The 57,671-nt window shown below is 66.9% G+C and carries 47 protein-coding genes and 1 pseudogene (2 of these 48 running past the window's edge); 35 read left to right on the top strand and 13 right to left on the bottom strand.

Features of this window, described 5'->3' with window-relative positions; all coding sequences use genetic code 11:
• Nucleotides 1–649, top strand: partial view of a type IV-A pilus assembly ATPase PilB gene (gene pilB, locus ACZK08_RS15395; protein ID WP_053517028.1) — the final stretch only. It extends 1,079 nt beyond the left edge of the window; the window shows 649 of its 1,728 coding nt (coding positions 1,080–1,728); its start codon lies off the left edge, out of view; it ends in the stop codon at nt 647–649.
• A 69-nt stretch (nt 650–718) separates the two neighbouring features.
• Here the strand turns inward: pilB and ACZK08_RS15390 are convergent, their stop codons facing one another.
• Both ACZK08_RS15390 and ACZK08_RS15385 read right to left on the bottom strand, forming a co-directional pair.
• Complete coding sequence (locus ACZK08_RS15390; RefSeq protein WP_053517026.1) at nt 719–2,092, bottom strand: sigma-54-dependent transcriptional regulator; 1,374 nt, start codon at nt 2,090–2,092, stop codon at nt 719–721.
• 54 nt (nt 2,093–2,146) lie between these two features.
• Nucleotides 2,147–3,766 (bottom strand): sensor histidine kinase, encoded by a 1,620-nt coding sequence (locus ACZK08_RS15385; RefSeq protein ID WP_053517024.1) that lies wholly within the window; start codon nt 3,764–3,766, stop codon nt 2,147–2,149.
• A 330-nt stretch (nt 3,767–4,096) separates the two neighbouring features.
• Between ACZK08_RS15385 and sucC the strand changes: the two genes are divergently transcribed.
• From sucC to ACZK08_RS15370, 3 genes are all read left to right on the top strand, one after another.
• Nucleotides 4,097–5,266 (top strand): ADP-forming succinate--CoA ligase subunit beta, encoded by a 1,170-nt coding sequence (sucC, locus tag ACZK08_RS15380; protein WP_005418614.1) that lies wholly within the window; start codon nt 4,097–4,099, stop codon nt 5,264–5,266.
• A gap of 24 nt (nt 5,267–5,290) precedes the next feature.
• Nucleotides 5,291–6,166, top strand: coding sequence for a succinate--CoA ligase subunit alpha (gene sucD / locus ACZK08_RS15375; RefSeq protein WP_005418610.1), 876 nt, complete (start codon nt 5,291–5,293; stop codon nt 6,164–6,166).
• Between the two features lie 208 nt (nt 6,167–6,374).
• The gene (locus ACZK08_RS15370; protein ID WP_065181642.1) at nt 6,375–8,009 is read left to right on the top strand and encodes an NAD+ synthase; all 1,635 of its coding nucleotides are present in this window, start codon (nt 6,375–6,377) and stop codon (nt 8,007–8,009) included.
• A 71-nt stretch (nt 8,010–8,080) separates the two neighbouring features.
• On the opposite strand, the gene ACZK08_RS15365 is transcribed toward ACZK08_RS15370, so the two are convergent.
• Nucleotides 8,081–8,968 (bottom strand): outer membrane protein assembly factor BamD, encoded by an 888-nt coding sequence (locus tag ACZK08_RS15365; protein WP_053517021.1) that lies wholly within the window; start codon nt 8,966–8,968, stop codon nt 8,081–8,083.
• 113 nt (nt 8,969–9,081) lie between these two features.
• Here ACZK08_RS15365 and rluD point away from each other — a divergent pair, with 113 nt between their 5' ends.
• From rluD to ACZK08_RS15345, 4 genes are read left to right on the top strand one after another with little or no spacing between them, the layout of a single operon-like run.
• Complete coding sequence (gene rluD / locus ACZK08_RS15360; protein WP_065181641.1) at nt 9,082–10,071, top strand: 23S rRNA pseudouridine(1911/1915/1917) synthase RluD; 990 nt, start codon at nt 9,082–9,084, stop codon at nt 10,069–10,071.
• Entirely contained in the window at nt 10,071–10,841 is a 771-nt protein-coding gene (gene pgeF / locus ACZK08_RS15355; protein WP_065175783.1) for a peptidoglycan editing factor PgeF, read from the top strand. The genes rluD and pgeF overlap by 1 nt, the downstream gene beginning before the upstream one ends.
• 20 nt (nt 10,842–10,861) lie before the next feature.
• Complete coding sequence (locus ACZK08_RS15350) at nt 10,862–11,368, top strand: DUF4166 domain-containing protein (RefSeq protein WP_081284381.1); 507 nt, start codon at nt 10,862–10,864, stop codon at nt 11,366–11,368.
• On the top strand, nt 11,343–11,759 hold the full coding sequence (locus ACZK08_RS15345) for a thiol-disulfide oxidoreductase DCC family protein (RefSeq protein ID WP_053517013.1): 417 nt from the start codon (nt 11,343–11,345) through the stop codon (nt 11,757–11,759). Before ACZK08_RS15350 ends, ACZK08_RS15345 begins: the two co-directional genes overlap by 26 nt.
• Before the next feature lie 25 nt (nt 11,760–11,784).
• Here the strand turns inward: ACZK08_RS15345 and ACZK08_RS15340 are convergent, their stop codons facing one another.
• The 5 genes from ACZK08_RS15340 to ACZK08_RS15320 all read right to left on the bottom strand — a co-directional run bounded on the left by ACZK08_RS15340 (nt 11,785) and on the right by ACZK08_RS15320 (nt 19,950).
• Nucleotides 11,785–13,095, bottom strand: coding sequence for an OmpA family protein (locus ACZK08_RS15340; RefSeq protein ID WP_478452256.1), 1,311 nt, complete (start codon nt 13,093–13,095; stop codon nt 11,785–11,787).
• A 322-nt stretch (nt 13,096–13,417) separates the two neighbouring features.
• Nucleotides 13,418–14,782 (bottom strand): alpha,alpha-trehalose-phosphate synthase (UDP-forming), encoded by a 1,365-nt coding sequence (otsA, locus tag ACZK08_RS15335; protein ID WP_053517011.1) that lies wholly within the window; start codon nt 14,780–14,782, stop codon nt 13,418–13,420.
• Nucleotides 14,779–16,560, bottom strand: coding sequence for a glycoside hydrolase family 15 protein (locus tag ACZK08_RS15330; protein ID WP_053517094.1), 1,782 nt, complete (start codon nt 16,558–16,560; stop codon nt 14,779–14,781). Before ACZK08_RS15330 ends, otsA begins: the two co-directional genes overlap by 4 nt.
• Nucleotides 16,561–16,600: 40 nt before the next feature.
• The gene (otsB, locus tag ACZK08_RS15325; RefSeq protein ID WP_065181638.1) at nt 16,601–17,359 is read right to left on the bottom strand and encodes a trehalose-phosphatase; all 759 of its coding nucleotides are present in this window, start codon (nt 17,357–17,359) and stop codon (nt 16,601–16,603) included.
• A 158-nt stretch (nt 17,360–17,517) separates the two neighbouring features.
• Nucleotides 17,518–19,950, bottom strand: a complete 2,433-nt coding sequence (locus tag ACZK08_RS15320) for a TonB-dependent receptor plug domain-containing protein (RefSeq protein WP_065181637.1) — start codon at nt 19,948–19,950, stop codon at nt 17,518–17,520.
• Nucleotides 19,951–20,164: 214 nt separating this feature from the next.
• Between ACZK08_RS15320 and ACZK08_RS15315 the strand changes: the two genes are divergently transcribed.
• The 4 genes from ACZK08_RS15315 (at nt 20,165) to ACZK08_RS15300 (ending at nt 25,653) form a co-directional block, all read left to right on the top strand.
• The gene (locus ACZK08_RS15315; protein ID WP_065181636.1) at nt 20,165–20,647 is read left to right on the top strand and encodes a DUF3574 domain-containing protein; all 483 of its coding nucleotides are present in this window, start codon (nt 20,165–20,167) and stop codon (nt 20,645–20,647) included.
• A gap of 36 nt (nt 20,648–20,683) precedes the next feature.
• Complete coding sequence (locus tag ACZK08_RS15310) at nt 20,684–21,535, top strand: XAC2610-related protein (RefSeq protein WP_065181635.1); 852 nt, start codon at nt 20,684–20,686, stop codon at nt 21,533–21,535.
• Nucleotides 21,536–21,644: 109 nt separating this feature from the next.
• Nucleotides 21,645–23,363: a thiamine pyrophosphate-dependent enzyme gene (locus tag ACZK08_RS15305; RefSeq protein WP_065181634.1), complete on the top strand. Its 1,719-nt coding sequence runs from the start codon at nt 21,645–21,647 to the stop codon at nt 23,361–23,363.
• Between the two features lie 679 nt (nt 23,364–24,042).
• Nucleotides 24,043–25,653 (top strand): SulP family inorganic anion transporter, encoded by a 1,611-nt coding sequence (locus ACZK08_RS15300; protein ID WP_065182582.1) that lies wholly within the window; start codon nt 24,043–24,045, stop codon nt 25,651–25,653.
• 26 nt (nt 25,654–25,679) lie between these two features.
• Here ACZK08_RS15300 and ACZK08_RS15295 read toward each other — a convergent pair.
• Nucleotides 25,680–26,391, bottom strand: a pseudogene (locus ACZK08_RS15295) (glutathione S-transferase).
• A gap of 171 nt (nt 26,392–26,562) precedes the next feature.
• Here ACZK08_RS15295 and ACZK08_RS15290 point away from each other — a divergent pair.
• The 3 genes from ACZK08_RS15290 to ACZK08_RS15280 all read left to right on the top strand — a co-directional run bounded on the left by ACZK08_RS15290 (nt 26,563) and on the right by ACZK08_RS15280 (nt 31,601).
• Nucleotides 26,563–27,384, top strand: coding sequence for a DUF3014 domain-containing protein (locus tag ACZK08_RS15290; RefSeq protein WP_065182584.1), 822 nt, complete (start codon nt 26,563–26,565; stop codon nt 27,382–27,384).
• Between the two features lie 192 nt (nt 27,385–27,576).
• The gene (gene clpB / locus ACZK08_RS15285; protein ID WP_065182585.1) at nt 27,577–30,162 is read left to right on the top strand and encodes an ATP-dependent chaperone ClpB; all 2,586 of its coding nucleotides are present in this window, start codon (nt 27,577–27,579) and stop codon (nt 30,160–30,162) included.
• A 152-nt stretch (nt 30,163–30,314) separates the two neighbouring features.
• A complete protein-coding gene (locus tag ACZK08_RS15280) occupies nt 30,315–31,601 on the top strand; it encodes an O-acetylhomoserine aminocarboxypropyltransferase/cysteine synthase family protein (protein ID WP_065182586.1) in 1,287 nt (428 codons plus the stop codon).
• Nucleotides 31,602–31,782: 181 nt separating this feature from the next.
• On the opposite strand, the gene ybaL is transcribed toward ACZK08_RS15280, so the two are convergent.
• Together ybaL and ACZK08_RS15270 are read right to left on the bottom strand one after the other, a co-directional pair.
• Nucleotides 31,783–33,480, bottom strand: coding sequence for a YbaL family putative K(+) efflux transporter (ybaL, locus tag ACZK08_RS15275; RefSeq protein ID WP_065182587.1), 1,698 nt, complete (start codon nt 33,478–33,480; stop codon nt 31,783–31,785).
• 179 nt (nt 33,481–33,659) lie between these two features.
• On the bottom strand, nt 33,660–36,047 hold the full coding sequence (locus tag ACZK08_RS15270) for a TonB-dependent receptor plug domain-containing protein (RefSeq protein ID WP_065182588.1): 2,388 nt from the start codon (nt 36,045–36,047) through the stop codon (nt 33,660–33,662).
• 335 nt (nt 36,048–36,382) lie between these two features.
• On the opposite strand from ACZK08_RS15270, the gene ACZK08_RS15265 reads away from it, so the two are divergent.
• Entirely contained in the window at nt 36,383–38,248 is a 1,866-nt protein-coding gene (locus tag ACZK08_RS15265) for an ABC-F family ATP-binding cassette domain-containing protein (RefSeq protein ID WP_053519381.1), read from the top strand.
• An 82-nt stretch (nt 38,249–38,330) separates the two neighbouring features.
• On the opposite strand, the gene ampR is transcribed toward ACZK08_RS15265, so the two are convergent.
• Nucleotides 38,331–39,194 (bottom strand): LysR family transcriptional regulator AmpR, encoded by an 864-nt coding sequence (gene ampR, locus ACZK08_RS15260; protein WP_053519379.1) that lies wholly within the window; start codon nt 39,192–39,194, stop codon nt 38,331–38,333.
• 176 nt (nt 39,195–39,370) lie between these two features.
• On the opposite strand from ampR, the gene blaL2 reads away from it, so the two are divergent.
• The 3 genes from blaL2 to ACZK08_RS15245 all read left to right on the top strand — a co-directional run bounded on the left by blaL2 (nt 39,371) and on the right by ACZK08_RS15245 (nt 42,277).
• Nucleotides 39,371–40,282, top strand: coding sequence for a L2 family extended-spectrum class A beta-lactamase (gene blaL2 / locus ACZK08_RS15255; RefSeq protein ID WP_065182589.1), 912 nt, complete (start codon nt 39,371–39,373; stop codon nt 40,280–40,282).
• Nucleotides 40,283–40,366: 84 nt separating this feature from the next.
• On the top strand, nt 40,367–41,581 hold the full coding sequence (locus ACZK08_RS15250) for a cation:proton antiporter (protein WP_065182590.1): 1,215 nt from the start codon (nt 40,367–40,369) through the stop codon (nt 41,579–41,581).
• 48 nt (nt 41,582–41,629) lie between these two features.
• On the top strand, nt 41,630–42,277 hold the full coding sequence (locus ACZK08_RS15245) for a hypothetical protein (protein WP_053519373.1): 648 nt from the start codon (nt 41,630–41,632) through the stop codon (nt 42,275–42,277).
• A gap of 85 nt (nt 42,278–42,362) precedes the next feature.
• Here the strand turns inward: ACZK08_RS15245 and ACZK08_RS15240 are convergent, their stop codons facing one another.
• The gene (locus ACZK08_RS15240; RefSeq protein WP_065182591.1) at nt 42,363–43,100 is read right to left on the bottom strand and encodes a DUF3011 domain-containing protein; all 738 of its coding nucleotides are present in this window, start codon (nt 43,098–43,100) and stop codon (nt 42,363–42,365) included.
• Between the two features lie 159 nt (nt 43,101–43,259).
• On the opposite strand from ACZK08_RS15240, the gene aspS reads away from it, so the two are divergent.
• The 16 genes from aspS to ybgF form a co-directional block, all read left to right on the top strand.
• On the top strand, nt 43,260–45,011 hold the full coding sequence (aspS, locus tag ACZK08_RS15235) for an aspartate--tRNA ligase (protein WP_053519369.1): 1,752 nt from the start codon (nt 43,260–43,262) through the stop codon (nt 45,009–45,011).
• Nucleotides 45,012–45,027: 16 nt separating this feature from the next.
• Nucleotides 45,028–45,351, top strand: coding sequence for a hypothetical protein (locus ACZK08_RS15230; protein WP_053519367.1), 324 nt, complete (start codon nt 45,028–45,030; stop codon nt 45,349–45,351).
• A gap of 31 nt (nt 45,352–45,382) precedes the next feature.
• Nucleotides 45,383–45,904, top strand: a complete 522-nt coding sequence (locus tag ACZK08_RS15225) for a GNAT family N-acetyltransferase (protein WP_065182592.1) — start codon at nt 45,383–45,385, stop codon at nt 45,902–45,904.
• 79 nt (nt 45,905–45,983) lie between these two features.
• Entirely contained in the window at nt 45,984–46,616 is a 633-nt protein-coding gene (locus ACZK08_RS15220) for an esterase/lipase family protein (RefSeq protein WP_053519363.1), read from the top strand.
• A gap of 193 nt (nt 46,617–46,809) precedes the next feature.
• Entirely contained in the window at nt 46,810–47,541 is a 732-nt protein-coding gene (locus ACZK08_RS15215) for a YebC/PmpR family DNA-binding transcriptional regulator (protein ID WP_053519361.1), read from the top strand.
• Between the two features lie 105 nt (nt 47,542–47,646).
• The gene (gene ruvC / locus ACZK08_RS15210) at nt 47,647–48,168 is read left to right on the top strand and encodes a crossover junction endodeoxyribonuclease RuvC (RefSeq protein WP_053519359.1); all 522 of its coding nucleotides are present in this window, start codon (nt 47,647–47,649) and stop codon (nt 48,166–48,168) included.
• A 13-nt stretch (nt 48,169–48,181) separates the two neighbouring features.
• Nucleotides 48,182–48,775 carry a Holliday junction branch migration protein RuvA gene (gene ruvA, locus ACZK08_RS15205; RefSeq protein ID WP_053519357.1) on the top strand — a complete coding sequence of 198 codons (594 nt, stop codon included), beginning with the start codon at nt 48,182–48,184 and terminating at the stop codon, nt 48,773–48,775.
• A gap of 47 nt (nt 48,776–48,822) precedes the next feature.
• A complete protein-coding gene (locus tag ACZK08_RS15200) occupies nt 48,823–50,742 on the top strand; it encodes a potassium transporter Kup (protein WP_053519356.1) in 1,920 nt (639 codons plus the stop codon).
• 457 nt (nt 50,743–51,199) lie between these two features.
• Nucleotides 51,200–52,240, top strand: coding sequence for a Holliday junction branch migration DNA helicase RuvB (ruvB, locus tag ACZK08_RS15195; protein WP_065174760.1), 1,041 nt, complete (start codon nt 51,200–51,202; stop codon nt 52,238–52,240).
• On the top strand, nt 52,230–52,661 hold the full coding sequence (gene ybgC / locus ACZK08_RS15190) for a tol-pal system-associated acyl-CoA thioesterase (protein ID WP_053520250.1): 432 nt from the start codon (nt 52,230–52,232) through the stop codon (nt 52,659–52,661). Before ruvB ends, ybgC begins: the two co-directional genes overlap by 11 nt.
• 10 nt (nt 52,662–52,671) lie before the next feature.
• Nucleotides 52,672–53,451 carry a protein TolQ gene (tolQ, locus tag ACZK08_RS15185; protein WP_053520249.1) on the top strand — a complete coding sequence of 260 codons (780 nt, stop codon included), beginning with the start codon at nt 52,672–52,674 and terminating at the stop codon, nt 53,449–53,451.
• Nucleotides 53,452–53,475: 24 nt separating this feature from the next.
• The gene (tolR, locus tag ACZK08_RS15180) at nt 53,476–53,904 is read left to right on the top strand and encodes a protein TolR (protein ID WP_053520248.1); all 429 of its coding nucleotides are present in this window, start codon (nt 53,476–53,478) and stop codon (nt 53,902–53,904) included.
• On the top strand, nt 53,894–54,946 hold the full coding sequence (tolA, locus tag ACZK08_RS15175; RefSeq protein WP_053520247.1) for a cell envelope integrity protein TolA: 1,053 nt from the start codon (nt 53,894–53,896) through the stop codon (nt 54,944–54,946). Before tolR ends, tolA begins: the two co-directional genes overlap by 11 nt.
• Before the next feature lie 181 nt (nt 54,947–55,127).
• The gene (gene tolB, locus ACZK08_RS15170; RefSeq protein ID WP_053520246.1) at nt 55,128–56,447 is read left to right on the top strand and encodes a Tol-Pal system beta propeller repeat protein TolB; all 1,320 of its coding nucleotides are present in this window, start codon (nt 55,128–55,130) and stop codon (nt 56,445–56,447) included.
• A 64-nt stretch (nt 56,448–56,511) separates the two neighbouring features.
• Complete coding sequence (gene pal, locus ACZK08_RS15165; RefSeq protein WP_005418510.1) at nt 56,512–57,030, top strand: peptidoglycan-associated lipoprotein Pal; 519 nt, start codon at nt 56,512–56,514, stop codon at nt 57,028–57,030.
• Nucleotides 57,031–57,033: 3 nt separating this feature from the next.
• Nucleotides 57,034–57,671: the 5' portion of a tol-pal system protein YbgF gene (ybgF, locus tag ACZK08_RS15160; protein ID WP_053520245.1), read on the top strand. The gene runs 178 nt beyond the window's last position; only the first 638 of its 816 coding nucleotides appear in the window; it begins with the start codon at nt 57,034–57,036; the stop codon falls past the right edge of the window.

The following is a 57,671-nucleotide window of genomic DNA, read 5'->3' as shown; positions in this document are numbered from 1 at the left end:
GGCGGAAGACCCGGTGGAAATCCGGCTGCCCGGCGTCAACCAGGTGCAGCAGAACAACAAGCGCGGCATGACGTTCGCCGCTGCGTTGCGCTCGTTCCTGCGCCAGGATCCGGACATCATCATGGTCGGCGAAATCCGCGACCTGGAGACCGCCGAGATCGCCATCAAGGCCGCGCAGACCGGCCACATGGTGCTGTCCACCCTGCATACCAACGACGCGCCGCAGACCATCGCGCGCCTGATGAACATGGGCATCGCGCCGTACAACATCACCAGCTCGGTGACCCTGGTGATCGCCCAGCGTCTGGCGCGACGGCTGTGCCCGAACTGCAAGCGCCCGGCGCAGCTGCCGGAGCATGCATTGCTGGCCGAGGGCTTCACCCAGGCCCAGCTGGATGAGGGCATCCAGCTGCATGAGGCGGTGGGCTGTGATGAATGCACCGAGGGTTACAAGGGCCGCACCGGTATCTACCAGGTGATGCCGATGACCGACGAGATCGCCACGATCGTGCTGGCCGGTGGCAATGCGCTGCAGATTGCCGAAGCCGCGCAGGCGATCGGGGTCAATGACCTGCGGCAGTCGGCATTGAGGAAGGTCGCGGCGGGTGTGACCAGCCTGGCCGAGATCAATCGCGTTACCAAGGATTGACGCGGTTGTGCTGGCGGGGTCGGAGCCCTTTCCTGCGGAAAGGGATCCGACCGCTGGGTCTTGCGGCCCTTACTCCATGCCCAGCTTCTTCAGCTTGTAGCGCAGCGCGCGGAAGGTGATGCCCAGCTGCGCGGCGGTACGGGTCTTGTTCCAGCGGTTTTCTTCCAGCGCGCGCTGGATGGCGCTGCGTTCGAGCTGTTCGATGTACGAGGGCAGGGCGGCACTGCCCGGCTGCAGATCGACCACGGCTTCGGCGGCCGTGCCGTTGCCGGGCATGCGGGGGGCGTGCTGCGGCAGGCGCAGATCGTCGACACCGATGCGGTCTTCCTCGGCCAGGGCCAGCGCGCGCTCAAGGATGTTCTCCAGTTCGCGCACGTTGCCGGGGAAGGCGTACTGCGCCAGTGCCTCCAGCGCCGAGGGCGCGAGCAGCGGCGTGGTGCGGCCGTGGCTGCGGGCCAGCCGTGCCAGCACGGCAGCGGCCAGCTCCGGCAGATCCTGGCGGCGTTCGCGCAGCGGCGGCACCTTCAGTTCGATCACATTGATGCGGTAGTACAGGTCGTGGCGGAAGCGGCCGTCCTCGACCAGCTCGGCCAGATCCTTGTGGGTGGCCGACAGGATGCGCACATCGACCGGTTCCTCGCTGGCCGCACCCACCGCGCGCACCGACTTCTCCTGGATCGCGCGCAACAGCTTCACCTGCATCTGCAGCGGCAGCTCGGCGACCTCATCCAGGAACAGGGTGCCACCATGGGCGGCCTGGAACAGGCCGGGCTTGTCGGCGTGGGCGCCGCTGAAGCTGCCCTTGCGGTGGCCGAAGAACTCGCTCTCCATCAGTTCGCCGGGAATCGCGCCGCAGTTGACCGGCACGAACGGCCCGGCAGCACGTGCCCCCTGGGTGTGGATGGTCCGCGCGACCAGTTCCTTGCCGACGCCGGATTCGCCGAGGATGTAGACCGGGGCCTGGCTGCGCGCCACTTTGCCGATGGTGGCACGCAACACGTCCATCGCCGGCGAATTGCCGAGCAGCCGGGCGCCCTGTTCGGCGACGGGGCCCGGTACGGGCCGCTCGCTGTTGTTCAATTCCAGCGCGTGCTTGACCAGTCCGCGCAGCACGGCGATGTCCACCGGCTTGCTGACGAAGTCGAAGGCGCCCGCCTTCAGGGCTTCCACTGCCAGATCCATGCTGCCGAAGGCGGTGATCATCGCCACCGGTGTGCGCGGGTAGTGCTGGGCGATCTCGCTGACCAGCTCGATGCCGTTGCCATCCGGCAGGCGCATGTCGGTGATGCACAGGTCATAAGGATTGCTGGCCAGCAGCTCGCGGGCTTCGGCGAGGTTGGCTGCAGTACTGATGCGCAGCCCCATGCGGCCGAGCGTCAGCACCAGCAGTTCGCGGATGTCGCGTTCGTCGTCGACGACGAGGGCGCTGCGGGTTTCGTTCATGGGCGGAAAAGATAAACGAGGGGGCTGAAAGCGACAAATGTTTGACGCACAGAATCAGGAACCATCGGGCAGCAGGGTGTGCGGACCTGGCAGGACCAAGCGGAAACACGAGCCGCCGGCTGGCACCGGGATGTAATCCAGCCGTGCCTGGTTGGCCCTGCACAATTCGCGGGCGATGTACAAGCCCAGGCCGGTGCCGTGCTCGGAGGTGGTGAAGAACGGCCGGAACAGCTGCGCCGCCACGCTTTCGGGAATGCCGGGGCCACGATCCATCACGTCGATCACCGCGCTGCGTTCGTGCCGGGCCACACGCAGCCGCACGCGGGCCGGCTGCTGGCCGATGCGGCCGTACTTCAGGGCGTTGTGCACCAGCACGGTCAGCACCTGGTAGAGGTGGCGGGTGTCGACCTGCGCCGGCACCGAGGTGTCGCTGACGATCGGTTCGATGCTGTCGGTTTCCAGCGTCTGGCCCTGCTTGTACTCCAGCACGAAGCGGCGCACGAAGGCGACCAGATCCACGTTCTCCGGCGTGGCACGTTCGCGCCGGGCCAGGCCCAGCACGCTCTCGACGATGCCGTTGGTGCGCTGGCACTGCTGGCGGATGATCTGCAGCAGGCGGCGGTCGCTTTCGTTGAAGCCGGTACCTTCTTCCAGCAGCTGCACGGCATAGTTGATCGCCGCCAGCGGATTGCGGATCTCATGGGCCAGGCTGGCCGAGAAGCGGCCCATCGCCGACAGGGTGAGCGACTCGGCGCGCCGCGACACCACGCTGGAATCATCCAGGAAGACCAGGGCCAGTTCGCTGCCGGCCAGCAGGCGCGCGAAGCGCGGTTGCACTTCGGGTTGGTCCGGATTGAGCTGCAGCGGCAGTTCGTCCTGGGTCCAGCCGTTGCGCCAGCGCTGCAGGCGACGGGCCAGCTCGGGTGCGACGCTGGCCAGATCGAGGCGGCCGGTTCCGCCCGCACCGTCGCTGTCGCCGAGCAGCATCGAGGCAGCCTCGTTGGCCAGAGTGATGCGGCTGTCGGCATCCACCACCAGCACGCCGGTGCGCATGCGGCGGATGATCAGTTCGTTGATCTGGAACAGATTGGCCACCTCGTCACCGCGCTGGTTGGCCAGCTGCTGGTTGCGGCGGGCGCGGCTGCCGACCTGGTAGCTGATGAAGGCCAGGGCCAGGTAACTGGTCGTGAACATCGCCAGCTCGGCCAGGGTGCGGGTCGGGTCGCCGCCCTCCAGCAGCTTCCACAGGTATTCGCCCACCGTTGCCAGGCTCGCCGCCAGGGCCAGCCCAAGGCCCCAGCTCAGCGGCAGCAGGGTGGCGGCCGCGGCGATGTTGAACAGCAGCGACATCGAGATGCCGGCACTGGCGCCGGGCAGGGCGTGGGCCAGCAGGATGGCGGCGATGATGTCCACCAGCACGCCGGTGACCACGATCGGCCGCAGCCAGCGTTCGTTGCGGCCGATCGCCAGGGCCAGCAGCGACAACGCCAGGTAGGCCGCGCCGACGGTGTAGGCCAGCCGCGGGTGGTGGGCCTCGCCGACCATCATCGACAACGGGCTGTACAGCAGGGCGGCGATGACGGCTGCGATCAGCACCCGGTACAGGGCGAAGAAGTACAGCTCGCGCCGCGGAATCGATTCGATGCGGTCGATCAATGAAGCACTGGGTGACACGCCGGAACTCCCCTTCTGGCTGCCTGGATCTGGGTTGTGCGACGGGCATGCCCGAGCGGACGCAGATGCCCAGTATACGGTCGTGGCGATGCCCGGCCGCGGGTCCGCGTCGCGCAATCGGCCTGTGGCGAGGGCGGCCGGGCGGCTGCCGGCGATCCGCAACTGCCTGAATGACAGCGGAAATCCGCCCGGATCCGGTACTGCGTACAGACTTCTTTGCGCCCCGGCGCCGGCTCGGCCACAATAGTGGGCCCGCCGCGGTCCGTGCCGGTGCCTCCCCCGGAGGCCCTGAGGAATTGCGTGCGGTCGTTCCTATTCCCACGGTGACGCATGAATTTCCACGAATACCAGGCAAAACAACTGCTTGCCGAATACGGCATCCCGGTCCCGGCCGGCAAGGTCGCGGCTACTCCGGACGAGGCGGTTGAAGTCGCCCAGTCGCTGGGCCAGGGCCCCTGGATGGTCAAGGCGCAGATCCACGCTGGCGGCCGCGGCAAGGCTGGCGGCGTCAAGTTCTGCAAGACCGTCGATGACGTGAAGGCCGCAGCGGCCAAGATGCTCGGCACCAAGATGGCCACCTACCAGACCGCCGGCGTCGAGCTGCCGATCAACCTGGTGCTGGTGACCACCGCCGGTGAGATCGTCAAGGAACTGTACCTGTCGGTCCTGGTGGATCGCGGCACCCGCACCATCAGCTACATCGCCTCCTCGGAAGGCGGCATGGAAATCGAGCAGGTGGCTGCCGAGACCCCGGACAAGATCCACACCCTGAATGTGGACTTCGTCGAGGGCGTGCAGGGTTACCACGGCCGTGACATCGGCTTCAAGATGGGCCTGACCGCCAAGCAGGCCGGCCAGTTCGCCAACATCATGGTGAACCTGTACCGCATCTTCAACGAAAAGGACCTGGCGCTGGTTGAGATCAACCCGCTGGCGATCCTGGACGACGGCAACCTGTACGCGCTGGACGGCAAGTTCAACAGCGACGACAACGCCAACTTCCGCCACAAGGAACTGGTCGCGATGCGCGACAAGTCCCAGGAAGATGAAACCGAAGTGACCGCTTCGGAGCTGGACATCAACTACGTCACCATGGACGGCAACATCGGCTGCATGGTGAACGGCGCCGGCCTGGCCATGGCGACCATGGACGTCATCAAGCTCAACGGCGGCGAGCCGGCGAACTTCCTGGACGTGGGCGGCGGTGCCAACAAGCAGCGCGTCATCGAAGCGTTCAAGCTGATCCTGTCCTCGGACAAGGTGGAAGGCATCTTCGTCAACATCTTCGGCGGCATCGTCCGCTGCGACATGATCGCCGAGGGCATCATCGCCGCCGTGAAGGAAGTGGGCGTCAAGGTGCCGGTCGTGGTGCGCCTGGAAGGCACCAACGTGGAAGAAGGCAAGCAGCTGCTGCGTGACAGCGGCATGGCCATCATCCCGGCTGACAACATCAACGACGGCGCCAAGAAAGTCGTTGAAGCGGTCAAGAACGCCGCCTGATCCACGACACCGAAGGAAATTCCCATGTCTGTTTTGATTAACAAGAACACCAAGGTGATCGTGCAGGGCTTCACCGGCCAGCAGGGCACCTTCCACGCGACTCAGATGATCGAGTACGGCACCCAGGTTGTTGGCGGCGTGACCCCGGGCAAGGGTGGCACCACCCACATCGACCTGCCGGTCTTCAACACCGTTGCCGACGCCGTGCAGAGCACCGGCGCCAATGCTTCGGTCATCTACGTGCCGCCGCCGTTCGCGGCCGACGCGATCCTGGAAGCCGCAGCTGCCGGCATCAAGGTCATCGTCTGCATCACCGAAGGCATCCCGGTGCTGGACATGCTGCGCGTCAAGAACGTGCTGACCCGTTCCTACCCGGACACCGTGCTGATCGGCCCGAACTGCCCGGGTGTCATCACCCCGGGTGAGTGCAAGATCGGCATCATGCCGGGCCACATCCACAAGCCCGGCAAGATCGGCATCGTGTCGCGTTCGGGCACGCTGACCTATGAAGCGGTCAAGCAGACCACCGAAGTCGGCCTGGGTCAGTCCACCTGCATCGGCATCGGCGGCGACCCGATCAACGGCCTGAACTTCGTTGACTGCCTGAAGCTGTTCAACGAAGACCCGCAGACCGAAGGCATCATCATGGTCGGCGAGATCGGTGGCGACGCCGAGGAAGCCGGTGCGGAATACATCAAGAACCACGTGAAGAAGCCGGTCGTCGGTTTCATCGCCGGTGCCTCGGCTCCGGCCGGCAAGCGCATGGGCCATGCCGGTGCGATCGCCTCCGGCGGCAAGGGCACGGCGGAAGGCAAGTTCGCCGCCATGGAAGCGGCTGGCGTCGTCACCGTGCGTTCGCCGGGCGACCTGGGCGCTGCCATCGCCAAGCTGGTGAAGTAAGGTTGTTGCCGGCTTCCGGCCGGCACGATCTGTAGAGCCGAGCCCATGCTCGGCTTGCTTTGGAAAAGCCGCCTCCGGGCGGCTTTTCTGCGTCTGGGCGTCGCGCAGTCATCCGCCGGGCATGGCCCGGCGCTACCCGCAGGGTCCGCCCGGCAGGCACACGGTGCGGCGTTACAATGGGCCATTGCAACCACAGGCTGGACCTTCCATGGCTTCGATCCGCATCGCGATGGCGCAGTTCGATTTTCCGGTCGGCGATGTCGCCGGCAATACCGAGCGCATCATCGAGATGATCGGCCAGGCGCGCGATGAGTATGGCGCCGGGCTGGTGATGTTCCCCGAGCTGGCGGTCAGCGGCTATCCGCCGGAAGACCTGCTGCTGCGTCCGGGGTTCCTGTACGAATGCGAGCAGGCGATCGCGCGCATTGCGGCTGCCTGCCGCGGTATCACCGCTGTGGTCGGCTGGCCGCAGGCGGCGGGCGCGGTGGTGTACAACGCCGCCAGCGTGCTGCGCGATGGCCGGGTCGAACAGACCTATCGCAAGCGCGAGCTGCCCAACTACGCGGTGTTCGACGAGCGCCGCTACTTCGACGTCGACCCTGATGGCGGCAGCTGCGTGTTCGACGTCGACGGCATTCCGGTGGGCCTGCTGATCTGCGAGGACCTGTGGTTCGCTGAGCCGCTGGCCGATACCGTGCGTGCTGGCGCGCAGCTGGTGGTGGTGCCCAATGCCTCGCCCTACGAGCGCGGCAAGCACGCCCAGCGCGATGCCGTGCTGGCCGCGCGCACCCGCGAGAGCGGTGCGGCGATCGCGTATCTCAATGTTGTCGGTGGCCAGGACGCACTGGTGTTCGACGGCGCTTCGGTGGTGGCCGATGGCGACGGTACGGTGCACCCGGCCGCCGCTGCGTTCGTCGACCAGTGGCTGGTGGTGGAGTACGACGGTGCCAGCCGTCGCTTCATGCCACACGTCTGGATGGACGATGGCGACGAGAGCATGGACGCCCTGGCCTGGCGCGCGGTGACCCGTGGCATCCAGGATTACTGCCGCAAGAATGGTTTCACGAAGGTGTGGCTGGGCCTGTCCGGCGGCATCGATTCGGCCCTGGTGCTGGCCCTGGCGGTGGATGCGATGGGGGCCGAGAACGTGACTGCCGTGCGCCTGCCGTCACGCTATACCGCAGGCCTGTCCAACGATCTGGCTGCAGAGCAGTGCCAGGCGTTGGGAGTGAAGCTGGAAGCGGTGTCGATCGAGCCGGCGTTCAAGGGCCTGATGGAATCGCTGGCGCCGCTGTTCGAGGGCACAACCCCGGATGTGACCGAGGAGAACCTGCAGTCGCGCAGCCGCGGCGTGATCCTGATGGCGCTGGCCAACAAGTTCGGTGGCCTGCTGCTGACCACCGGCAACAAGAGCGAGTATGCGGTCGGCTACGCCACCATCTACGGTGACATGTGTGGCGGCTACGCGCCGTTGAAGGATCTGTACAAGACCGAAGTATTCGGTCTGTCGAAGTGGCGCAATACCGTGGGGGGCGCGCCGGTGATTCCGCCGGCCGTGATCAGCCGCCCGCCGTCGGCCGAACTGCGCGAGAACCAGCTGGACCAGGATTCGCTGCCGGCCTACGACGTGCTGGACGGCATCCTGTACCGCTACGTCGACCAGGAGCAGTCGCGCGCCGAGATCGTTGCAGCCGGTTACGATGCGGCCGTGGTCGACCGCGTGCTGCGGCTGGTGCGCATCAGCGAGTGGAAGCGGCACCAGGCCGCACCGGGGCCGAAGGTCTCCCGTCGCGCCTTCGGCCGCGAACGCCGCTACCCGATCAGCAACGGCTACAAGGGCTGAGGCCCGCGCCTTCGCAGGGCCCGGCCATGGCGGGCCCCACAAAAGAAAGGGCCCCTTGCGGGGCCCTTTTCTTACTTCTTTTCCAGCCGCGCGTTGCGCTGGCCGGTACTGGCGGACTTCTCGCCTGCGAACGGGTTGAGCTTGCGGATCATCCAGGGGTACTTCGGCCAGTTGCCTGCCAGCCACGGGTGATCGGGCTGGTTCAGCTCCAGCACGCGCCGGGCATCGTCGGCCAGGGTCTTGTTGCCCAGGTGGGTGTAGGAGTCGGCCAGGACCGCCACGGCGTCGTACTGGAAGGCGCTCTGCGGATAGGTTTCCAGCAGGTAGTTGGCGCGGCCAGCGGCCGACACCCAGGCGCCACGGCGCATGTAGTACAGCGCGTTGTCCAGCTCGTGCTGGGCGAATACGTCACGCAGCTCGATCATCCGCTGGCGGGCGTCGGCGGCGTAGCGGCTGTTCGGGTAGCGGTCAACGACGATGTTGAAGTCCGAATACGCCTGGTGCGGCGTGGACAGATCGCGGCGGCTGGGGTCCAGGGACCATACGCGACGCAGGAAAACCGTATTGCGGTTGGAGTTGGCCAGGCCGCGCAGGTAATACAGGTAGGCGATGTTGCGATGGGTCGGATAGGTCCGGATGAAGCGGTCGATGCTCGACACCGCATCGTCGTGCTTGCCGGCCTTGTACTGCGCGTAGGCGGTTTCGATCATCGCCTGTTCGGTGTACGGGCCGTAGGGATACTGGGCCACCAGGCGACGGAAGCTGGCTTCGGCGCCGCTCCAGTTGCCCCCCTTCATCAGCGTGTGGCTCTTCTCGTACAGCTGTTCGACCGGCGTCCCCTCGTCGGGGCGATCACCCTTCTTGGCGCCGCGATGGCAGCCGGTGGCGGCGATGACCAGCACCAGCAGCAGGGCGGTGAGGCGGACGGGCGCGGAGAGCATGGCGGAGCGTCGGATCATGGGGTCAAGGCGGGACGCGTCTGGAATACGAAGGGTCGATGATAGCCTAGTGTCCTGTCCTGCGACTGAAACCGACCGCCGGGACCCCAAAATTTCAAAGATACCCCCCTGCCATGTCTGAACAACCCTCCGAATCGGCCCGCCAGGCCATCGTCCCCGACACCGCCGCCGGCCGGCGTTTCGACGCCGTCGTGGCCGAACTGTTCCCCGAGTACTCCCGTTCACGCCTGACCGAATGGATCAAGGCCGGCGACGTCCTGCTCGATGGCGCCCAGGCGCGGCCGCGCGATCCGCTGCGCGGTGGCGAGGTGGTGGCCCTGAACGTGGTGCTGGAGACCCAGACCGATGCCCAGCCGGAGGACATCCCGCTGGACGTGCTGTTCGAGGACGAGCACCTGCTGGTGATCAACAAGCCGGTCGGCCTGGTGGTCCACCCGGGTGCCGGCAACCACAGCGGCACCCTGGTCAATGCGCTGCTGTACCGCGACCCGTCGGTGGCGGTTCTGCCGCGCGCCGGCATCGTGCATCGCCTCGACAAGGACACCAGCGGCGTGATGGTGGTCGCCCGCACCCTGGAGGCGCAGACGGCCCTGGTCGAACAGCTGGCCGCGCGTGATGTGCACCGCCAGTATCTGGCCATCGTGATGGGCGCTCTGGTGGCCGGCGGCACCGCCGATGCGCCGATCGACCGTCATCCGCGCGACCGCCTGAAGATGGCGGTGCGCGAAGACGGCAAGGACGCGATCACTCATTACCGCCTGCGCGAGCGCTTCCGGGCGCACACCGCGCTGGAATGCCGGCTGGAAACCGGCCGCACCCACCAGATCCGCGTGCATATGGCGCACCTGCGCCACCCCATCATCGGCGACCCGCTGTATGGCGGCGCGCTGAAGCTGCCCAAGGGCGCCAGCGACGAACTGGTGGCGGCGCTGCGTGGCTTCAAGCGCCAGGCCCTGCACGCCGAGACGCTGGAGTTCGTGCATCCCATCACCGGCGAGCCGGTGCGCAATTCGGCGCCGGTACCGGACGACATGCTGCACCTGATGAAGGTGCTGCGCGAAGACAGCGAGGCCTTTACCGAGCGCGAGCGGGATCGCTGGTGATGGCGACCGCGCTGCCGCTGCTGCAGGCTGACTGGCCGGCGCCGCCGGGCGTGCGGGCGCTGACCACACGCCGGCACGGCGCGGGCATTTCGCCGGCACCCTTTGCCCAGTTCAACCTGGGCAACCGGCACGCAGCCGATGGAGATGCGCCGGCCAACGTCGAACACAACCGGCAACTGCTGCAGCAGGGACTGGCGCTGCCCTCCGCGCCGCACTGGCTGCGCCAGGTGCATGGCACCACCGTGCTGCGCTTTGATGGCCCGCCAGTGGCCGGGGCCAGCGAGCCGGTGGCCGATGCCGCGGTGACGTCGGTGCCGGGGGTGGTGCTGGCCATCCTGACCGCGGACTGCCTTCCGGTGGTGTTTGCCGCCGCCGACGGCAGCGAAGTGGGCGCGGCCCATGCGGGCTGGCGCGGCCTGGCCGATGGCATGCTGGAACACACGGTAGCCGCGATGCGCACCGCGCCGTCGCAGCTGCGGGTCTGGCTGGGCCCGGCGGCAGGGCCTGCCGACTATGAGATCGGCGAAGAGGTGTATCAGGCCTTCGTCGGCCACGAACCGGCGGCGGCCGCCGCCTTCGTGGCCACCCGCGCGGGGCACTGGAAGGTCGATCTGTTCGCACTGGCCCGCCAGCGCCTGCAGTCCGTGGGCGTGGACCCGGCCCAGGTGTCTGGCGGCACGATCTCCACCATTGCCGATCCGGACCTGTATTCGCACCGTCGCGACCGCCGCACCGGCCGCATGGCAACGCTGGCCTGGATCGCTCCCTGACCGTGCCGCTGTTCGCGCAGGTGCTGGGGCCGGCCTTCGCCACCCTGGCAGCACCGGTGCAGGCGTTGCATGCGGCGCCGCTGCCGTGCCGCCGTACCGGGCAGGCGCGGATCGCACGGGGCCGCCATTGGCTGGTGCCCATGCTGGCCGCGTTGGCGCGGCTGCCGAAGGAGGCGCACGCCTTGCCGGTCGAGGTGGTGTTCAGCGCCTGCGGGCAAGGCGAGCAGTGGGCGCGACGTTTCGGGCGCTGGCCGATGGTGTCGCGGCTGTGGGCACAGGAAGGCGGTCTGCATGAGCAGCTCGGTGCGGTGCACTTCGGATTCGAGCTGCGGGCGCGTGAAGGCGGCATCGACTGGTCGGTGCGCAGCGTCCGCGTGTTCGGCCTGCTGCCGCTGCCGACGCGCTGGTTCGACGGCGTGCGCTGCCGCGAGGCCTGGGCCGCAGAGCGCTACACTTTCCTGGTTGATGTGACATTGCCCTGGATTGGAGCGCTGATCCGTTATGAAGGCTGGCTCGACCCGCAGTGACGCAGTGATCGTGTTCGATGGCGTCTGTGCGCTGTGCAGCCGCTGGGTGCGTTTCCTGTTGCGCGTGGACCGCCACGGGCGCTATCGCTTCGCAGCGATGCAGGGTACGCATGGCAGCCTGCTGCTGCGCAGCCATGGGCTGGATCCGCAGGACCCGCGCTCCTTTCTGCTGCTGGACGAGCAGGGCGCCTGGACTGACACGGACGCGATCCTGCGCGTGCTGACCGGGCTGGGAGGCGCATGGCGGCTGGCGGGCGTGCTGCGCCTGTTGCCGCGCAGCTGGCGGGATGCCGCCTATCGCAGGCTGGCCCGCAACCGATACCGCTGGTTCGGTCGTCACGACCGCTGCACGCTGCCGACGACGCAGCAGGCCGGCCGTTTCCTGGACTGATGTGCCGGTCGGTCCGCGCGCGGTGTCAGTGCGGAGCCGCAAGCAGCCGATAGGCGATGCGCTGGTTGCGCGCGCGGCCGTCCTCGCTGCGGTTGTCGGCTACCGGATGCTCCTCGCCGTACCCCACCGCGACCAGCGTCGGTGCCGGCACGCCATGCGCGTGCAACGCCGTCACCACCACGTCCGCACGCTGCTGGCTGAGCTGCCGGTTGGCCTCGGACGCGCCCTGGCTGTCGGTGTGAGCGGCCACTTCCACCCGTGTGCCCGGCGCAGTGCTGCGCAATGCGTCGGCCACCACCTGCAGCGTTTCGCTGGAGCTGCCGCGCAGTTCGCTGGAGCCGGGATGGAACTCCAGCCGGGTCAGGTTCAGCGCAGCGATCCGCTGCGCGGCGCCGGCATCGGCCGGCAGCCGCGACAATGCGGCCCGGCCCGGACCCCACAGCCCACTCATCCGCAGGGCGGGGAAATCCTGGCGGAGCTGCCGCGAGATCGCCAGGCGCCGCTCTTCGCTCAGGGCGGTGGAGTCGATATCCAGCTGGTTGCCGGCGAACTCCAGGCGCAGTCCGTCGCCCTGCAGGCAGGGCAGGGTGCGGATCAGGCGCTCGAACCAGCGCGGCGACCGGGCCTGCGGATCGATCTCGATACGGCCACTGACGTGCCCTGCGCCATGCACCGCAATCAACGCGCTCCACAGGCGGCGGCGCAGGGCGTCGCTGGGCAGGCTGCCATGGACCGAGACCTGCGCGCCGCGCTGGTGCAGGAACAGCCGCGCGTCGTGTTCGCGGACGATCGCCTGTGGCGTCCACAGCGGCGTGCGTGCCTTCAGCTGCAGCCATGCGGTAGCGCCGAGCACGACCACGGCGGCCATCATCCACAGCAGGCTGCGCAGGGCCATGCCCTGCACCCGCGGGGTGAGCAGGGTGCCGGCCATCTGCGGTCGCTGCCGCTGCGGGCGATTGCGCAGCTGGGGCGGCTCCGAAGGGGCCGGCTCGATGGGCTGGGACGTCAATGCGATCAGCCCCGGCAGCAGATCGCAGGCCACGACCCGGAACGCCCCCGATGACAGTCTGCTGCGCCGGGCCAGCCGGTCCATGACCGGATCACCCAGCGCACGCTGCAGGTCGCTGGCCAGCACCGGCAGCGGCGGCTGCCCGGGACGCCGCCAGGATCGGAAGTGAACCCCCAGGCCCGCCTGCTCGAAGGTCTGCTCCAGTCCGTCCAGTCCCCGTGGGTGGGAGGCTATCCAGCCGGCAATCACATCAACCACCCAACGGGTGCGATGGCCCAGTCCCAGGCGGTGGCTGGCTTCTTCGATGAAACGGTCGTACGCGTGCATGCAGTGGATCCCCGGAGTGATGTGCACGCAGTCGTGCACGGTGCGGCTTCTGTCGATTGCAGGAGCTCTGGGGGCGCCACTGTGGGGAGGTCGCGTCAATGCGAAATGAAATATCGCCGGTTCATTTTCTTTCGTTTTCCGCGATGGCGTCGCGAGGACGCCACGCAGCTGGCTGGAAGCCTTGGGGCAGCAGGACGTTCGCCTGCCTGAGTGCCACTTGCGACAGCGGCTGTGGAGATCACGCCACAGCGGCGGGATGGTTGCATGCGCAATTACTTTCGAGCCAAAAGCGTCAAGTTTCGGCGTACAGAATGCGCCTGATTCAGCCTTCGAGGGCGTCCAGGTAGCTGCGCCGCCAATGGTTGATGTCGTAGGTGCGCAGGTGCTCCATCATGGCGTGCCAGCGCTCCTGGCGCTTGCGCAGCGACATGGTGGCGGCCGTGGCGATGGCATCGGCCACGCCGTCCAGATCGTGCGGGTTGACCAGCAGCGCCTGCTTCAGTTCATCGGCGGCGCCGGCCAGAAGGGACAGCACCAGCACGCCCGGATCCTCCGGGTCCTGCGAGGCGACGTACTCCTTGGCGACCAGGTTCATGCCATCGCGCAGCGGGGTGACCAGACCGACGGCCGCCGCGCGGTAGAAGCCGGTGAGGGTGGCATGGGTGAAGTTCTGGTTGACGTAGCGAAGCGGCGTCCAGTCCGGCTCGGCATGGCCACCGTTGATGTGCCCGGCGATCTGTTCCAGCTGGCTGCGCAGTTGCCGGTACTCGGTGACATCACCGCGCGAGACCGGCGCGATCTGCAGGTAGGTCAGGGTGCCGCGCTGGTCGGGATGGCGCTGCAGGTAACGTTCGAAGCCAAGGAAACGTTCGGGCAGCCCCTTGGAATAGTCCAGGCGGTCCACGCCGATGGCCAGCTGCCGATCCCGCAGACTGGCCCGCAGGTTCTTCACGGCGGCCTTGGCCGCTGCGGTGCTGGCCTGACGCGCGATAAGCCCGGTGTCGATGCCGATCGGGAAGGCGGCAGCGCGGAAGCGGCGCCCCCCCGGGGCCTCCAGTTCGCCGTTGTCGAGCACGCGACCGCCGCCGAACAGCCGCAGGTAGGTCTGGAAGCGGTCGGCATCGCGCTGGGTCTGGAATCCCACCAGGTCATAGGCATACAGCGCGGAGAACAGCCGCAGGTGGTCGGGCATGGCCTGCAGCAGGTCCGCCGAGGGCATCGGGATGTGCAGGAAGAAGCCGATGCGGCAGCCGATGCCGCGCTCGCGCAGCAGGGCACCCAGCGGGATCAGATGGTAGTCGTGGATCCAGACGATATCGTCCTCGCGCAGCAACGGCGCGAGCTTGTCCGCGAACATCGCATTGACCTTGTGATATGTCTCGCGCGTGCCGCGGTCATAGTCGACCAGGTCCAGGCGGAAATGCAGCAGCGGCCACAGCGTGCGGTTGGCGAAGCCGTTGTAGTAGCCGTCCACCTCGCGCTTGTTCAGGTCCATGGTGACGAAGCGGATGTCGCCGTCCTGCTGTTCATGCAGCGCGCCGCTGCCATCACGCACGGTCTTGCCACTCCAGCCGAACCACATGCCGCCGCGCTCCTTGAGCGCAGCCAGCAGGCCCACCGCAAGGCCCCCGGCGCGGTTCTCGCCGGGCACGGCAACGCGGTTGGAGACCACCACCAGACGACTCATGATGCCTCCTGCCACGAACGCGACAGGCGCATCGCTGCCGTGATCAGACCCACATGCGAATACGTCTGCGGGAAGTTGCCCCACGCTTCGCCGCTGTCGAAGGCCAGGTCCTCCGACAGCAGGCCAAGATGGTTGCGCTGCTTCAACAGCGTCTCGAACATCTCGCGTGCCTCATCCATGCGCCCGATCGCCGCCAGCGCATCGATGTACCAGAAGGTGCAGATGGTGAAGCTGGTTTCCGGCTCGCCGAAATCGTCCGGTGCGATGTAGCGGTACAGCGAATTGCCATGCTTGAGGTCGCGGCCGATGGCCTCGACGGTGGCGATGAAACGTGCGTCGAGTGCATCGATGAAGCCGATGTCGGCCAGCAGCAGCAGCGACGCGTCCAGGCGATGGCCGTCGAAGGTGTCGGTGAAGTGGCCCAGCGATTCGCTCCAGGACCGCTGCATGATGCGCGCGTGGATGATGTCGGCGCGCTCGCGCCAGTAGCGTGCACGGTCATCGCGCTTGAGCCTCACGGCGATCTTGCACAGGCGATCGCAGGCGGCCCAGCACATCGCGCTGGTGTAGGTGTGCACCTCGGTGCGGCCGCGGAACTCCCACAGGCCTGCGTCGGGGACGTCGTGCAGGGCAAAGGCCTGTTCGCCCAGCGGTTCCAGCCGGGCAAAGGTATGGGCATCCCCGGGGTCCTGCAGGCGACGATCGAAGAACAACTGGGTGGAGGCCAGCACCACGCTGCCATACACGTCGTGCTGGCGCTGCACCCAGGCCAGGTTGCCGCGGCGCACCGGGCCCATCCCGCGGTAGCCGGACAGGCTGGGAACTTCATCCTCGTCCAGCTTGGCCTCGAATCCGATGCCGTACAGCGGCTGCAGCGTGCCGTCGGTGGTGGCGAGGTTGAAGATGTAGCCGAGGAACTGCTCCATCGTACGGGTGGCGCCAAGCCGGTTCAGCGAACGCACCACGAACGCAGCATCGCGCAGCCAGCAGTAGCGGTAGTCCCAGTTGCGCACGCTGCCGGGAGCTTCGGGAATGGAGGTGGTCATCGCCGCGATGATCGCCCCACTGTCCTCGTACTGGCACAGCTTGAGAGTGATCGCGCTGCGGATCACCGCGTCCTGCCATTCCAGCGGAATCGACAGATAGCGCACCCATTCGCGCCAGTAGTCGCGCGTGCGCTGGAACGCTTCCTGCACATAGCCGCTGATCGAGCGGTTGAGCGATTCATCCACGCCCAGGATCAGGTGCACAGGGTGGTTGAGGACGAACGGCAGGCCATCACGGACCATTCGGACCGGCACATCGGTGGTCAGCCGCAGCACGTGGTCGGGCAGGATCCAGCGCACATGGTTGCTGCCCCACGTGGATTCGGGAACACGTGCGCCCCAGTCGGCCAGCGGCCGTGCGCGGATGACGATACGTGGGCTGCCGGCCAATGGCCGCACCTGGCGGATCAGGCTGACCGGCCGGTAGAAGCGGTCGTTCTGCCGCCAGCGTGGCGCGAAATCGAGGATCTCCAGCGCACCTCCATGCGTGTCGCGCAGCACCGTGCGCAGGATGGCGGTGTTGGTGAGATATTCCTGCTCGCTGTCGGCGAAGTCCTCCAGCTCGACGGCGAAGTCGCCGCCTGTCTGCTGGTTCGGGCCCAGCAGCGCACAGAAGGTGGGGTCGCCGTCAAAGGTGGGCAGGCAGCTCCAGACGACACGGGCATGTTTGTCGACCAGGGCGCCGAAGCTGCCGTTGCCGACCACGCCCAGATCAAGATCGGGTTGGGTCATCACGCGGTACATCTCGGTTGCGGCCGTGGGGGTGGCCGGGTCAATAGGCATTCTCGCGCAGCCAGGCGTGCACGCTGCGTATGTCAGGCAGCGCGAACACGGCGGCGCTGGGTTCACGCTCGCCGATCAGCACGCTCCAGCCATGCTGGCCGTTGGCGGCGTCGAATCCGAATTCATCCGTCAGGTCATCGCCGAGGAACACGGGCAGGCGGCCCCGGAACGGCAGGTACTGCATCATCCGCCGGATCGCGCGGCCCTTGTCGGTGCCGACGGGCACGAACTCGACCACGTGATCGCCGGGTTGCAGGCGGTAGCTGGAGCGACCGCGCACATGGCGGTCAGCGAACGCCCGCACCGCGCTTCCAGCGTGCGGCGCCTCGCGCCAGTGCAGGGCCAGGCCCACACCCTTGTCTTCTACCAGTACCCCGGGATGGCCATGGGCAAAACGCATCGCCTGCTGATGCAGGGCATGCAGCCATTCGGCGGTGTCATCGTCATGTTCGTCGCGCAGCACGCGTCCGTCCTGGCCACGCAGTTCATGGCCGTGCAGGCCGGCCGCAGGCAGCTGCAGAGGCGCGAACAACTGGTCAAGCTGTGCCAGAGGACGGCCACTGACCAGTGCTACGGCACCTTCCAGGCGGTCGCTGATACGACCGATGGCCTCACGCACATCGGGCAGCAGCTGCACGGCGTCCGGTCGTGCAGCGAATTCAATCAGGGTGCCATCGACATCGAGGAACAACGCGCAGGCATCGTCCAGCAATGGAGGTGGCGGACGCAGGGGGAGCGGTTCAGCCATGACGCCCAGCCTGCCAGCGTGGGCGTGTACGTGGGGTCGAGAGCAGGCGACGACAGTGCGTCGGCGCTGTCTGCCGGTTGCCGGCACGAGGGAGCGGTACCGGAGCGGGGCAGTGCGGACCCGTGGTCCGCACCACCGCAGACACGCGTCAGCCGCGGTCAGAACGTGTAACGGACGCGGCCGTAGTAGTAGGCGCCGTTGCTGCCGATCGGCGAAAGCACGTCGTAGGGCAGATTGCCGAAGTAATGGATGTCCTCATTGGATCGATCCGGGTAGTTGTCGGTCAGATTCTGCCCGCCGATGGCCACGCTCCATTGGGCGCTGATGCGATACTCCACTTCTGCATCCAGCTGCCATTCGGCCTGGTAGGTCTGGCGCGGAATGTAACCGTCACCGAAGTTGAAGACACGGGTGACGCTGCCATAGCGGTTCACCCGGCTGCTGAGTGACCAGCGGTCATTGCTCCATGCTGCAGAGACGCTGCCGCGCGTGCGCGGGGTGGCGTCGGTCAGCGTGTTGGTCTCTTCGATGCCGAACAGCACATAGTCCGGATCGAGCGCCTGCAGTTGTGCAGGGGTGGCCAGCACGTTCTTCAGCGTGGTCTTGGTGTAGGCGTAAGTGCCGGTCAGCAGCAGTTGGCCGTTGCCCAGCGCCTGCCGCCAGTTGCTGACCAGTTCGGCGCCACGGGTACGTGTATCGGCGGCATTGACGAAGAAGCTGGCGCTCTGCAGGCCACTGACGCCGTAGTTGGCGGCGACATAATCGGTCAGCGCATCGCCGGTGATGCTTTCGGACAGCGCGATGCGGTCATCGATGTCGATCTGGAAGAAGTCCAGCGACAGGTCGAAGTGCTCGCCGATGCGGCTGGTGAAGCCCAGCGACGTGTTGATCGACTTTTCGGGCTTGAGGTCCTGCGCACCCAGGCCCCGGGCAATCGGATTGTTGACCGACAGCAGCCGGCCCTGCACCAGCTGGCCGCCGGCGTTGTAGCCAGTGGAGGTCGACTCGTAGCCGATCTGTGCCAGCGACGGGGCGCGGAAGTTGTTGGAGATCGCGCCACGCAGGGCGAAGGCCGGGGTGAACTGGTAACGCAGGCCGAGCTTGCCGGTCAGTTCGCCGCCGAAATCATCGCTGTGCTCGTAGCGCGCAGCCAGGTCGCTGGAGAAGTGATCGCCGAACTGGCTGGACAGGCTGGCATAGGCGCTGGCCACATCGCGCGACAGGGTGGCGGCATCCTGCGGCGTGAGGCCGCCGCCGGCCTGCGAGCCGGTGGGACGGTCGGTAAACGGGCCGGCCGCATAGCTGGCGGGGTCGCCGGGACGGGTCTGGTAGCGCTCATGGCGCGCTTCCGCGCCCAGGCCCAGCGTATGGCTGATGCTGTCGCTCTGGGTGAACACACGGCTCAGGTCCAGGTTGCCGACGGTCTGAGCGTACTCATAATCAGCCGTCTTGAAGCGTGTCGGGCTGGCCGGGCCCAATGAGGCGTTGAGCGAATCACGCAGGCGATAGGTGAAATCGTTCTGGCCATGGTCCAGGCTGCCGTCGTAGCTCCACTCACCCCATTGGCCGCGCACACCGGCGACCGCCTGCACGTCGCGGTTCTCGCCTTCGGAGACCGGCCGGTAACCGTTCGGATAGACCTCCTTCCAGTTGGCCTCGCCGTCCGGGTAGCGGAAATAGTTCGCGCCTTCGGTATCGCGCTGGTTGAAGGTGCCGAACGCATAGAAGGTGGAGGTCTGGCCGACCGGGATTTCAGTGTTGAGCCACAGGTTGATGTCCTTGCTCTCACCATCGCCCAGCACGTAGTTGCGCTTGCCCTGCAGTGCCAGGTTGTCCGGGGTCTGGTCCCACGGTGGAATCTGGTCGAAGCCGGCGCGGTTGGTCCCGTTGCGGTGCTTGTACTCCAGGCCGACGCGCAGGAAGCCACCGTCCTCACCCAGCGAGGTGCCCACTTTGGCGCTGATGTTGCCGGCCTGCCCATCGGTAAGGGTGCGGCCGATCGGCTTCAGATCGGTGTGATTTGCACCGTAGCTGGCTTCGATCTCGCCGCCGTCGCCACCATTGTCGAGGATCACATTGATGACACCTGCCACGGCGTCGGAGCCATACAGCGCGCCGGCACCGTCGCGAAGCACTTCGATGCGCTTGATCGCGCTGACAGGGATGGCATTGAAGTCGACCGGCGTGGTGCCCTTGCCGATCTTGCTGTCGGTGTTGACCAGGGCGGTGTGGTGGCGGCGCTTGCCGTTGATCAGCACCAGTACCTGATCCGGCGACAGGCCGCGCAGCTGCGCGGCGCGGACGTGGTCGGCGCCACCGGAATTGGACTGGCGCGGGAAGTTGAACGACGGCAACAGCGCCTGCAGCGCACTGCCGAGTTCGCCGTTGACCACGCCGGCCTTGCGGATGTCCTCGGCGGTAAGCACATCCACCGGCGAGGTGGATTCGAGCACCGTGCGGTCGGCGGCACGGGTGCCGGTGACGATCACGGTGTCGAGGTTGGTGGCGTCCTGGGCCAGGGCCGGGGCGATGGGGGAGAGCGCAAGGGCAATGGCGAGGCCGAGCGGCGACGCGGGCAGGCGGGCGGACATGGGGGCTCCAGCAACAACGACGACGGGGAAGGGGGAGATAGTTTCACTTACATCCATCCGGATGAAGCGATATATTATCTTCGCGTGATGACCGGTGCTGATGCAAGCCCCTGCCGGTCCGGCATGAGCTGATGCCCTGTTGGCATCAGCACGCCGGGCCGGTGGCGCTGTACGCTGCCGGCTCGCACTGTCCCCCTTCCCCGGAGCTGTACCGATGAAACACCTTGGCCTTGCCTTCGCCGTTCTGCTCGCCGCCAGTGGCTGCGCCAGCCTCTCCTCGCAGGCGCCCAGCGCCTACGCTACGGCCACGACCGCTGAACTGAAGGGGGATGCCGCACGCCCGTCCGCTGGCAAGGGCTGGGTGCGCAGCGAGCTGTACTTCGGGGTGGGCGAGGAGCAGGGCGCCGGCAACCGACCGCAGGCCGACACCATCAGCGAGGCGCAGTGGCGGACGTTCCTGGACAAGGAAGTGACCCCGCGCTTCCCCGATGGCCTGACCGTGTTCGATGCCTACGGCCAGTGGCTGTTCCGGGGTGACGCTGCACCGAACCGCCTGCGCACCAAGGTACTGGTGGTGCTGCACGAAGACAGCCCGCAGCGTCGTGCCGACATCGAAGCCATCCGCCTGGTGTGGAAGCAGCAGACCGGTCACCAGTCGGTGCTGTGGTCGCGGCAGGCCGTTGACGTATCGTTCTGACCGGGAGGCGCCGCCCTGGCGCCGCAGGCAACGACGATGAGACACAGGGACACCGTGATTGGCCTGCTGGCGGGCCTGCTGGTACCGCTGGCGCACGCTGCTGACAGCGATGCGTCGCTGCGCTTCGAGGCGGCACCTGGCGTTCGCGTGCAGGCTGAGGTGGCGGAGGACGGCAGCATTGCCGTGCAGCTGCTGCCCTCTGGCAAGCGGCTGAGCCTGCCGGGTGCCCCGGACGTCGACGGCAATTCGCGGTTGTCAGCCGAGGATGTTGATTTCGATGGGCGCCCGGAGCTGGTTGCGCGGGCGTCGGTCGGCATGGTCAATGAAGCGGTGGCGGTGTATCGCTACGATCCGGCCAGCGGTGGTTTCCGCGCGCTGCAGGCCGAAACCCATGGGCGTGACAACTGCGGCGGCCTGATGGGGCTCACCATTGATGCCGCCACGCGCACGTTGACCAGCAGCTGCCGCAGCGGCCCGATGTGGTACACGGACCAGTACCGGTTTGCAGGCGCGAAACTCTATCTGTACCGCGCCGAGCGCGTCTTGATGCTGGGCGATACCCTGAACGCCGCACTGCGTTGGGTGCAGGCCGACGAGCAGGGCCCGTCGGCGGTCTGGCGCACCTTTGATCCCACCGGTCGTGTGCTGGAGAGCGCGATCGCTGATGGCCTGGGCGCACCGCCCGACGGCCCGCTGCGCAGCCAGCAGGCCACCGTGGTGCCGGCGCGCCTGTTCCTGTTCGACCGGCCCGGTGCGCCCAGCACCCAGCGTTACCTGCTGCAGGGCGACCGCGTGGAACTGCTGGATGAACACGAGGGTTGGCTGAAAGTGCGGTACCGCAACCCGAAGAGCGGCGCGGTGGTGGGCTGGATCAACGTCAACGATTGACCCGATATCGCTCTGTACTTTGCCTGTCGAGGCGATGCATGCCTTGCCCACGGAGGCATCACTTCGTCGGGTCTAGCCTCGGACGTTCCCCCGTTCGAGGATGCATCCGATGAGCAAGCGCGTTGCCGAGATCGTTGTCGATACCCTGCAGCAGGCGGGTGTCCGCCGCTGTTATGGCATCGTCGGCGACACGTTGAACCACGTCACCGATGCACTGCATCGCAGCGAAATCGAATGGGTGCATGTGCGCCACGAAGAGGTGGCCGCCTTCGCCGCCGGCGCCGACTCGCTGGTGAGCGGCGAGCTGACGGCCTGTGCCGGCTCCTGCGGTCCCGGCGGCCTGCATTTCATCAATGGCATCTTTGAAAGCAACCGCAACCGCGCACCGATGGTGCTGATCGCCAGCCAGGTGGTGACCAGCGAACTGGGCATGGAATTCCCCCAGGAAGTGGATTTCAAGGCGGTCTATGGCAGCTGCACGGTGTTCTGCGAGCAGGTGCACAGCCCGGCGCAGGCACGACGCGTGGTCGCCCTGGCCTGCCAGGCGGCGATCAGCCGCCGCGGCGTGGCGGTGGTGATCCTGCCGGCCGACATCAGCCAGGCCGAGGTGAAGCACGATGTACCGTTCTCGGTGCACTACACCCAGCCGGTGCTGCGCCCGTCGGATGGCGAGCTGCAGCGCATCGCCGGGTTGCTGGGGCAGGGCAAGCGTATCGGCATCTATGCCGGTGCCGGTTGCCAGGGCGCCCATGCGCAGCTTCTGGAACTGGCCCGGCGCCTGCAGGCCCCGATCGCGCACACCTCGCGTGCCAAGGACTTCGTCGAGCCGGACAACCCGTACAACATGGGCATGACCGGCATCTTCGGCATCGAATCCGGGTTCCACACCCTGATGGAGTGCGACACGCTGCTGCTGCTTGGCGCCGATTTTGCCTGGGGGCAGTTCTATCCGGACAAGGCGACGATCATCCAGGTCGATCGCGATGGCAGCCATCTCGGTCGCCGCCATCCGGTGAACCTGGGCGTGGTGGGTGACATCGAACCGACGCTGGATGCACTGCTGCCGATGCTGCCACCCCGCGAGGACAGCACGTTCCTCGACGAGTGTATCGAGCGTCGCGACAAGGCGCTGGCCAAGCGTGAGCAGGAGGAGCAGCCGGGCGAGGGCGAACTGATCCATCCGCAGCACCTGACCGCGCTGCTGTCGAAGTACGCCAGCGACGATGCGTTGTTCACCGCCGACGGTGGCTCGCCGATGGTGTGGGTGCTGCGGCATATCCGCGTCAATGGCCGTCGCCGCACGCTCACCAGTCTCCTGCACGGCACGATGGCCAATGCGATGCCGCAGGCGCTGGGCCTGCAGAAGGCGTTCCCGGGCCGGCAGGTGATCTCGCTGTCGGGCGATGGTGGCCTGGCGATGCTGCTGGGCGATCTGCTGACCGCCGTGCAGGAGAAGCTGCCGATCAAGGTGGTGGTGTTCAACAACGGTTCGTTGAACTTCGTGGAGCTGGAGCAGAAGGTGGAAGGGCTGCTGGACAACTACACCGATCTGAAGAATCCGGATTTCGGCCGTCTGGCCGAGGTGATCGGTTTCCATGGCCGCACGGTCACCCGCAGCGAGGACCTGGAGGAGGCCGTACAGGACTTCCTCGCCCAGCGCGGTCCGGCATTGCTGGACGTGCATACCAGCCGGGCGGAGCTGGTGATGCCGCCGCAGATCGAGGCCAAACAGGTGGCGGGTACGGCCCTGTATGCGGCCAAGGCGGTGTTGAATGGCCGCTTCGACGACGTGAAGCATCTGCTGGTGGACAACTTCCTGAAGAAGTGAGGGTTGGGGTTTTATGCAGGGCTGCGCCCTGCACCTGCTACGAGCCAGAGCCAGAGCAGAAGCGGGTTATCTGGGGGATGGCGGGGTGGGTCAGGTTGCGGGGGACGCCGTAAACCCGTCCTTGGGGGCTTGGCCGCGGCATCCATGCCGCGGACACCCCCGCAACCGGACCCACCCCGCCTTCGACAGATTCCTGTGATCTGTCGGAATGGCATGGCTGTTGCCTGATGGGTGTCGACTTTGGTCGACACGGTAGATCCACGCCATGCGTGGATGAACGAAGGAGTGATCGGGATGATCTTCTGTAGCCGAGCCATGCTCGGCTCAGAGGCTTCGCGTATGGCAGCCGAGCATGCGCTCGGCGCTACAACGAGAGCCTGCCTTTGCTTTTGATCTTTTGATTCTCTTCCGTGGCTGGCACACGCGGGAAACTGTCAGGGGCCGGGCGGGTGGGCGTCGCGGGGGTGTCCGCGGCATGGATGCCGCGGCCAAGCCCCCAGGGATGGGTTCACGGCGTCCCCCGCGACGCCCACCCGCACGGGCCAGCCCGGGAATCTGCGATTTGCGCCCAGCCACGAGGGGCCCCGCCGTTGGCTGGAACCCATCATTCCACCGTGGAATTGGCGCGCCGGCCCCGCTGGGCCTACCATCGGCGCTCCCCACCCCCATCGCCCCTTCCATGTCCGCTCCCGCTTCCGCCGCACCGCGTCGCTGGTTCGTCGCCGGTGACTTCAATGGCTTCTTCGGCCTGGTCGTCGACAACCTCTCCATCCTCGGCTTCATCGCCATGGCGTTGGTCGGCATCTTCCAGTTTCCCGCCGACGTGGTGTTCGGCCGAATGTTTCCCGGTACCGCCTTTGGCGTGCTGATCGGCAATCTGCTGTACACGCTGATGGCGCGCCGGTTGGCGGCACGCACAGGGCGTGATGACGTCACCGCGATGCCGCTGGGGCTGGATGCACCCACCAGCATCGGCATGGCGTTGCTGGTGCTCGGTCCGGCGTTCGTCGCGTTCAAGCAGCAGGGCATGGACCCGCATGCCGCCGGCATTGCGACCTGGCAGCTGGGCATGGCGGCGCTGGTCATCATGGGCGCGCTCAAGCTGGTGCTCTCCTTCTTCGGCGAAGCCGTCACCCGCGCGCTGCCGCGTGCAGCGTTGCTCGGCTCTATCGCCGGCATCGCGCTTGTACTGATGGGCCTGCTGCCGTTGCTGGAAACCCTGCGTTCGCCACTGGTCGGCTTCACCACGTTGGGCCTGCTGCTGTATGTGCTGATCGCCAAGGGCCGGCTGCCGGTGCGTGGCCCGGGTGTGCTGCTGGCATTCGTGTTCGGCACCGTCCTGTACTACGGCCTCGGTCTGGCGGGACTGGGGGCCCCCGGCTTCCACGTGCCGGCGTGGACGCCGCCGCAGGTGGTGCTGCCGCTGCCGACGCTGGGCTTCCTGGACGGCCTGCCCACGGCAATGACCTACCTGCCGCTGCTGTTGCCGTTCGGCCTGCTGATGGTGGTCGGTGGCATCAACGTGTCCGAGAGCGCGCGCGCGGCCGGGGATGATTACCGCACCCGCGATATCCTGCTGGTGGAAGCGGTGGCCACGCTGGTGGCCGGTGTCTGCGGCGGTGTCGCGCAGACCACCCCCTACATCGGCCAGCCTGCATACAAGCACATGGGCGCACGCAGCGGGTACACGCTGCTGACGGGCCTGTTCGTCGGCATCGGCGGCATGCTGGGCATCATTTCCGGGCTGGTGCAGTGGCTGCCGCTGGCGGTGCTGGCGCCGATCATCGTGTACGTCGCCATCGACATCACCACCCAGGCCTTCCAGGCCACACCGCGACAGCACGCCGGAGCGATGGTGTTCGGCTTCCTGCCTTCGGTGGCCTACCTGCTGGCGATCAAGGCGGCGGGCTGGATCGCACCGGACCAGCTGCCGCAGCTGCTGACCAAGCTCGATGGACACGGCCTGCCGGAACTGGCGGTGATCTTCACTCTGGGCAACGGCTTCATCATCACCTCGATGCTGTGGATTTCCGCCGTGGCCGCGATGGTTGACGGCCGTCTGCGCCGCGCCTGCGGCTTCCTGCTGGTGGCGGCTGTGCTGACCCTGTTCGGCCTGATCCACTCGGTGGATCCGCGCGGCGGCATCTATCTGCCGTGGGACCTTGAAGGCCTGGCGCGTACCATCAGCTGGCAGTTTGCGTGGGCTTACGTGGCGCTGGCACTGCTGCTGGGGCTGTTGTCGCTGCAGAAGCAGGCGGTGAAGCCGCTGGGTGATCGCGCCGATCATTGACCGGTGACGCCGGGCATGGCCCGGCGCTACCGCTCTCCGTCCAGCTCGGGGTAGTGGCGGAAGATGCCGTTGGTGTTGAACGCCAATCGCCGCTCCGACGCGAGATAGGCAGCGATGTTCGGTCGCTTCGCCACCCGCTCCTGCAGTGCCCGCAGCAGGGGCAGGCGCGGCGTGAGTGCCTGCATCCGGCGCGGGAACATGTAGTCCAGCCCGCTCATCAGCTGGAACAGCGACAGATCCACGTAGGAGTGCTCGCGCAGTGCATGGCGGCCACCGTTGGCCGCCAGCACCTGCTCGAAATAGCCGAGGAACTTCGGCAGCCGCTCGCTGCGCAATGACGCCGCACGTGCGTTGGCTTCGGTCTTCTGTTCCTCGTAGTACTTCGACGTGGCAATCGGATGGTGAGTGTCGTGTACTTCAGCCACCACATCGGCAATGGTCAGCTGCAACTGCAGCGCCTGCATGCGCCGCGACGCGGCCTGCGGCACCAGATCCAGGGTCGGGCCGAGAAAATCCAGGATCGCTGCGACCTGCGCGATGACCTGTCGCCCCGCCTTGAGGAACGGGGGGCGCGAACGGTTGCGCGCCCTCACTGTGGCCATCGAGAAAGGGCTGCATCACGGCGTCGCCATGTATCCGCGCCATGTCGATGTAGTCGGCGCCAGCGTCTTCCAAGGCCAATCGTACGAATTCGCCACGTCCCTGGATGCCGGTCCAGTAGTACAACGCGTAGTGCATGGCACGGTCTCCCCACGACAAGGTGCACAGCCTCGCGCAGCGCGCGCAAAGCAGGCGTGAGCGTGCCCTGCGTGCGGCGCCAACCCCAACGGCAGCGGAACACGCGGGGAACCCTCGGGAATCGAGAGGGTCACACCTTGTCCATGCAGATGGAAAACGAGGGACTGCATCATGCAGAGTGGAAAGGCGGTCTGGCCCTGGGTGCTGGGTGTGGTGGTGATCGGTGGCGCGGGCGGTTGGCTGTTCCGCGATCAGCTCAAGAGCCTGGCGGACGGTGTCCCGGTGCCGGTGCAGTCGCCCCCCGCCAGTGCTGGCGCACCGCCACAACCGAAGGCGGCCGCAGAAACCGCACCGGCGCCGCCCGCCATCCAGCATCCGCTGGACACCGAAGCCGCGGCCGATCCCGCGCTGCCGAAACTGGCCGACAGCGATATCGCGGCCTGGAGCGCATTGAGCCAGCTGTTCCATGGGGAGGGGCCGCTCACCCTGCTGCTGCGCGATCACCTGATCCAGCGCCTGGTGACCCAGGTCGACAATCTGGACAAGCCCAGTGTTCCGCCGACCGCATTGGCCGCGCGGCCTCTGCCGGGGAGCCTGCAGGTCGAGCCGGGCGAGGGCGGGGAACGCATCGCCGCCAGCAACGCCGCGCGCTATGCGCCCTATGTGCAGGCATTCACCGCGCTGGACGCGGCGGCAACGGCGACGGCGTACAAGCGCTTCTACCCGTTGATCCAGCAGGCCTATGTCGATCTTGGGCGGCCAGAGGGCTACTTCAATGATCGCCTGGTGGCGATGATCGACCATCTGCTGGAGACCCCGGAGCCGCAGCAGGCGACCCTCGTTCAACGCGATGAACGGGGCCGCTACCGCTTCGTGGATCCGGATCTGCAGGCGCGCTCGATTGGCCAGAAGGCCCTGCTGCGCATGGATGTGGCGCAATCGCGGGCGGTCAAGCAGCAGCTCCGGGCGATCCGCAGCGCGATCACGCGCTGAGCGATCGTGGGCGCGGCCTGCCATGCGTAACTGATCCGGATCAACGCGCCGACCACACCCGCTCCGGCATGCTGGCCCCAGGCTGACTGGCCCCGGGGTGCAGTCGCAGCCACCCTTGAAACCGGGTGGTGCAACCGCATCTTTCCAGCATCGCCGGCACGGGCCGGCACTGACGACCGATGAGGATTCGCAATGCGGATGGACAAGCTCACTTCGCGTTTCCAGCAGGCGCTGGCGGACGCGCAGTCGTTGGCCGTGGGCCGCGACAACAGCATGATCGAACCGGTCCACGTGTTCAGCGCACTGCTGGACCAGCAGGGCGGCAGCACGCGCCCGCTGCTGGCGCAGGCCGGTGTCAATGTACCGGTGCTGCGCGAGCGCCTGGACGAGGCGCTGGACGCGCTGCCGAAGGTGTCCGGGCAGGCCGGCAACCTGTCGATCGGCAATGATCTCAACCGCCTGCTCAACCACACCGACAAGCTGGCCCAGCAGCACGGCGATGCCTTCATCGCCAGCGAGTGGTTCGTGCTGGCGGCGCTGGAGGATGGCGGCACGCTCGGCATGGCGCTGCGCGCCGCCGGTGCCGACAAGGCGCGTCTGCAGTCGGCGATCGACAAGCTGCGCGGCGGCGAGAACGTGCAGTCGGAGAACGCCGAAGAGCAGCGCCAGGCGCTGGAGAAGTACACCATCGACCTGACCGCGCGCGCCGAGAGCGGCAAGCTGGACCCGGTGATCGGCCGTGACGAGGAAATCCGCCGCACCATCCAGGTACTGCAGCGCCGGACCAAGAACAACCCCGTGCTGATCGGCGAACCCGGCGTGGGCAAGACCGCGATCGTGGAAGGGCTGGCCCAGCGCATCATCAACGACGAAGTGCCCGAGGGCCTGCGCGGCAAGCGCGTGCTGTCACTGGACATGGGCGCGTTGATCGCCGGCGCCAAGTTCCGCGGTGAATTCGAGGAGCGACTGAAGGGCGTATTGAACGACCTGGCCAAGAACGAAGGGCAGATCATCCTGTTCATCGATGAGCTGCACACCATGGTCGGGGCCGGCAAGGCCGACGGTGCGATGGACGCCGGCAACATGCTGAAGCCGGCGCTGGCGCGCGGCGAGCTGCACTGCATCGGTGCCACCACGCTGGACGAGTACCGCAAGTACATCGAGAAGGATGCCGCACTGGAACGCCGCTTCCAGAAGGTATTCGTGGGCGAGCCTTCGGTGGAGGACACCATTGCCATCCTGCGTGGGCTGAAGGAGAAGTACGCCCTGCACCACGGCGTTGAGATCACCGACCCGGCGATCGTTGCTGCGGCCACGCTGTCCAACCGCTACATCACCGACCGCCAGCTGCCGGACAAGGCCATCGATCTGATGGACGAGGCCGCCTCGCGCCTGCGCATGGAGATCGACTCCAAGCCCGAGGAACTGGATCGGCTGGAGCGGCGCGTGATCCAGCTGAAGATCCAGCGCGAAATGCTGAAGAAGGAGAAGGACGATGCCTCGCGGCAGCGCCTTGCCGATCTGGAGAATGACATCGAGGTGCTGGAGCGCGAATTCTCCGACCTCAATGAAATCTGGAAGTCGGAGAAGGCCGCGCTGCAGGGCGCAACGAAGATCAAGGAGCAGGTGGAGCAGGCCAAGCTGGAGCTGGAAGCCGCGCAGCGCCGGCAGGATTTCGCCAGGATGAGCGAGATCCAGTATGGGCTGCTGCCCCAACTGGAAAAGCAGCTGGCGGCTGCCCAGGAAGCCGAGCACAAGGACTTCAAGCTGGTGCAGGACCGGGTGACCGATGAGGAGATCGCCGAGGTCGTGTCGCGCTGGACCGGCATCCCGGTGAACAAGATGCTCGAAGGCGAGCGCGACAAGCTGTTGCGGATGGAAGAGGTGCTGCACAACCGCGTGGTCGGCCAGGAAGAGGCGATCAAGGTGGTGTCTGACGCGGTGCGTCGCTCACGCGCGGGCCTGTCCGACCCGAACCGGCCTGCCGGCTCGTTCCTGTTCCTGGGCCCGACCGGCGTCGGCAAGACTGAACTGTGCAAGTCCCTGGCCGAATTCCTGTTCGACAGCGCCGACGCGATGATCCGCATCGACATGAGCGAGTTCATGGAGAAGCACAGCGTCGCCCGCCTGATCGGTGCGCCTCCAGGCTACGTCGGCTATGAGGAAGGGGGCTACCTGACAGAAGCCGTGCGTCGCCGTCCGTACTCGCTGATCCTGCTCGACGAGGTCGAGAAGGCGCATCCGGACGTGTTCAACATCCTGCTGCAGGTGCTGGACGATGGCCGCCTGACCGATGGCCAGGGCCGCACGGTGGACTTCCGCAATACCGTCATCGTGATGACCTCGAACCTGGGCTCGCACCAGATCCAGGACATGAGCGGTGACGACAGCCCGGAGGCCTACATGCAGATGAAGGCCGCGGTGATGGGGGTGGTGCAGGCGCACTTCCGTCCGGAGTTCATCAACCGCCTCGACGATATCGTGGTGTTTCACCCGCTGGACAAGCAGCAGATCAAGCAGATCGCGCGCATCCAGATGCGCGGGCTGGAGAAGCGGCTGGCCGAGCGCGGCCTGAAGCTGGTGGTGTCCGACGCCGCGTTCGACCTGCTGGGCAATGTGGGCTTCGATCCGGTATACGGCGCACGCCCGCTGAAGCGCGCGATCCAGTCGCAGCTGGAGAATCCGCTGGCACAGAAGATCCTGTCGGGCGCCTTCGCCAACGGTGACACCATCGAGGTCGGCAACGACGGCGGTCACCTGGTGTTCGCCAAGGCCTGATGTCGGCCGGGTTCCCGCCCATGGGGGCGGGAACCTGCGGGCTGCCGGGCAGGTCCTGATAACCACAGGTTACGGGCTCATCGCCAGCGGCTCTCAGCGTGCGCGGTGGGGGTCGCCTATCGTGCAGGTTTCCCCGGATGGAACCTGACGCGATGAGTGATCCGCAGTGGCAACTGGAAACCCTGGCCGTGCACGGCGGCTACCGGCCCGACCCGACCACGCGCGCAGTGGCGGTGCCCATCTACCAGACCGTGGCCTACGCCTTCGATGACACCCAGCACGGCGCCGATCTGTTCGATCTGAAGGTGCAGGGCAACATCTATACCCGCATCATGAATCCCACCACCGACGTGCTGGAGCAACGTCTGGCCGCGCTGGAAGGCGGGATCGGTGCGCTGGCGCTGGCATCCGGGCAGGCTGCGATCACCTATGCGATCCAGACCATCGCCGAAGCAGGCGACAACATCGTCGCCGCCAGTGCGCTGTATGGCGGCAGCCTCAATCTGCTGGCGCATACGCTGCCGCAGTACGGCATCCAGGCGCGGTTCGCCGACCCGGCCGATCCGTCAGCCTTTGCTCCCCTCATCGACAACCGAACCAAGGCGGTGTTCGTGGAGTCGATCGGCAATCCACGCGGGAATGTCACCGACATCGCCGCGATTGCCGAAGTCGCCCATGCCGCCGGCGTGCCATTGATCGTCGACAACACCGTTGCCACGCCCTTCCTGCTGCGCCCGTTCGAGCATGGCGCGGATATCGTGGTGCACTCGCTGACCAAGTACCTCGGCGGCCATGGCAACAGTCTGGGGGGAGCGATCATCGATTCGGGCCGCTTCGATTGGACGGCGCAGCCACAGCGTTTCGCCCGTCTCAACCAGCCGGACCCGAGCTATCACGGTGTGGTCTACACCGACGCCCTCGGCCCGGCCGCCTACATCGGCCGTGCGCGGGTGGTACCGCTGCGCAATACCGGCGCGGCACTGTCGCCGTTCAATGCGTTTCTCATCCTCCAGGGCATCGAGACCCTGGCCCTGCGCATGGAACGGATCAACGCCAACGCGCTGGCCGTGGCGCAGTATCTGAAGCAGCATCCCAAGGTGGCGTGGGTGCGCTATGCCGGCCTGCCGGATGACCCTGAGCATGCGGGCGCACAGCGTTACCTGCGTGGGCAGGGCTCAGGCGTGCTGACCTTTGGCCTTCCTGGCGGACGTGAGGCCGGTGCCCGCTTCCTGGACGCACTGAAGCTGTTCACGCGGCTGGTCAACCTGGGTGACGCCAAGTCGCTGGCCACCCATCCGGCATCCACCACCCACCGCCAGCTGGATGCCGATGAACTGGCCCGCGCCGGGGTCAGCGAAGACACGGTGCGGCTGTCGATCGGCATCGAGCACATCGGCGACCTGCAGGCCGACCTGCAGCAGGCGCTGGCCGGCGCCTGATAGCCAGGCGCTTGGTCGTCATCGCCAGTGGCGATCACCACCGCCGCCGCGATGCGCTACGGTGGAGCTGCCTCTCCAAGGCGTGGCACTGGTGTTACCTATCCCCGGTCGATGCGGGTCGACCGGGGATTTTTCATGGCAGCCGCCGGGCATGGCCCGGCGCTACGCCATCCGCCCTGCCTCACACCACCGGAATGCTGTGCTGGCCGAGATTCCGGTAGGGCGGGGTGGACATGATCATCTCCGCCAGCGAATAGGCCAGCTCGCGCTCGGCCATCACCGTGCCATCGGCGCCATGTTCCAGCAGGTGCTTCACTTCAGCATCGCTGTGTGCCCGTGCCAGCAGGGTCAGGTCGGGATTGATCGCGCGCAGTTTGGCCAGCGCTTCGCCGGCTTCCAATGGCTGCGGAATGGCCAGGACGGCGATCTTGGCGCGCTCCGGGTGGGCCTCGGCCAGCACCCGGTCGGCCGCGGCGCTGCCACGGATCGCCGCGAGGCCACTGGCATGTGCACGCTCGACATGGTCCTTGTTGTCATCGATCACCAGCACCGGTACGCCGCGGTCGCGCAGCACCTGCGCCAGCTCGCTGCCAACCCGGCCGTAGCCGATCACGATGGCGTGGTCATGCAGGTCGCGCGAGGGCCCGGTGGCTTCTTCCGGCTCCGGCGCCTGCGGCAGCTGCTCCTGCTTCGCCTGCCAGCGGTCGAGCAGGCCGAACACCAGCGGGTTGAGCATGATCGACACCAGTGCACCGGCCAGCACCAGCGACTGTCCTTCCTTCGGCAGGATCTGCAGCGAGACACCGAGGCCGGCGATGATGAAGGCGAACTCACCGATCTGCGCCAGGCTGGCCGAGATGGTCAGCGCGGTGCTGCTCGGGTGGCCGAACGCACGCACAATGAAGAAGGCGGCGGCGGACTTGCCGAACATGATGATCAGCACCGTGGCCAGTACCTGCCACGGATGCTGCACGACGATGTTGGGGTCGAACAGCATGCCCACCGAAACGAAGAACAGCACCGCGAACGCATCGCGCAGCGGCAGCGAATCATGCGCCGCCTTGTGGCTCAGTTCCGATTCGTTGAGCAGCATCCCGGCGAAGAACGCGCCCAGCGCGAAGGACACGCCGAACAGCATGGCCGAACCGAAGGCCACGCCCAGTGCGATCGCCAGCACTGACAGGGTGAACAGCTCGCGCGAGCCGGTGCCGGCGATGCGTTCGAGGATCCAGGGGATGACCCGCCGACCGACCACCAGCATCACGGCCACGAACAGGCCAAGCTGCACGAACGTCCAGCCCAGATCGGCCAGCACGCTGCCGACGGTGTGGGTTTCCTTGGCCGCATCGGGGCCGAACACGCCGGCGAGCACCGGCATCATCACCAGTGCCAGTACGCAGGCCAGATCCTCCACGATCAGCCAGCCCACTGCGATCTTGCCGCGCATGGTCTCCAGCAGGCGGCGCTCTTCCATCGCCCGCAGCAGGACCACGGTACTGGCGGTGGCCAGCGAGAAGCCGAAGATCACCCCATGCAGCGTCGGCCAGCCCATCAACCACGCCACGCCCCAGCCGAGCAGGGTGGCCACTGCGATCTGGCCGATGGCACCCGGGATGGCGATGGCCTTGACCGCCATCAGGTCCTTCAGCGAGAAGTGCAGGCCGACGCCGAACATCAGCAGCATCACGCCCAGTTCGGCCAGCTGGTTGGCCAGCGCCTGGTCGGCGACGAACCCCGGGGTGAATGGCCCCACGCAGATGCCAGCAACCAGATACCCGACCAGGGGAGACAAGCGCAGCTTGTTGGCCAGCGCGCCGAAGATGAAGGCGAGCCCCAGGCCAACGGCGACGATGTTGATCAGGTCGGTGTCATGGTGCATCGGCACTCGCAGGGTTCGGGGAGGGGGATGTCCCGATTTTCACCCAAGCGGCCAGATGCAGCAAACCCGGCAGGTGGAACGGATGGTTTGAGCAGTACAGGGCCGATCCCTTCTGCCGGAACAGAAGGGATGCACGTTCCACCGCGCCGCCGGGCGTGGCCCGGCGTTACCGGTGCCGCTTACCAGGTGTACCTGATACGCCCGTACACATACGCGCCGTTGAAGCCGAACGGCGAGTAGTTGCTGTACGGCAGCATGCCGAAGGTCGAGTTCTGCAGGTCCGCCGTCCGGTCCGGATACTTGTCCAGCAGATTGTCCGCGCCGACGGTCAGGGTCCAGTTGCTGCTCGGCTTGTAGCTGGCCGAGGCATCCACTACCCAGGCATCACCGTAGGTCTGGTCACGCAGCGCGGTGGCCGAATTGCGCACGGTGAACTTGCCGTAGCGTGTGGCCGCCAGGCCCAGCTCCCAATGATCCGAGCGCCAGGTGCCGCTGAGGATCGCCTTGTCGCGCGGATAGCTGTCCTCGATGCGGCCGATCTCATCGCGGCCGATCAGCGACTGCGAGATACCCAGCGTCGGGAACACCGACGGAGACCCGTTCACCCGCTTCACTTCGGTTTCGTTGTAGCTGTAGGCCGCCGTCAGCTCCAGGCTGCTGGCACTGAAGGGCACGGTATAGCTGGAGACGAAGTCCACGCCCCGCGTGCGCGTGTCCAGTGCGTTGGTGAAGTACGAGAAGGCCGTCACCTGCGGCAGGCCCAGCCCGCCCAGCAGCGCGGCGGCAGCCGGCGTGGTGGTGATGTTGGAGGACAGCGCGATGCGATCGTCAATGTCGATCTGGTATGCATCGACGGTCACGTACAGGCGGTCCACCGGCTGCAGCACCAGGCCCAGGCTGTAGCTGGTGGAGGTCTCGGCCTTCAGTGGCGAGGCGCCCAGCGCTTGTGCGGCCGGGCTGGTGGTGGGGAAAGTGCCGCGTTCGAAGAAGTCACCGTTGATGATGGTGCTGGTCACCGCCTGGTAGCCCTGCTGGCCCAGCGATGGCGCGCGGAAGCCACTGGACGCGGTGGCCCGCAGCGCGACCTTGTCGGTGAACGCGTAGCGTGCCGATAGCTTGCCGGAGAAACGGTCACCGAAGTCCGAATAGTCTTCGTAGCGCCCGGTGAGGCCGGCGGAGAACTTCTCGGTCAGGTCCGCTTCCAGGCCGGCGTAGACCGCATAGTTGTGGCGGTCGGTATGCACTTCATTGGTCGGGGTGAAGCCGGCGAAGCCCTGCGCGCCGCTGCCGGTGTATGAATTCAGCTCGCCCGGGTTCTGGTCCCACTTCTCCTTGCGGTACTCACCACCGAAGGACAGCGTCACCGGATAGGCCAGGCCCCAGTCCAGCGACTTGGTCAGGTCGGCATTGAAGATGTCCTGCTGGTACTTCAACGTGCCGTCGTAGAACGAGCTCGGGCTGGCCGTGCCCAGGCTGTAGTTGATGGTGTTGCGGGTGTGGAAATCCAGGGTGTTCTCGCCGTGGTTCAGGCTCAGGTCCCAGGTCCAGCCGCTGTCGGTGCTGCCCTTGACGCCGGCCACCAGCGAGCGGTCCTTGGAGTACTGGTTGATCTGCGGCACGAAGCCGTCGGGGTAGATCTGGGCCAGCAGGGCGCCCTGCCCACTGTGGTTGCGCGAGCGGTAGAACGCGAACGAGGTGATGTCGCGGTTGCTGAGCAACGCGCTGGCGTAGCCGGTAACGCGGTCGCTGAAGTCGAAGCTGGCGTTGGCCGAGGCGGCGGTCGCATCCACACGCGGATCGCCGACCACGAAGGTCGTCTCGCCGATGCCAGGGAAATTGCCGGTGTTCGGTGTGCTGCCCTGGTAAGGACCGGCGCGGTTGCTTTCATCCTGCTGGCTGATCTGCCCGGCCACGTGCAGGCGGCCACGGCCGCTGCCGAACTCCACGCCGGTATCGCCGGAGAGCTGGTACTTGTTGCCATCGCCGGCCGAATACTGGCCGTAGTCGACGGCCAGGCTGCCGCCGCTGCCGCTGCCCTTGAGCACGATGTTGATGACGCCGGCGATGGCGTCCGAGCCGTACTGCGCCGAAGCGCCATCGCGCAGCACTTCAACGCGCTCGATGGCGGCGATCGGAATCGCATTGATGTCCACCGCCGACGAGCCGCGGCCGATGCTGCCGTTGACGTTGATCATGGCGGAGGTGTGGCGGCGCTTGCCGTTGACCAGCACCAGCACCTGGTCCGGTGACAGGCCACGCAGCTGCGCCGGTCGCACGCCGCTGGTGCCGTCGGTCAGGGCCGGGCGCGGGAAGTTCAGCGAGGGCAGGGCACGCGACAGCGCGGTGGCCAGTTCGCTGGTGCCGGTGGACTGCAGAACCTCGGGGGTGATGATGTCGATCGGGGACTGCGATTCGGCGACCGTGCGGTCGGCCACGCGGGTACCGGTGACGATCACGGTGTCCAGTGTGTTGGCGGCAGTACCGCTCTGCTGGGCGGCGGCGAGGAACGGAGAGCCACCGAGTGCGACAGCGACGGCGGCGGCGATCAGGCTGGTCTTGCGGGTCATCGGGACGGAACTCCGGTTGGCGGGGACGGCACCGGTATCGACATCACGAGGTGAAGCGGACGACGGTTGTTGCGGTGCGCAAAATAGGAATTAACGGGATATTCAGTGCCTGTCAAATGCCGGCCATCGGAAAAAACGTTGCAGCAGCAACCATTTAGCCGCGATGGGCATCATCATGAGAGGGGCCCGGGACGCGTGCGGTGAGGACGTGGGAGAGAGGAAACGCCAGCCGCTGCGCATCCCGGGGCGCGTCAAGTATTCGTTAACGCTAGAATTGCGTCGCAGGAACAGTGCTCACCAGCACATTCCATCCGGTTATATGGACCCCTCCCCCGATGATTTCGCTTCGTAATTTCGCCTTGCGCCGCGGCGAGCGGCTGCTGTTGTCCAACGTCGACCTGACCCTGCATGCCGGTTACCGGGTGGGCGTGGTCGGCCGCAACGGTGCCGGCAAGTCCAGCCTGTTCGCGGCGGTGAAGGGCGAACTGGAGGCCGACAAGGGCGACGTCGACCTGCCCGGCAAGGTCCGCATTGCCAGCGTGGCCCAGGAAACCCCGTCGCTGCCGGATCCGGCGTTGAGCTTCGTGCTCGGTGGCGATACGGAAGTGGCCGCCGTGCTGGCCGAAGAGGCCGATGCGACCGCCCGTGAAGACTGGGAGGCGGTGGCCAATGCCCATACCCGGATGGCCGAGATGGGCGCCTATGACGCCGAAGCACGTGCCGGCAAGCTGCTGCACGGCCTCGGATTCCCGGCCGAGACCCACCACCGCGCGGTGTCCTCCTTCTCCGGTGGCTGGCGCGTGCGCCTGAACCTGGCCCGCGCGCTGATGATGCCCAGCGACCTGCTGCTGCTCGACGAACCGACCAACCACCTCGATCTGGATGCGGTGTACTGGCTGGAACAGTGGCTGCTGAAGTACCCCGGCACGCTGCTGCTGATCTCGCATGACCGCGAGTTCCTCGACAACGTTGCCACCCACACCCTGCACCTGCATGGGGGTGGCGCCAAGCTGTACCCGGGCGGCTACACCGATTTCGAGCGCCAACGTGCCGAGCAGCTGCGCCAGCAGCAGATCGCGCACGAGAAGGAACAGGCCGAGCGTGCCCACCTGCAGAGCTTCATCGACCGCTTCAAGGCGCAGGCCAGCAAGGCCGCGCAGGCGCAGAGCCGCATGAAGCGCCTGGCCAAGCTGGCCGGTACCGAGGCCGTGCGTGCCGAGCGCGAGTTCCGTATCGAGTTCGCGCCGCCCGCCAAGCTGCCGTTCTCGCTGATCCGCCTGAATCATGTCGAGGCGGGCTATGGCCAGGACGCCGTGATCCTGCACAACGTCGGCTTTGGTCTGGAAGCGGGACAACGCATCGGCCTGCTCGGCCCCAACGGCGCCGGCAAGACCACCCTGGTGAAGACCCTGGTGGGCGAGCTGGCACCGATTGCCGGAGAGCGCATGGCCCATCCGGACCTGAAGATCGGCTACTTCGCACAGCACACGGTCGAGTCGCTGCACGAAGGCCAGTCGCCGATGGAGCATTTCCGCGAGATCGCGCCGGATGCGCCGAACCAGTCGTTCCGCGACTTCCTCGGCAAGTGGAATTTCCCCGGTGATCGCGCATTCGAGCCGGTCGATGGCTTCTCCGGTGGTGAGCGTGCGCGCCTGGCGCTGGCGCTGATCGCCTGGCAGCAGCCGAACGTGCTGCTGCTGGACGAACCGACCAACCACCTGGACCTGGAAATGCGCGAGGCGCTGGCCGAAGCGCTGGCAACCTTCGAAGGCGCGATCGTGATGGTCTCCCATGATCGCCACCTGATCGGCCTGGTCTGCGATACCTACTGGCGCGTGGCCGATGGCGTGGTCGAGCCGTTCGACGGAGATCTCGACGCCTACGCTGCGTGGCTGCGCACCCGTCCGCAGGCGCAGGGCACCAAGGCGCGCATGGAGCAGGTGGAAGAGCCGGTGGTGGTCAAGACCGCACCGGTTGCGCAGGTCGTGCAGAAGAAGCCTGTGAATCCGCACAAGCTGGCCGCGGCGGAAGCCAAGGTGGCCGAGCTGGAAGCCGGCCTGGCTGAACTGGACCGTCAACTGGCGGACCCGGCCAACTATGCCGACAGCACCCGCATGGCCGTGCTGGGCCGTGATCGCGAAACGGCCGCTGCGCAGCTGGAAAAGGCTGAAGCTGCCTGGATGGAGCTGCTGGAGTCCTGATGGAGGGCGCCGGGCCATGCCCGGTGGTGTTCCCGATGCACTGCGCTCGCCGGGCATGGCCCGGCGCTACCGCTCGCGCGCGTCAGCCCTGCGCCTGCAACCATTCCCGGAAGCGTCGTGCAGGCTCACGCTCGGCGCGTGAGCGCAGCCTCGTCAGCCAGTAGCGGCCCAGTTCCAGCGTCGTGGCGAACGGCTGCAGCAGCCGTCCTTCCGCCAGTTCCTGTTCGAACATGCGCAGCGGCAGCAGGGCCACGCCGGCCCCTCCGGCAGCGGCCATGGCCAAGGTCAGCGACGAATCGAATACCGGCCCGCGCGCCTCCACGCCGCTGACCCCGGCCGCCTGCAGCCAGCGCGGCCATTCATCATTGCGATAGGAGCGCAGCAGCGGCAGCGTGCCCAGATCACGCGGCTGTTTCAGCCGGCGTGCCAGGGCGGGGGCGCACAGCGGTGCGAACGGCGCATCCAGGATCGCCGTGCAGGCCTGCCCCTGCCAGTCGCCCTCACCGAAGCGGATGGCCAGGTCCAGGCCTTCGCCGGCAAGATCGATGCGGTTGTTGTGCGTCTGCACGCGAAGCTCGATATCCGGATGCGTGGCCTCGAACGCGGCCAGGCGTGGCAGCAGCCAGCCGGTGGCGAAGGTACCCACCACGCCCAGCGTCAGCACTTCGCGGGCCGCTCCCCCCGTGTAGCGCGCGATGCTGGCCGAGATGCGCTCGAACGCTTCGTTGAGCACCGGGAACAGCGCGGCGCCTTCATCGGTGAGGGCGACGCCGCGAGGCAGGCGATGGAACAGGCGGATCCCCAGCCGGTCCTCCAGCCCCCGGATCTGATGGCTCAACGCGGCCTGGCTGACGCACAGCTCAAGCGCGGCGCGGGTGAAGTTCTGGTGGCGGGCCGCTGCTTCGAAGGCGCGCAGGGCGTTGAGCGGCAGAGTCGGATGCAGCATCGGAAAGCCGTGAGCTGAAATGATGACTGATCGTAGCGGGATCCGGATGGTTCGTGGAATCTCCGTTGAATGCCCTTCTTAGGCATGAATGAAATTGATGGCACGTGCTGAAAAAACGCGCTGGTCAGGCGCGGCGGGGGCTTTCGATAATCGGGTTCACTTTCCGGAGGTCCTGCATGTTGCCCCGTCGACGATTCCTTCAGTTCAGTACTTCAGCAGTGGTGTCTTCACTGGCTCTGCCGCTGATCGCCCGTGCTGCCGGCAGGGGCGTTGGCACGTCGGCGGCGGCCGGCGCGATCGCCGCCGCCACGGACTTTGCCGCCCTGGAAAAGGCCTGTGCGGGCCGGCTTGGCGTGACCGTGCTGGATACCGCCAGCGGTCGCCGCATCGGCCATCGCCAGGATGAGCGGTTCCCACTGTGCAGCACGTTCAAGACGGTGCTGGCGGCCACGGTGCTGGACCAGTCCCGGCGCGTGCCCGGGCTGCTGGACAGGCGCGTGCCGGTGCGCGAGGCCGACCTGCTCTCGCATGCGCCGGTGGCGCGCCGCCACGCCGGCAAGGATCTGACCGTACGCGACCTGTGCCGGGCAACGATCATCACCAGCGACAACACGGCGGCCAATCTGTTGTTCGACGTGGTGGGCGGGCCGCCCGCCGTGACGGCCTTCCTGCGCGCTCAGGGTGACAGCGTGACCCGCAGCGATCGTCTCGAGCCGGAACTGAACAGCTTCGCCGAGGGTGATCCACGTGACACCACCACGCCGGCGGCGATGGCCGCGACCCTGCAGCGGCTGGTGCTGGGCGATGCGCTGGCGCCGGGCGCGCGCCAGCAACTGGCCGACTGGCTGATCGACAACGAAACCGGCGATGCGTGCCTGCGCGCAGGGCTGGGCGCGCGCTGGCGGGTGGGCGACAAGACCGGCAGCAATGGCGAGGATGCACGCAATGACACCGCCGTGTTGTGGCCCATGGGGGGAGGGGCACCCTGGGTAATTACGGCCTACCTGCAGGCTGCGGACATCCGCAACGATCAACGCGCCAGTGTGCTGGCGCAGGTTGGACGCATCGCGGACAGGCTGATCGGCTGACGCCCGCCAGTCTCCGGGCCGGGCTTGCTCCGAGGGTCGTGCGCGCGCATCCTGCGCGCGTTCGAAACCACACGGAAGTCCCCCATGAGTCATGAGTTGATCTACCTGCTGCTGATCTTCGCGCTGCTGGTGATCCCGCGCGCGCTGCAGCGCTTCAGCCTGCCCGCACCGCTCACCTGCCTGCTGTTCGGGATCGTCGGCATGCTCTGGCTCGGGGACCAGGCGCACGACGCGGTGATCGGGCTGCTGGCCACGCTCGGCATCTCGTCCCTGTTCCTGTTCGCAGGTCTGGAGGTCGATCTGCAGGCGTTGCGCCGTGGCATGTGGCCCCTGCTGGCGCATCTTGTGGTGCGCAGCGCCACCCTGTTCGGTGTCGGCTGGCTGGCCTGGCGCTACGCCGGCCTGCCGTGGCAGGCCGCGGGCCTGCTGGCCCTGGCGCTGCTGACGCCCTCCACGGGTTTCATCATGGATTCGCTGTCGCGGCTGGGTCTGAGCGAGGACGAGCGGTTCTGGGTGACCAGCAAGGCCATCGCCGGTGAGCTGCTGGCGCTGGCGGCACTGTTCATCGTGCTGCAGGCCGGCGATCCCGGTCACATGGCCCTGTCCAGCCTGGCCCTGCTGGCGATGATGGTCGGCCTGCCGCTGCTGTTCATCGCGCTGGGTCGCTGGGTGGCGCCGCACGCGCCTGGTTCGGAGTTCTCGCTGCTGGTCATGGTCGGCATGGTCGCTGCCTACATCACCTACCTGCTGGGGGTGTATTACCTGGTGGGCGCCTTCATCGCAGGCCTGGTCGCACGGCTGCTGCACCAGCGCATGCCGCTGCTGGCCTCGCACGAGAACCTGCATGCACTGCGGCTGTTCGCATCGTTCTTCGTGCCGTTCTACTTCTTCAATGCCGGCACCAAGGTTCCCGCCGAGGCATTGAGCTTCGAAGCGCTGGGGCTGGGCATCGTGATCACCCTGGTGGTGCTGCCGCTGCGTATCGGCGTGGTCTGGCTGCAGCGCCGGCTGATGTTCGGTGAGAGTTTCCGCAGCAGTCTGCGCGTGTCGCTGGCGCTGGCGCCGACGCTGATCTTCACCCTGGTCCTGGCCGCGATCATGCGTGAGCGGTTCCAGATTCCGGCGGTGCTGTTCGGCGCATTGCTGCTGTACGCGGCGCTGACCACCCTGCTGCCCTCGCTGGTGTTCCGCACGCCCTTCGATGTCGACCCGGTCGAGCAGGAGCCGGACGGGGCGGGCGAGGCCGCACCCGTGGCGGCAACCGAGACCCTGGCGGAGGGCGTGGATACGGGGCGTTGAACGGGTGAGTGGTTTGCGCAGGCCGGCCATGGTCGTTAGGGTTGGGGCATGAAACTGCCTGCCCTCGTCACTGCTTCTGCCGCCCTGCTCACGCTCGCAGCCTGCTCACAGCCCTCGCATACGGTCGCCCACGACGTGGCGACGGCCCCGGCCGACGCCTTCATGGCTGCGATCGCCGCCCACTGCGGCCAGGCGTATGAGGGCAAAGTGGTGGAGGACACGCCGGCACCGACCGGCAAGGACCCCTTCGCCGGGCAGCGGCTGGTCATGCACGTGCGGGGCTGTGCCGATCCCGGGCATGAGCTGCGCATCCCCTTCCATGTCGGCGATGATCATTCGCGGACCTGGGTCCTGACCCGCACCGAAAGCGGGCTGCGGCTCAAGCACGATCACCGGCATGCCGACGGCAGCCCTGATGCGATCACCCTGTATGGCGGCGACAGCCGTCCGCCGGGTACCGCCGAACGCCAGCAGTTCCCGGCCGATGCCGATTCGGTGGCCATGTTCCGCCGCGCCGACATGCTGGCGTCCACCCACAACGTGTGGGCGATGGAGATCGAGCCGGACCAGCGCTTCGTCTACGAGCTGACCCGTCCCGAAGGCCGCCGCTTCCGCGTGCAGTTCGACCTGAGCAAGCCGGTGGCGTTGCCGCCGGCACCGTGGGGCGACGAGGCCCCGCCGGCAACCGCACCGTAGCGCTCGAATCGCGCCTGGCAGCGCCGGGCCATCCCCGGCGAGCGCGGCGGCGGCGATGCCGCCGCACGCCCGCAGGTTCGTTCGCTCAGCGCGTGCCGAAGCGGGCCCGGCAGCCGTTGCTCACCCAGACCTGGCCCCGCGCATAGCCCCAGCTGCGGCCCTCCTGACAGGCGCTGCCCGACAGCTGCTGCTGCAGCACGGGCCGGCCTTGGCGCTCGTCCCAGTCACAGTTCTGGGTGCGGTTGTTGTTGCTGCTGCAGGTAATGGAGTAACTGCTGTTGCCGCCGCCGCCCCAGCCGCCGTTGCCGCCGCCCCAGCCACCGCGGGCTTCAGCGAACTCGGCGCGGCAGCCATTGCTGACCCACACCGCGCCATTGCGCACGCCCCAGGTGCGGCCTTCCTGGCAGGGACTGCCGGACAACTGGCGGACCAGGCGGGCATTGCGCCATCCGACCGGACAGCTGCGTTCACGGTTGTTCTGGCTTTCGCAGCGGATGGTGTCGCCGTTGTTGCCCCCCCAGCCGCCATTGCCACCGCCCCAACCGCCGCGACCCTCGACGAATTCGGCACGGCAGCCGTTGTTGACCCAGATGCTGCCGTTGCGGCTGCCCCAGGTACGGCCTTCCTGGCAGGCCGAGCCGGACAGCTGGCGTACCAGCTGCGCGCTGCGCCAGCCGGTAGTGCAGACCCGTTCGCGGTTGTTCTGGCTTTCGCAGCGGATGACGCCGTTCTGCGCGGCGGCGGGGGCGGGGGAGAGGGTGAGCCCGGCGAGGGCGCCCAGGCTGAGGGTGACGGCCAGGCTGGCCAGGGACAGCGTTTTCATGGCGAATCCCCATACGGTGTGTGGTGCGCGACTATAAGGACGGAACGGATAAAGCCCGTGTGACTGCCCCGCATTTGCCCCGGCCGGGGCCTCGGCCGCAGAATACGGGGCTTTCCGGCCCCATCGGGTGCCGGCGTTCTCCAGCGGAGCTTTCCCCCCATGCGTACCCACTTCTGCGGCCTGGTCGACGAGACCCTGATTGGCCAGACTGTCACCCTCGCCGGCTGGACCGACGTGGCCCGTAACCAGGGCGGCGTCTGCTTCATCGATCTGCGCGATCATGAAGGCATCGTGCAGGTGACGGTCGAGGTCGACAACGCCGAAGTGTTCGCGGTCGCGGCCAGCCTGGGCTACGAGGATGTGCTGCAGGTGGAAGGCGTGGTGCGTGCCCGCCACGCGGTGAACGACAAGATGGCGACCGGCAGGGTGGAAGTGATCGCCACGGCCATTACCGTGCTGAACAAGGCGGCGCCGCTGCCGTTCCACGCCCACGAGAATCCGGGCGAAGATACCCGCCTGAAGTACCGCTACCTGGACCTGCGCCGCCCGGAAATGCAGCGCATGCAGCGCACCCGCATCAAGCTGGTGCAGGCGCTGCGCCGTCACCTGGATGCGCGTGGCTTCCAGGACATCGAAACCCCGATCCTGACCAAGGCCACCCCGGAGGGCGCGCGCGACTTCCTGGTGCCGGCGCGCATGCATCCGGGCGAGTTCTACGCTCTGCCGCAAAGCCCGCAGCTGTTCAAGCAGATTCTGATGGTGGCCGGCTTCGACCGTTACTACCAGATCGCGCGCTGCTTCCGCGATGAAGCGCTGCGTGCCGACCGCCAGCTGGAATTCACCCAGCTGGACATGGAGTTCGCCTTCGTGCGCGAGCGCGACGTGCAGGATTTCGTCGAAGAGATGATCCGCGCCATCTTCAAGGAAGTGGTGGACGTCGACCTGGATGCCAGCTTCCCGCGCATGACCTGGGCCGAAGCGATGCGCCGCTATGGGTCGGACAAGCCGGACCTGCGCATCGCGCTGGAACTGGTGGACGTGGCCGAGCTGGTCAAGGGCAGTGAGTTCCCGGTGTTCACCGGCCCGGCCAACGACGCCGATGGCCGCGTCGCCGCGCTGCGCATCCCCGGTGGCGCAGCGTTGAGCCGCAAGCAGATCGATGAGTACGCTGCGCACGCCGCCAAGTACGGCGCCAAGGGCCTGGCCTACATCAAGATCGCCGACAACGGCGAGGTCAGCTCGCCGATCCAGAAGTTCTTCAGCGAAGACGCCTTCGCCGCGCTGGTTGCCCACGTCGGCGCCGGCAAGGGTGACATCGTGTTCTTCGGTGCCGGTGGCTACAACAAGGTCTCCGACTTCATGGGCGCGCTGCGCCTGAAGGCCGGCAAGGACTTCGGCCTGGTCGCCGATGGCTGGCGCCCGTTGTGGGTCACCGATTTCCCGATGTTCGAATGGGATGACGAGGCGCAGCGCTATGTCGCCCTGCATCACCCCTTCACCGCACCGGCCGTGGACGATATTGCCGACCTGCGCGCCAATGCCCGTACCGCGGTCTCGCGCGGCTACGACATGGTGCTCAACGGCAATGAAATCGGCGGCGGCTCGATCCGTATCCATCGCCCGGACATGCAGAGCGCGGTGTTCGAGCTGCTCGGCATCGGCGCCGAAGAAGCGCGTGCCAAGTTCGGTTTCCTGCTCGACGCGCTGAACTACGGCGCGCCGCCGCACGGCGGCATCGCATTCGGCATCGACCGCATCGCCGCGCTGATGGCCGGTACCGAGTCGATCCGCGACGTCATCCCGTTCCCGAAGACCACCGGTGCACAGGATCTGATGACCGACGCGCCGTCGCCGATCGTCGACGAGCAGCTGGCCGAAGTGCACATCCAGGTTCGCCCCAAGAAAAACTGATCAGGAGATCCAGGCAATGACCGAGTTTGCGTTTTCGCTGGAGTGGGAAAAGCTGGGCAATGAAGGCTCCGAGGCCAACCTGGTCACCGAGCGGGCACGCGTGTTCGGTGGTTGGCTGGTCCGCGTCGGTACCAACCCGGCGGCGATGGCCCTGACCTTCGTCGCCGACGGCGAAGGCCGCTGGGACGGTGAAGACTTCGGCGTCGAGGATTACGAAGACGACGAAGAGGAAGAAGAGTACGACGAGGACGAGGAAGGCGAAGAAGAGGACGAGGACGAAGAGGAGTACGAGGAAGAGGACGAGGAAGACGAAGACGCGGAATCGCCTGAAAAGGCTTGACCCGCCCTTCGCGCTGACGTCAACTTCCTGCATGTACTCGATCCGCCGCGCCACCGTGGACGACGCGCCGACCTTGTCGGCGCTGGCCGCACGCACGTTCACCGAGACTTTCGGCCACCTGTATCCGCCGCAGGACCTGCAGGCGTTCCTGCAGGAGTCCTACACGGTCGAGCGCCAGCGCACGATCCTGGCTCACCCGGATTACGCCGTGTGGTTGCTGGAGCGGGAAGGGGAGGCGGTCGGTCATGCCGCCGCCGGCCCCTGTGGCCTGCCCCATCAGGATGTGAAAGCGGGGGATGGCGAGCTCAAGCGCCTGTACCTGGTCAAGTCGCAGCAGAGTTGTGGCTGGGGCAGCCGCCTGCTGGAAACCGCCCTGGCGTGGCTGGAGCGCGACGGCCCGAGGACACTGTGGCTGGGCGTGTGGTCGGAGAACTTCGGCGCACAGCGCTTCTACGCCCGTTACGGCTTCGAGAAGGCCGGGCAGTACCTGTTCCCGGTCGGCCAGACCAACGATCTGGAGTTCATCCTGCGCCGCGCGCCGCGAACGGCCTGAGCGCGTTCACCGCCGCTTTCTGCCGGCCTGTGTTCAATCACCTCACGTTTTCGCCCCGCTGATCGCCAGGCTGTTGCACATGACACCCCCCGTACTGCTGCTCCATGGCATCTGGAACGCCCGCGCCTGGGTAGGGCCGCTGGCGTGGCGCCTGCGCGCGCGCGGGTTCCGGGTGCAGACCTTTGGCTATTCCTCCGTGTTCGGCGGCCCGGATGTAGCGGTCCCCCAGCTGTTGGAGCGTCTGGCCGATGCCGGACCGCTGTCGCTGGTCGGCCACAGCCTTGGCGGGCTGCTGGCGCTGGAGGCACTGCGCCGGCAACCGCAGCTGCAGGTACAGCGCGTGGTCTGCCTTGGCTCGCCGCTGCGCGGCAGCGGTACCGCGCGTTCGCTGTCCGAGCATGGCTGGGGCCTGGCCTTGGGCCGCAGCAGCGAACTGCTGCTTGACGGCCTGCCCGACTGGCAGGGCACGGCCGCGGTCGGCCTGATCGCCGGTTCGGTGCCGCATGGGCTGGGCAGCCTGCTCGGCGCGATCGACGATGCCTCCGACGGCACGGTGGCGCTGGCGGAAACCCGCCTGCCGGGTCTGGCCGATCATTGCGTAGTGCGTACCAGCCACAGCGGCCTGGTGGTTTCGCCCGATGCGGCACGGCAGACCGCGCACTTCTTGCGCCACGGCCGGTTCGATCACAGCCGCGACGCTGCGGCCGCGTAGGCGCCCGGTCGATGCGCACCGTCCGCCGGGCATGGCCCGGCGCTACCCCGGCAACGACCCTGCGGCGCTTTCCCCGGTAGCGCCGGGCCATGCCCGGCGAGCGCAGCGGCGTCCATCCGCCCTAGACACGGTTGCAGCGCCCGATCAGGTAGAATCCGCGCCTTGATCCTGAAGCAGCCAGACGGTAGCACCCATGGGTAGAGGCCCCTCCATCGAAGCCCGCAAGAACGCGTCCGACGCGAAGCGCGGCAAGATTTTCACCAAGATCATCCGCGAGATCGGCGTGGCCGCGCGCGGCGGTGGAGGCGACCCCAACAACAACCCGCGCCTGCGCGTGGCGATGGACAAGGGCCTGGCCGTGAACATGTCCAAGGACGTGATCGAACGTGCGATCAAGAAGGCCACCGGTGAGCTGGAAGGCGTCGACTACGAGGAAGTGCGCTACGAGGGCTATGCGCCCGGCGGTGTGGCGGTGATCGTCGATTGCCTGACCGACAACCGCGTGCGCACCGTGGCCGATGTCCGCCACGCGTTCAGCAAATGCGGCGGCAACATGGGGACCGAGGGTTCGGTGGCCTTCATGTTCAAGCGCTTGGGCGTGCTCAGCTTTGCCCCGGGTGCCGACGAGGAGGCGATCACCGAAGCGGCCATCGAGGCGGGCGCCGATGACATCGTCGTCTATCCGGACGATGGCTCGATCGACGTGGTCACCAGCCCTGACGCATTCAACGCGGTAAAGGAGGCGATGACTGCCGCAGGGCATCTCGCCGACCACGCCGAGATCACCTTCCGCGCCGACAACGACATCAAGGTCGAGGGCGAGGTCGCCCTGCAGGTCCGCAAGCTGCTGGACATGCTTGAAGACCTGGACGACGTGCAGGACGTGTATTCGAACGCCGAACTCGGCGCCGACGCCTACGCCTGAGCCGTCACCGACGGCCTGGGCGCGGGCCGTTGAACGGTCACCGCGGACAGTCATGAGCCCATACGCCTGCCAGCGCTTCCCGTTCCGCCCCGCCAGGAGCGCGGCATGACCCGCATCCTCGGCATCGACCCCGGTTCACAGCGGACCGGGGTGGGCATCATCGATGTCGATGCCGCAGGGCGCGTCATCCACGTCCATCACCAGCCCCTGGTGCTGCTGGGCGCCGACGATTTCCCGCAGCGGATGAAGCTGCTGGTGCTGGGTCTGGCCGACCTGTGCCGCGAGTACCAGCCGCAGGAAGTGGCGATCGAGCGCGTGTTCATGGCGCGCAACCCCGATTCGGCGCTGAAGCTGGGCCAGGCCCGCGGCGCAGCCATTTCGGCCGTGGTGCTGCGCGACCTGCCGGTGCACGAATACGCCGCCAGCGAGATCAAGCTGGCCGTGGTCGGCCGTGGTGGCGCGGAAAAGCAACAGGTTCAACACATGGTCGGGCTCATGCTCAACCTGAAAACCAAGCTGCAGGCCGACGCGGCCGACGCGTTGGCGGTAGCGATCACCCACGCCCACGTAAGGGCGACGGCCAACCGCCTGGGGCTCAGCGCCCGCCAGGCGTGGGGTCGCAAATGAGGAGCTGCACGCAATGATCGGTCGACTGCGCGGCATCGTCGCCTACAAGGCGCCGCCGTGGCTGGTGGTGGACGTGAATGGAGTGGGCTACGAACTGGAGGCGCCGATGAGCACCTTCTACGACCTGCCCGAGCTCGGACGCGAGGTCACGCTGTACACCCATTACGCGCAGAAGGAAGACAGCGTCTCGCTGTACGGCTTCCTGCGCGAGGGCGAGCGTCGGCTGTTCCGCGATGTGCAGAAGGTCAGCGGCATCGGCGCGAAGATCGCGCTGGCCGTGCTGTCCGCTGTCAGCGTCGAGGAATTCGCGCGCATGGTGCAGGCGGGCGACATCACCGCACTGACCCGCATCCCGGGCATCGGCAAGAAGACCGCCGAGCGCATGGTGCTGGAGCTGCGCGACCGTGCGGCCCAGTTCGGTGCCGGCGGGGCGCTGCCGACCGGCAGTGGTCCGGCCCCGGCCGACCCGCTGTCCGATGCCACCGTGGCGCTGCAGCAGCTGGGCTACAAGCCGGCCGAAGCGGCCCGCATGGCCCGTGATGCCTTCAACGAAGGCGACGAAGTGGCCACGGTCATCCGCAAGGCCCTGCAGTCGGCGCTGCGCTGAGCCGCGTCCTTTTCCTCCCCCATCGCCTGAGCTTCGCCAGGAGTCCCATGTCCAGCAGTCAAACCCCGCACGCAGCCGCCCCTGGCGGACACGGTCACGCCCCCCCGGCTGGGGGACTGGCGCTGGTCATCGGTGCGATCGGTGTGGTCTTCGGTGACATCGGTACCAGCCCGCTGTACACCCTGAAGGAGGCGTTCTCGCCGCACTACGGGCTCAACAGCGACCACGACACCGTGCTTGGCGTGCTGTCGCTGGCGTTCTGGGCGCTGAACATCGTGGTCACCCTGAAGTACGTGACCATCATCATGCGCGCCGACAACGATGGCGAGGGCGGCATCATGGCGTTGATGGCGCTGACCCAGCGTACGCTGCGCAACGGCTCACGCTCGGCCTACGTGGTGGGCATCCTGGGCATCTTCGGTGCGTCGCTGTTCTTCGGTGATGGCGTGATCACCCCTGCGATCTCGGTGCTTGGTGCCGTCGAGGGCCTGGAGGTGGCCGCACCGGGCCTGCACGCGTTCATCGTGCCGATCACCGTGGTGGTCCTGCTGATGGTGTTCGCCGCGCAGCGTTTCGGCACAGAGAAGATCGGCAAGGCGTTCGGCCCGATCACCTCGGTGTGGTTCATTTCGCTGGCGGCGATCGGCATCTACAACATCATCGATTCGCCGGAAGTGCTGAAGGCGTTCAACCCGTGGTGGGCGATCCGCTTCTTCATGGAGCACAGCTGGCACGGCATCTTCATCCTTGGCGCCGTGGTGCTGGCGGTCACCGGTGGCGAGGCCCTGTATGCCGACATGGGCCACTTCGGTGCCAAGCCCATCCGCCATGCCTGGTACTTCTTCGTGCTGCCGTGCCTGGTGCTGAACTATCTGGGGCAGGGCGCGCTGGTGCTGAACCATCCCGAAGCGGTGAAGAATCCCTTCTTCGAAGCGGTCCCCGACTGGGCCCTGTATCCGATGATCATCCTGGCCACGATGGCGGCGGTGATCGCCTCGCAGTCGGTGATCACCGGCGCGTTCTCGGTCTCGCGCCAGGCCATGCAGCTCGGCTACATCCCGCGCATGCGCATCAAGCACACTTCGCACGACACCATCGGCCAGATCTACATCCCGGGCATCAACTGGGGCATCGCGGTGATGGTCATCGGCCTGGTGCTGGCCTTCCGCAGCTCGTCGAACCTGGCCGTGGCCTATGGCATCTCGGTCTCGGCCACCATGCTGATCGATACGCTGCTGCTGGCCCTGGTCGCGCGCTCGCTGTGGCCGAAGGCGCGCCATTGGATCCTGCCGCTGTGCGTGGTGTTCTTCATCATCGACGTCGGCTTCGTCATCGCCAATGGCGCCAAGCTGCTGCAGGGCGCCTGGTTCCCGGTCGTGCTGGGCATCTTCCTGTTCACCATGATGCGCACCTGGCGCCGTGGCCGAGAGCTGCTGCGCGACGAGATCCGCAAGGACGGTATCCGCATCGACACCTTCCTGCCGGGCCTGATGCTGGCGCCGCCGGTGCGCGTGCCGGGTACCGCGGTGTTCCTCACCGCTGACCCGACCGTGGCTCCGCATGCACTGATGCACAACCTCAAGCACAACAAGGTGCTGCACGAGCGCAACGTCTTCCTGCATGTGGAAACCCTGCCCATTCCCTATGCGATGGAGGGGCAACGGCTGAAGATCGAATCGGTGGGCGACGAGTTCTACCGGGTCTATGTCCGCTTCGGTTTCATGGAGACGCCGGACGTACCGTTGGCGTTGATGCGCTCCTGCGACCACGGCGGGATCTATTTCGATCCGATGGACACCACCTTCTTCGCCAGCCGCGAGACCATCGTCGCCACCGCCAACCGCGGCATGCCGATCTGGCGCGACAAGCTGTTCGCACTGATGCATCGCAATGCTGCGCCGGCCACGGGCTTCTTCCGGATTCCGGGCAACCGTCTGGTTGAGTTGGGCGCGCAGGTGGAGATTTAATCTCCACCTGCGTTACGTCCCACGATTTGCTGCGCAAACCGTGGGCCCCGCGCGCATTCCACCTTATCCCCCCGCCTATCGGCGCGCCCCCTTGAACAACAAGGGGGCTCCTCTTGCGGAGATGCTGCGTGCCTGAAACTGAGCCCACTCTCCTGCTCTGTTCCATCCACGCATGGCGTGGATCTTCCGTGTCGACCAAGGTCGACACCTACCATCAGATCGCGGCCAACTGTCGAAGGCGGGGTGGGTCCGGTTGCGGGGGCGTGAGCCGCATGGATGCGGCGACCGAGCTTACATGGACGTACTTGCAGCGTCCGCCGCAACCGGACCCACCCCGCCATTCCCCAGGAAGCCCGCTTCGGCTGTTGCTGTTGAGGTTGCCGGCCAGCGGCCGGCACTACCGCGGGCGCCGGGCGCAGCCCGGCCGAAACCCGCGCTTTTGCCGCATAATCAGCACATGACCGACGACCGCATCATCGGCGCCGGCGCCACCCGCGAGGATGACGCCGCCGACGCCAGCATCCGCCCCAAGCGACTGGCCGATTACCTGGGCCAGGCGCCGGTGCGCGAGCAGCTGGAGATCTACATCGAAGCGGCCAAGGCCCGCGGCGACGCGCTCGACCATGTGCTGATCTTCGGTCCGCCGGGGCTGGGCAAGACCACGCTCAGCCACGTCATCGCCAACGAGCTGGGGGTGGCGCTGCGGGTGACGTCCGGTCCGGTGATCGAAAAGGCCGGTGATCTGGCCGCCCTGTTGACCAACCTGCAGCCACACGACGTACTGTTCGTGGACGAGATCCACCGCCTGTCGCCGGTGGTCGAGGAAGTGCTGTACCCGGCGATGGAGGATTTCCAGATCGACATCATGATCGGCGAGGGCCCTGCGGCCCGCTCGATCAAGATCGACCTGCCACCGTTCACGCTGATCGGGGCCACCACCCGCGCCGGCCTGCTGACCGCGCCGCTGCGCGACCGCTTCGGCATCGTCCAGCGGCTGGAGTTCTACAGTGTCGAGGAGTTGACCCGGATCGTACGCCGCTCGGCCACCATCCTGGGCATCGACTGCACCGCCGATGGCGCAGGGGAGATCGCGCGCCGTGCGCGTGGCACCCCGCGCATCGCCAACCGCCTGCTGCGGCGGGTGCGCGACTACGCCCAGGTGAAGGCGGGTGGCCATATCGACGTGGCGGTCGCCCAGGCGGCCATGCAGATGCTCAAGGTCGACCCGGAGGGTTTCGACGAGCTCGACCGGCGCCTGCTCAGGACCCTGGTGGACTACTTCGACGGCGGCCCGGTCGGCATCGAATCGCTGGCCGCCGCGCTGTCCGAAGAGCGCGGCACGCTGGAAGACGTGGTCGAACCCTACCTGATCCAGCAGGGCTTCCTGGTGCGCACCGCGCGCGGCCGCATGGCCACCCACAAGGCGTACCGGCACATGGGCCTGAAGCCGAAGAACCCGCCGCAGGACCTGTTCGCGGAGGTTCCCGATGTCGGTTGAGCCACTATTCAGTTGGCCGACACGCATTTACTGGGAAGATACGGACGCAGGCGGGGTGGTCTACCACGCCCGCTACGTGGCCTTCATGGAACGGGCCCGGACAGAATGGATGCGCGCGCTGGGCTATGGCCAGGAGCGCATGCGCAGTGAGCACGGCATGGTCTTCGCGGTACGTGCCATGCAGATGGACTTCATCCGGCCGGCGCGGCTGGATGACCTCCTGCAGGTGAGTGCCACGCTGGTCCAGCTGAAGAAGGCCAGCATGGTCTTCGATCAGCGGATCGAGCGCGACGGCGAACTGCTGCTGTCGGCGCAGGTCCGCATCGCCGCACTGGACGCGGCCAGTTTCCGCCCGCGTGGCATGGACGACGCCGTCCTTGCCGTGCTGCAACCCTACCTCCACCCCGAATCCGAACACTGAGGAACAACGGATGATCGCAACGCTCCTGGCCCTGCAGGCCACGGTCACCGAGGCACTGCCGGCTGACGTCAGCAACGCCGCGACCCAGACCCTTGCCCAGGCCACCACCGGCGGCGGCATCAACTACCTCGAACTGATGGCCAAGGCCAGCCTGCCGGTGAAGATCATCGTGCTGCTGCTGCTGGTCGGCTCGTTCGTCAGCTGGGTGATCATTTTCCGCAAGGCCCGCGTGTTCAAGCAGGCCACCCGCGAGGCGGACGAGTTCGAGAACCGCTTCTGGTCCGGCGCCGACCTGGGCAAGCTGTACAGCTCGGCCACCGACCGCAGCCGCAACGTGGGCGGCCTGGAGGCAATCTTCGAGGCGGGCTTCCGCGAGTTCACCCGCCTGCGCGACAAGCGCCGGCTGGATGGCCGTGCGCAGCTGGAAGGCGCGCAACGTGCGATGCGCACCACCTACACCCGCGAAGTCGACCAGCTCGAGCGCAATCTGGAACTGCTGGCCAACATCGGCTCGACCGCGCCTTACGTGGGCCTGGTCGGCACCGTGTTCGGCATCATGGTGACCATGCACGACATGATCAGCAGCGGCGCCCAGGCCGGCATCGCCTCGGTCGCCCCGGGCATCTCCGAAGCGCTGTTCGCCACCGCCATCGGCCTGTTCGTGGCGATCCCGGCGGTGTGGGCCTACAACCGCTTCACCACCCGTGTGGAGCGCATGTCGGTCCGTTTCGAGACCTTCGCCGACGAGTTCAGCTCCATCCTGCAGCGCCAGAGCGCTGGCGACGAGTAAGCGCCTGACCCGGGAGTCCAAGCCATGTCCGCTGCCATCGGTCGCCGCAAGCGCCGCAAGCTGAAATCGGAAATCAACGTCGTTCCCTATATCGACGTCATGCTGGTGCTGCTGATCATCTTCATGGTCACCGCGCCGCTGCTCACCCTGAGTTTTGACGTGGACCTGCCGAACTCCAATGCCAAGGCGCTGGAGAGCAAGCAGGATCCGGTGATCGTTTCGGTGCGCCAGGACGGCCAGCTGAGCCTGAAGCTGCCCGACGCCAAGGAGCCCACGGCCGTGTCTGCCGAGGAGCTGGAAGGGCGCCTGGCCGGCATCGCCGCACAGGACAAGGGCCTGCGCGTGATCGTCGCCGCCGACCGTGCCGTGGCCTATGAGAAGGTCATCGCGGCGATGGACGTGATCAAGCGCGCGAAAGTGGACAAGGTAGGCCTGGCCACCGATGCACGCTGAGACCCTGCCGCCTCCGCGACAGCAGGAACCGGGCTGGGGCCTGCCCCTGGCGCTGGCCGTGCTGGTGCACCTGCTGGTCGCGCTGGTGTTCATCCTGGCGTGGCTGTGGTCGCCCACGCGCAATACCGATGCCGCTGCCGGTGATCCCTCGGTCGAGGCCAGCCTGGCGCTGTCCGCGTCGGAGGCGGCCGCTGCGCGCCAGGCCCTGCGCCAGTCGGAGAAGCTGGAAGATCTGCCGCCGCCGGTTGCCGAGCCGATTCCGGTGCCCGAGGACACCATTCCACCGCCGCAGCCGATTCCCGAGCCACGTCCGCAGGATGCCCCCACGCCGCAGCAGCAACAGGCGCAGGAGCGTGTCGCCCAGCCCGATACGCAGGACCAGGAGGCGGTGAGCGCACTGGCCATCTCGCAGGAGAAGGCCCGGCAGGAACAGGAAGCCAAGCGCCGCCAGGAGCAGATCGACCTGACCGAGCGCAAGCGCCAGGAAGAAGCCGAGCAGAAGCTGCGCCTGGCCAAGCAGCAGGAAGAAGACGCCAAGAAGAAGCGTGCCGAGCAGGAGCGGCAGGCCGCCGACCAGGCCGAGGCCGAACGGCAGAAGAAGATCGCCGAGATCCGTGCCAGGCGCGAACAGGCGGAGAAAGAAGCCAAGCTGGCCGAGCAGAAGCTGCGCCAGGTCGCCGCCGCGCGCAACGCCGCCGGCAGCGCGCCGGCCGGCAACACCGGTGCGGCACAGCCGGCCGCTGGGGGCGGTGGCAACAGCGACGATCTTTCGGCGAAGTACGCCGCCGCGATCCAGGCCAAGGTTCGCAGCGCCTGGACGCGTCCAGACAGTGTGCCGCTGGGCCAGCGCTGCCAGATCACCATCACCCAGATTCCGGGGGGGCAGGTGCTGCAGGCCAAGGTGGGCGCCAACTGCCCCTATGACGAAGCCGGCAGGCGTTCGATCGAGGCTGCAGTGCTCAATGCGCAGCCGTTGCCCTATCGCGGATTCGAATCGGTGTTTGCCCGCACGCTCAACCTGACCTTCACCGCGCAGGATTGATCGGCCGCGCGGGCCGGCCTGCGGGTCGCCCCGTCGCGCGGCAGCCGACCGATACGTTAATGGGGCGTGAGAGGACGGGCTGGAACTGACCCGGAATTCACGTACCCTTGGTTCATGATTGCGAAGCGGTTCACCGCCGCTTTGCTATCCCTCGTTCCGGTTTCCCCCTATTGAGCGCTCCATGAAGAAGATGCCTCGTTGGCTTGCCGTGTTTGCGGCCCTGTTGCTGCCCTTCGCTGCCGTCGCGCAGCAGAGGGGACTGGATATCGACATCATCGGCGGCAACGCGTCCGCGCTGCCGATCACCATCGTGCCGATGCCCTACCAGGGCTCGTCGGCCGCACCGCAGACCGATGTCGCCGGTGTGGTCCGCGCCGACCTGGAACGTTCGGGCCAGTTCCGCACCCTGCCCGAAGCGCAGATCGTGGAAAAGCCTGTCCGTGGCGGCGAGATCCAGTTCGCCACCTGGCGCGCGCTGAAGCAGAACTACATCGTGGTCGGCCGCGTGCTGGACGCCGGTGCCGGTGCCTACCGTGTCGAATACGAACTGTTCGACGTGCCGAAGGGCGAGCGCCTGCTCGGCCTGGCGATGACCGCCCGCGGCAATGCCATGCGCGACGTCGCCCACCAGATGGCCGATGCCATCTACGAGAAGATCACTGGTGTCCGGGGTGCCTTCTGGACGCGCATCGCCTACGTGACCGCCAGCGGCAAGGGCGACGCCATGCGCTATGCGCTGATGGTGGCCGACTCCGATGGCTACAACCCGCAGACCATTGTGCGTTCGGCCGAGCCGCTGCTGTCGCCGTCGTGGAGCCCGGATGGTGGCAAGCTGGCCTACGTCAGCTTCGAGCGCGGCAACTCGGCCATCTACATCCAGAACATCGCCACCGGTGCCCGTGAGCTGGTCACCAGCTTCCGCGGCATCAACAGCGCGCCTGCGTTCTCGCCGGACGGCCGCAAGCTGGCCCTGACCCTGTCGCGCTCCGGCAACCCGGAAATCTACGTGATGGACCTGGGCAGCAAGCAGCTGACCCAGCTGACCAACCACTTCGCCATCGATACCGAGCCGACCTGGGCACCGGACGGCAGCGCGGTGTACTTCACCTCCGACCGCGGCGGCCGTCCGCAGGTCTACAAGGTCGGTGCCGGCGGCGGCAGCGCCGAGCGCGTGACCTTCCAGGGCAACTACAACGCCAAGCCTTCGGTGTCCTATGACGGCAAGAAGATCGCCGTGGCCCAGGGCTCGGGCAACAGCTACAAGATCGCGATGATGGACAGCTCGCTGGGCTCGCCGCGCTGGAGCACCCTGTCCCCGGGTTCGCTGGATGAATCGCCGAGCTTTGCGCCCAACGCAAGCATGGTGCTGTACGCCGCCCGCGAAGGTGGCCGTGGTGTGTTGTATGCCGTTTCGGCCGATGCGCGGGTTCGCCAGCGCCTGGTTCTGGCCGATGGTGATGTGCGCGAGCCGGCATGGTCCCCATACCGTACCCAGCGCTAAAAGAGTGTTAATATTTTCGCTGTCTTGAACCCCTCATCGGCCTAGGAGCCACAAAGGTATCGCCATGAACAAGTCCACCCGTGTTCTGCTTGTTTCCCTGCTGTCTGTGGCCGTCCTGGCCGGTTGCTCGAAGAAGGTGAAGGAAGAGCCGGCAGCCCCGGTTGACACCGGCACCTCGACCACCACCCCGACCGGTCCGTCGACCTCCGGCCTGTACGGCCCGGGCGACCTGGATACCGATGCCTGCCTGCGCCAGCGCGTTGTCTACTTCGACCTGGACAAGGAAGACGTGAAGCCGGAATTCCAGGCCATCATGGCTTGCCACGCCAAGTACCTGCGTGACCGCCCGTCCTCGCGCATCACCCTGCAGGGTCACACCGACGAGCGTGGTTCGCGCGCGTACAACCAGGCCCTGGGCGAGCGTCGTGGCAACGGCGTCAGCTCGGCGCTGCAGGCCAACGGTGGCTCGGCTTCGCAGCTGACCGTCGTGTCCTACGGTGAAGAGCGTCCGGTCTGCACCGAGTCGAACGAGTCCTGCTGGTCGCAGAACCGTCGCGTCGAAATCGTCTACACCGCGCAGTAATCCATGCGCATTGGCATCAAACTGATGCTGGTCGTTGCGGCAGCCCTCGTGGCTGCCGCACCGGCGCATGCACAGCGACAGAGTCTGGCCGATCGTGTCGGCGCGCTCGAGCAGCAGATGTACAACAACAGTGCCAACCAGGACCTGTTGAACCAGATCAACCAGCTGCGGCAGCAGGTGACCAGCCTGCAGGCCTCGATCGAGCAGTTGCAGCACGACAACGCCCAGCTCAAGCAGTCCGCCCAGGATCAGTACCTGGACCTGGACAGCCGCCTGAACCGGTTGGAAGGGGGCAATGCCCCGGTCCTGCCCCCCGTTCCGGCGAACGCGCCGCAGGCCGCACCGGCCCCGGCCAAACCGGCAGCGGCGGCCACTTCCGAGCGGCCGCCGTCCATCCATGGCGATCCCGGCAGTCTGGCCGCCACGGGCGACGAGCGCACCGCCTACAACGTCGCCTTCGATTCGCTCAAGGCCGGCAAGTACGATGATTCGGCGCAGCTGTTCCTGAGCTTCCTGCAGTTGTATCCGAACGGCGTGTACGCGCCGAATGCGCTGTACTGGCTGGGCGAGAGCTACTACGCCACCCGCAATTTCCCGATGGCCGAGACCCAGTTCCGCGAGCTGCTCTCACGCTATCCGAC

Source organism: Stenotrophomonas sp. 112478_Sma, from assembly GCF_056479905.1.
The sequence above is the reverse complement of the archived record's forward strand: the minus strand, read 5'-3'. Positions and strand labels throughout refer to the sequence as shown.

Coding starts and splice junctions, on each gene's coding strand:
- ACZK08_RS15390 (WP_053517026.1), bottom strand. CDS start 2,092: ATGAACGAAACCCGCAGCGCCCTCGTCGTCGACGACGAACGCGACATC.
- sucC (WP_005418614.1), top strand. CDS start 4,097: ATGAATTTCCACGAATACCAGGCAAAACAACTGCTTGCCGAATACGGC.
- sucD (WP_005418610.1), top strand. CDS start 5,291: ATGTCTGTTTTGATTAACAAGAACACCAAGGTGATCGTGCAGGGCTTC.
- ACZK08_RS15370 (WP_065181642.1), top strand. CDS start 6,375: ATGGCTTCGATCCGCATCGCGATGGCGCAGTTCGATTTTCCGGTCGGC.
- ACZK08_RS15365 (WP_053517021.1), bottom strand. CDS start 8,968: ATGATCCGACGCTCCGCCATGCTCTCCGCGCCCGTCCGCCTCACCGCC.
- rluD (WP_065181641.1), top strand. CDS start 9,082: ATGTCTGAACAACCCTCCGAATCGGCCCGCCAGGCCATCGTCCCCGAC.
- pgeF (WP_065175783.1), top strand. CDS start 10,071: ATGGCGACCGCGCTGCCGCTGCTGCAGGCTGACTGGCCGGCGCCGCCG.
- ACZK08_RS15345 (WP_053517013.1), top strand. CDS start 11,343: ATGAAGGCTGGCTCGACCCGCAGTGACGCAGTGATCGTGTTCGATGGC.
- ACZK08_RS15340 (WP_478452256.1), bottom strand. CDS start 13,095: ATGCACGCGTACGACCGTTTCATCGAAGAAGCCAGCCACCGCCTGGGA.
- otsA (WP_053517011.1), bottom strand. CDS start 14,782: ATGAGTCGTCTGGTGGTGGTCTCCAACCGCGTTGCCGTGCCCGGCGAG.
- ACZK08_RS15330 (WP_053517094.1), bottom strand. CDS start 16,560: ATGACCCAACCCGATCTTGATCTGGGCGTGGTCGGCAACGGCAGCTTC.
- otsB (WP_065181638.1), bottom strand. CDS start 17,359: ATGGCTGAACCGCTCCCCCTGCGTCCGCCACCTCCATTGCTGGACGAT.
- ACZK08_RS15320 (WP_065181637.1), bottom strand. CDS start 19,950: ATGTCCGCCCGCCTGCCCGCGTCGCCGCTCGGCCTCGCCATTGCCCTT.
- ACZK08_RS15315 (WP_065181636.1), top strand. CDS start 20,165: ATGAAACACCTTGGCCTTGCCTTCGCCGTTCTGCTCGCCGCCAGTGGC.
- ACZK08_RS15310 (WP_065181635.1), top strand. CDS start 20,684: ATGAGACACAGGGACACCGTGATTGGCCTGCTGGCGGGCCTGCTGGTA.
- ACZK08_RS15305 (WP_065181634.1), top strand. CDS start 21,645: ATGAGCAAGCGCGTTGCCGAGATCGTTGTCGATACCCTGCAGCAGGCG.
- ACZK08_RS15300 (WP_065182582.1), top strand. CDS start 24,043: ATGTCCGCTCCCGCTTCCGCCGCACCGCGTCGCTGGTTCGTCGCCGGT.
- ACZK08_RS15290 (WP_065182584.1), top strand. CDS start 26,563: ATGCAGAGTGGAAAGGCGGTCTGGCCCTGGGTGCTGGGTGTGGTGGTG.
- clpB (WP_065182585.1), top strand. CDS start 27,577: ATGCGGATGGACAAGCTCACTTCGCGTTTCCAGCAGGCGCTGGCGGAC.
- ACZK08_RS15280 (WP_065182586.1), top strand. CDS start 30,315: ATGAGTGATCCGCAGTGGCAACTGGAAACCCTGGCCGTGCACGGCGGC.
- ybaL (WP_065182587.1), bottom strand. CDS start 33,480: ATGCACCATGACACCGACCTGATCAACATCGTCGCCGTTGGCCTGGGG.
- ACZK08_RS15270 (WP_065182588.1), bottom strand. CDS start 36,047: ATGACCCGCAAGACCAGCCTGATCGCCGCCGCCGTCGCTGTCGCACTC.
- ACZK08_RS15265 (WP_053519381.1), top strand. CDS start 36,383: ATGATTTCGCTTCGTAATTTCGCCTTGCGCCGCGGCGAGCGGCTGCTG.
- ampR (WP_053519379.1), bottom strand. CDS start 39,194: ATGCTGCATCCGACTCTGCCGCTCAACGCCCTGCGCGCCTTCGAAGCA.
- blaL2 (WP_065182589.1), top strand. CDS start 39,371: ATGTTGCCCCGTCGACGATTCCTTCAGTTCAGTACTTCAGCAGTGGTG.
- ACZK08_RS15250 (WP_065182590.1), top strand. CDS start 40,367: ATGAGTCATGAGTTGATCTACCTGCTGCTGATCTTCGCGCTGCTGGTG.
- ACZK08_RS15245 (WP_053519373.1), top strand. CDS start 41,630: ATGAAACTGCCTGCCCTCGTCACTGCTTCTGCCGCCCTGCTCACGCTC.
- ACZK08_RS15240 (WP_065182591.1), bottom strand. CDS start 43,100: ATGAAAACGCTGTCCCTGGCCAGCCTGGCCGTCACCCTCAGCCTGGGC.
- aspS (WP_053519369.1), top strand. CDS start 43,260: ATGCGTACCCACTTCTGCGGCCTGGTCGACGAGACCCTGATTGGCCAG.
- ACZK08_RS15230 (WP_053519367.1), top strand. CDS start 45,028: ATGACCGAGTTTGCGTTTTCGCTGGAGTGGGAAAAGCTGGGCAATGAA.
- ACZK08_RS15225 (WP_065182592.1), top strand. CDS start 45,383: ATGTACTCGATCCGCCGCGCCACCGTGGACGACGCGCCGACCTTGTCG.
- ACZK08_RS15220 (WP_053519363.1), top strand. CDS start 45,984: ATGACACCCCCCGTACTGCTGCTCCATGGCATCTGGAACGCCCGCGCC.
- ACZK08_RS15215 (WP_053519361.1), top strand. CDS start 46,810: ATGGGTAGAGGCCCCTCCATCGAAGCCCGCAAGAACGCGTCCGACGCG.
- ruvC (WP_053519359.1), top strand. CDS start 47,647: ATGACCCGCATCCTCGGCATCGACCCCGGTTCACAGCGGACCGGGGTG.
- ruvA (WP_053519357.1), top strand. CDS start 48,182: ATGATCGGTCGACTGCGCGGCATCGTCGCCTACAAGGCGCCGCCGTGG.
- ACZK08_RS15200 (WP_053519356.1), top strand. CDS start 48,823: ATGTCCAGCAGTCAAACCCCGCACGCAGCCGCCCCTGGCGGACACGGT.
- ruvB (WP_065174760.1), top strand. CDS start 51,200: ATGACCGACGACCGCATCATCGGCGCCGGCGCCACCCGCGAGGATGAC.
- ybgC (WP_053520250.1), top strand. CDS start 52,230: ATGTCGGTTGAGCCACTATTCAGTTGGCCGACACGCATTTACTGGGAA.
- tolQ (WP_053520249.1), top strand. CDS start 52,672: ATGATCGCAACGCTCCTGGCCCTGCAGGCCACGGTCACCGAGGCACTG.
- tolR (WP_053520248.1), top strand. CDS start 53,476: ATGTCCGCTGCCATCGGTCGCCGCAAGCGCCGCAAGCTGAAATCGGAA.
- tolA (WP_053520247.1), top strand. CDS start 53,894: ATGCACGCTGAGACCCTGCCGCCTCCGCGACAGCAGGAACCGGGCTGG.
- tolB (WP_053520246.1), top strand. CDS start 55,128: ATGAAGAAGATGCCTCGTTGGCTTGCCGTGTTTGCGGCCCTGTTGCTG.
- pal (WP_005418510.1), top strand. CDS start 56,512: ATGAACAAGTCCACCCGTGTTCTGCTTGTTTCCCTGCTGTCTGTGGCC.